Annotated in this window: 43 protein-coding genes; 15 read left to right on the forward strand and 28 right to left on the reverse strand. The window is 28.3% G+C overall.

Features of this window, described 5'->3' with window-relative positions:
- Positions 1-2 precede the first annotated feature (2 nt).
- Positions 3-926, reverse strand: a complete 924-nt coding sequence (locus KJQ97_RS02765; RefSeq protein WP_214118062.1) for a hypothetical protein — start codon at positions 924-926, stop codon at positions 3-5.
- A 105-nt stretch (positions 927-1,031) separates the two neighbouring features.
- Between KJQ97_RS02765 and KJQ97_RS02770 the strand changes: the two genes are divergently transcribed.
- Together KJQ97_RS02770 and KJQ97_RS02775 are read left to right on the forward strand one after the other, a co-directional pair.
- Positions 1,032-1,454, forward strand: coding sequence for a MarR family transcriptional regulator (locus tag KJQ97_RS02770; protein ID WP_214118064.1), 423 nt, complete (start codon positions 1,032-1,034; stop codon positions 1,452-1,454).
- A gap of 57 nt (positions 1,455-1,511) precedes the next feature.
- The gene (locus KJQ97_RS02775; protein WP_214119886.1) at positions 1,512-1,871 is read left to right on the forward strand and encodes a cupin domain-containing protein; all 360 of its coding nucleotides are present in this window, start codon (positions 1,512-1,514) and stop codon (positions 1,869-1,871) included.
- A 23-nt stretch (positions 1,872-1,894) separates the two neighbouring features.
- On the opposite strand, the gene gltS is transcribed toward KJQ97_RS02775, so the two are convergent.
- From gltS to prfB, 11 genes are all read right to left on the reverse strand, one after another.
- Complete coding sequence (gene gltS, locus KJQ97_RS02780) at positions 1,895-3,085, reverse strand: sodium/glutamate symporter (RefSeq protein ID WP_214119887.1); 1,191 nt, start codon at positions 3,083-3,085, stop codon at positions 1,895-1,897.
- Positions 3,082-3,954 (reverse strand): formimidoylglutamase, encoded by an 873-nt coding sequence (locus tag KJQ97_RS02785; RefSeq protein WP_214119888.1) that lies wholly within the window; start codon positions 3,952-3,954, stop codon positions 3,082-3,084. The genes gltS and KJQ97_RS02785 overlap by 4 nt, the downstream gene beginning before the upstream one ends.
- A 113-nt stretch (positions 3,955-4,067) precedes the next feature.
- Positions 4,068-5,612, reverse strand: coding sequence for a citrate lyase subunit alpha (gene citF / locus KJQ97_RS02790; protein WP_214118076.1), 1,545 nt, complete (start codon positions 5,610-5,612; stop codon positions 4,068-4,070).
- A gap of 2 nt (positions 5,613-5,614) precedes the next feature.
- Positions 5,615-6,505, reverse strand: a complete 891-nt coding sequence (locus KJQ97_RS02795; RefSeq protein WP_214119889.1) for an aldolase/citrate lyase family protein — start codon at positions 6,503-6,505, stop codon at positions 5,615-5,617.
- Complete coding sequence (citD, locus tag KJQ97_RS02800) at positions 6,499-6,789, reverse strand: citrate lyase acyl carrier protein (protein WP_239802947.1); 291 nt, start codon at positions 6,787-6,789, stop codon at positions 6,499-6,501. The genes KJQ97_RS02795 and citD overlap by 7 nt, the downstream gene beginning before the upstream one ends.
- Before the next feature lie 56 nt (positions 6,790-6,845).
- On the reverse strand, positions 6,846-7,844 hold the full coding sequence (gene citC, locus KJQ97_RS02805; protein ID WP_214119890.1) for a [citrate (pro-3S)-lyase] ligase: 999 nt from the start codon (positions 7,842-7,844) through the stop codon (positions 6,846-6,848).
- A complete protein-coding gene (locus tag KJQ97_RS02810) occupies positions 7,844-8,755 on the reverse strand; it encodes an SDR family NAD(P)-dependent oxidoreductase (protein WP_214119891.1) in 912 nt (303 codons plus the stop codon). The genes citC and KJQ97_RS02810 overlap by 1 nt, the downstream gene beginning before the upstream one ends.
- 9 nt (positions 8,756-8,764) lie before the next feature.
- Positions 8,765-9,565 carry a DnaJ domain-containing protein gene (locus KJQ97_RS09910; protein ID WP_275591982.1) on the reverse strand — a complete coding sequence of 267 codons (801 nt, stop codon included), beginning with the start codon at positions 9,563-9,565 and terminating at the stop codon, positions 8,765-8,767.
- Positions 9,566-9,632: 67 nt separating this feature from the next.
- Positions 9,633-9,836 carry a hypothetical protein gene (locus tag KJQ97_RS02820; RefSeq protein ID WP_214119892.1) on the reverse strand — a complete coding sequence of 68 codons (204 nt, stop codon included), beginning with the start codon at positions 9,834-9,836 and terminating at the stop codon, positions 9,633-9,635.
- Positions 9,829-10,071: an NINE protein gene (locus tag KJQ97_RS02825; RefSeq protein WP_214119893.1), complete on the reverse strand. Its 243-nt coding sequence runs from the start codon at positions 10,069-10,071 to the stop codon at positions 9,829-9,831. The genes KJQ97_RS02820 and KJQ97_RS02825 overlap by 8 nt, the downstream gene beginning before the upstream one ends.
- Before the next feature lie 23 nt (positions 10,072-10,094).
- Positions 10,095-11,195: a peptide chain release factor 2 gene (prfB, locus tag KJQ97_RS02830; protein ID WP_214118087.1), complete on the reverse strand. Its 1,101-nt coding sequence runs from the start codon at positions 11,193-11,195 to the stop codon at positions 10,095-10,097.
- A gap of 80 nt (positions 11,196-11,275) precedes the next feature.
- Here prfB and rimO point away from each other — a divergent pair, with 80 nt between their 5' ends.
- Together rimO and tilS are read left to right on the forward strand one after the other, a co-directional pair.
- A complete protein-coding gene (gene rimO / locus KJQ97_RS02835; protein WP_214118089.1) occupies positions 11,276-12,589 on the forward strand; it encodes a 30S ribosomal protein S12 methylthiotransferase RimO in 1,314 nt (437 codons plus the stop codon).
- Entirely contained in the window at positions 12,579-13,577 is a 999-nt protein-coding gene (gene tilS / locus KJQ97_RS02840) for a tRNA lysidine(34) synthetase TilS (RefSeq protein ID WP_214119894.1), read from the forward strand. The genes rimO and tilS overlap by 11 nt, the downstream gene beginning before the upstream one ends.
- Positions 13,578-13,833: 256 nt before the next feature.
- On the opposite strand, the gene KJQ97_RS02845 is transcribed toward tilS, so the two are convergent.
- From KJQ97_RS02845 to KJQ97_RS02880, 8 genes are all read right to left on the reverse strand, one after another.
- Complete coding sequence (locus tag KJQ97_RS02845; RefSeq protein ID WP_214119895.1) at positions 13,834-15,060, reverse strand: BspA family leucine-rich repeat surface protein; 1,227 nt, start codon at positions 15,058-15,060, stop codon at positions 13,834-13,836.
- Positions 15,061-15,211: 151 nt separating this feature from the next.
- Positions 15,212-16,747 carry a DUF262 domain-containing protein gene (locus tag KJQ97_RS02850; RefSeq protein WP_214119896.1) on the reverse strand — a complete coding sequence of 512 codons (1,536 nt, stop codon included), beginning with the start codon at positions 16,745-16,747 and terminating at the stop codon, positions 15,212-15,214.
- Positions 16,744-18,405: a DUF262 domain-containing protein gene (locus KJQ97_RS02855; RefSeq protein ID WP_214119897.1), complete on the reverse strand. Its 1,662-nt coding sequence runs from the start codon at positions 18,403-18,405 to the stop codon at positions 16,744-16,746. Before KJQ97_RS02855 ends, KJQ97_RS02850 begins: the two co-directional genes overlap by 4 nt.
- Before the next feature lie 2 nt (positions 18,406-18,407).
- On the reverse strand, positions 18,408-18,812 hold the full coding sequence (locus KJQ97_RS02860) for a hypothetical protein (protein ID WP_214119898.1): 405 nt from the start codon (positions 18,810-18,812) through the stop codon (positions 18,408-18,410).
- Positions 18,813-18,861: 49 nt separating this feature from the next.
- Positions 18,862-20,622 carry a BspA family leucine-rich repeat surface protein gene (locus KJQ97_RS02865; protein WP_214119899.1) on the reverse strand — a complete coding sequence of 587 codons (1,761 nt, stop codon included), beginning with the start codon at positions 20,620-20,622 and terminating at the stop codon, positions 18,862-18,864.
- Positions 20,623-20,738: 116 nt separating this feature from the next.
- The gene (locus KJQ97_RS02870) at positions 20,739-21,890 is read right to left on the reverse strand and encodes a M20 metallopeptidase family protein (RefSeq protein WP_214119900.1); all 1,152 of its coding nucleotides are present in this window, start codon (positions 21,888-21,890) and stop codon (positions 20,739-20,741) included.
- The gene (gene uvrA / locus KJQ97_RS02875) at positions 21,887-24,685 is read right to left on the reverse strand and encodes an excinuclease ABC subunit UvrA (RefSeq protein ID WP_214119901.1); all 2,799 of its coding nucleotides are present in this window, start codon (positions 24,683-24,685) and stop codon (positions 21,887-21,889) included. Before uvrA ends, KJQ97_RS02870 begins: the two co-directional genes overlap by 4 nt.
- Positions 24,678-25,460 carry a sulfite exporter TauE/SafE family protein gene (locus tag KJQ97_RS02880; protein ID WP_214119902.1) on the reverse strand — a complete coding sequence of 261 codons (783 nt, stop codon included), beginning with the start codon at positions 25,458-25,460 and terminating at the stop codon, positions 24,678-24,680. Before KJQ97_RS02880 ends, uvrA begins: the two co-directional genes overlap by 8 nt.
- Positions 25,461-25,545: 85 nt before the next feature.
- Between KJQ97_RS02880 and KJQ97_RS02885 the strand changes: the two genes are divergently transcribed.
- The 7 genes from KJQ97_RS02885 to thrB are packed head-to-tail and all read left to right on the forward strand — an operon-like array spanning position 25,546 to position 30,686.
- The gene (locus KJQ97_RS02885) at positions 25,546-25,974 is read left to right on the forward strand and encodes a chemotaxis protein CheX (protein ID WP_214118123.1); all 429 of its coding nucleotides are present in this window, start codon (positions 25,546-25,548) and stop codon (positions 25,972-25,974) included.
- Positions 25,974-26,276, forward strand: coding sequence for a flagellar motor switch protein FliN (fliN, locus tag KJQ97_RS02890; protein WP_214118125.1), 303 nt, complete (start codon positions 25,974-25,976; stop codon positions 26,274-26,276). Before KJQ97_RS02885 ends, fliN begins: the two co-directional genes overlap by 1 nt.
- Positions 26,276-27,073, forward strand: coding sequence for a hypothetical protein (locus tag KJQ97_RS02895; RefSeq protein WP_214119903.1), 798 nt, complete (start codon positions 26,276-26,278; stop codon positions 27,071-27,073). Before fliN ends, KJQ97_RS02895 begins: the two co-directional genes overlap by 1 nt.
- 9 nt (positions 27,074-27,082) lie before the next feature.
- The gene (locus KJQ97_RS02900) at positions 27,083-28,459 is read left to right on the forward strand and encodes a M23 family metallopeptidase (protein ID WP_214118130.1); all 1,377 of its coding nucleotides are present in this window, start codon (positions 27,083-27,085) and stop codon (positions 28,457-28,459) included.
- A 9-nt stretch (positions 28,460-28,468) separates the two neighbouring features.
- Positions 28,469-29,362 (forward strand): UDP-3-O-acyl-N-acetylglucosamine deacetylase, encoded by an 894-nt coding sequence (gene lpxC, locus KJQ97_RS02905; protein ID WP_214119904.1) that lies wholly within the window; start codon positions 28,469-28,471, stop codon positions 29,360-29,362.
- A gap of 8 nt (positions 29,363-29,370) precedes the next feature.
- Positions 29,371-29,787: a tRNA threonylcarbamoyladenosine biosynthesis protein TsaB gene (locus KJQ97_RS02910; protein WP_214119905.1), complete on the forward strand. Its 417-nt coding sequence runs from the start codon at positions 29,371-29,373 to the stop codon at positions 29,785-29,787.
- An 8-nt stretch (positions 29,788-29,795) separates the two neighbouring features.
- Positions 29,796-30,686, forward strand: a complete 891-nt coding sequence (gene thrB, locus KJQ97_RS02915) for a homoserine kinase (protein WP_250325848.1) — start codon at positions 29,796-29,798, stop codon at positions 30,684-30,686.
- Here thrB and recG read toward each other — a convergent pair.
- The 7 genes from recG to rarD are packed head-to-tail and all read right to left on the reverse strand — an operon-like array spanning position 30,683 to position 37,364.
- Positions 30,683-32,482, reverse strand: a complete 1,800-nt coding sequence (recG, locus tag KJQ97_RS02920; protein WP_214119906.1) for an ATP-dependent DNA helicase RecG — start codon at positions 32,480-32,482, stop codon at positions 30,683-30,685. The genes thrB and recG overlap by 4 nt on opposite strands.
- The gene (locus KJQ97_RS02925) at positions 32,475-33,605 is read right to left on the reverse strand and encodes a M16 family metallopeptidase (RefSeq protein WP_214119907.1); all 1,131 of its coding nucleotides are present in this window, start codon (positions 33,603-33,605) and stop codon (positions 32,475-32,477) included. Before KJQ97_RS02925 ends, recG begins: the two co-directional genes overlap by 8 nt.
- A complete protein-coding gene (locus KJQ97_RS02930) occupies positions 33,598-34,752 on the reverse strand; it encodes a dehypoxanthine futalosine cyclase (RefSeq protein WP_214119908.1) in 1,155 nt (384 codons plus the stop codon). The genes KJQ97_RS02925 and KJQ97_RS02930 overlap by 8 nt, the downstream gene beginning before the upstream one ends.
- A 7-nt stretch (positions 34,753-34,759) precedes the next feature.
- Positions 34,760-35,575: a fumarylacetoacetate hydrolase family protein gene (locus tag KJQ97_RS02935; RefSeq protein ID WP_214119909.1), complete on the reverse strand. Its 816-nt coding sequence runs from the start codon at positions 35,573-35,575 to the stop codon at positions 34,760-34,762.
- A 1-nt stretch (position 35,576) separates the two neighbouring features.
- Positions 35,577-36,059: a hypothetical protein gene (locus tag KJQ97_RS02940; protein WP_214118144.1), complete on the reverse strand. Its 483-nt coding sequence runs from the start codon at positions 36,057-36,059 to the stop codon at positions 35,577-35,579.
- Between the two features lies 1 nt (position 36,060).
- The gene (locus KJQ97_RS02945) at positions 36,061-36,504 is read right to left on the reverse strand and encodes a hypothetical protein (protein ID WP_214118147.1); all 444 of its coding nucleotides are present in this window, start codon (positions 36,502-36,504) and stop codon (positions 36,061-36,063) included.
- Entirely contained in the window at positions 36,501-37,364 is an 864-nt protein-coding gene (gene rarD / locus KJQ97_RS02950) for an EamA family transporter RarD (RefSeq protein ID WP_214119910.1), read from the reverse strand. Before rarD ends, KJQ97_RS02945 begins: the two co-directional genes overlap by 4 nt.
- Positions 37,365-37,436: 72 nt before the next feature.
- Here rarD and KJQ97_RS02955 point away from each other — a divergent pair, with 72 nt between their 5' ends.
- Both KJQ97_RS02955 and KJQ97_RS02960 read left to right on the forward strand, forming a co-directional pair.
- Complete coding sequence (locus KJQ97_RS02955) at positions 37,437-38,771, forward strand: class II 3-deoxy-7-phosphoheptulonate synthase (RefSeq protein WP_214119911.1); 1,335 nt, start codon at positions 37,437-37,439, stop codon at positions 38,769-38,771.
- Positions 38,768-39,364: a shikimate kinase gene (locus KJQ97_RS02960; RefSeq protein ID WP_214118152.1), complete on the forward strand. Its 597-nt coding sequence runs from the start codon at positions 38,768-38,770 to the stop codon at positions 39,362-39,364. The genes KJQ97_RS02955 and KJQ97_RS02960 overlap by 4 nt, the downstream gene beginning before the upstream one ends.
- Position 39,365: 1 nt before the next feature.
- Here KJQ97_RS02960 and KJQ97_RS02965 read toward each other — a convergent pair whose 3' ends face one another.
- Complete coding sequence (locus KJQ97_RS02965; RefSeq protein WP_214119912.1) at positions 39,366-39,686, reverse strand: winged helix-turn-helix transcriptional regulator; 321 nt, start codon at positions 39,684-39,686, stop codon at positions 39,366-39,368.
- Between the two features lie 97 nt (positions 39,687-39,783).
- Here KJQ97_RS02965 and KJQ97_RS02970 point away from each other — a divergent pair, with 97 nt between their 5' ends.
- Positions 39,784-40,371 (forward strand): NAD(P)H-dependent oxidoreductase, encoded by a 588-nt coding sequence (locus KJQ97_RS02970; protein ID WP_214119913.1) that lies wholly within the window; start codon positions 39,784-39,786, stop codon positions 40,369-40,371.
- Between the two features lie 167 nt (positions 40,372-40,538).
- Positions 40,539-41,376 (forward strand): cache domain-containing protein (locus KJQ97_RS02975; RefSeq protein ID WP_214119914.1); only part of this gene is annotated, 838 nt, incomplete at its 3' end.

Here is a 41,376-nt window from a genome sequence, read left to right on the forward strand (position 1 = left end):
ATCTAAAACCTATTAATTATTTCTATTTCGCTTTGTTTAAAGTCTAGCGTTTGGGCTTTATTATTTAAATTAAGCTCTATATAAACAACATCACTTAAGCTAGATAAAATCAATACATCTTTTAATACATAATTTCCATCGCTTAATTTACAGATATTTTTCTCTCCTTTTTTAATATCACAATCATTAATATCTAGCTTTTTATAATTTATAAAATAACTCATATATAAACTATTTTTACTAACTACAATATCAGTTCTAAACCCACCAATGTTGGCTAATTTAACAACTTTAATATCAAGACTAAAAAAATACCAAATAGAGCAAATTATCCAAATAATTTTTATAATCAAACTAAATCTTTTAAAAAAATATGCAAAAAAACATAAAGTAATAAATATAGCCATCATAACATTTAAGCAATGATTTATCGTTGGAAAAGTTACATTTTCGTTTTGATATATTTGAACTAAACTTAAAAATACTAATTCAATTATGATAATTACTATAATTACAAATAATAAAAATACTCTTTCATACAAAAAATTAAGAATTTTAAAGCCAAATTTATTTGACTTTTTTCTTTTACAAGCTAAAAGCACAACAAATTCAATCATAACATAAGGAATAATCCCTATAAAAATAGAATAAACAAAACACACATATCCAAATGTAAGTAATAAATTAAAATCAAATCTAGGCAAATACCCAACTTCAAATAAATAATATTTTGTATAAGCTATTACAGAAACAAAAGTTATTAAAACTAAAGAAAATCTCATAGTTTTTACAAATATATTGGCGAGTTTTAATAATTTAAAATAATTAAAATAAAGCCTTTTAAACTCTCTTTTGTAATTTAACATTAATCTTTTAGTATTCCTAGCAAAACAAATTCTAAATTTCTTTAAAAATTTATCAGACATTTTTACTCCTTTTTTTAAATTTAGCAAAAATATCTTTTACTTTTTAAAAAATTCAATAAATTTTTTAATATTTTTATATAATAAAAAAAATTATAAGGACAAAATATGAACTCAAGCTTATTTTTAATGGGAAGAATAAAAGAACTATCAAATGAATTGATTTTAAAAGAACTTAGCAAAAGAGTAGAATTTGATTTATCCTTTTCTCACGCTGATATTTTAAATATATTATTTGATGAAAAAGAATATTGTATGGTTCAAATAGCACAAAAAATACATAGAAGCAAGGCTACAATTAGCTCTTTAATAGACAAATTAGAACAAAATGGATATATCACAAAAAGCCAAAGTAGTAACGATAGTAGAATGTATTTAATAAAAGCAACTCAAAAAACTTTAGATTTAAAACCAATATTTGAAGAAGTATCAAATATAGTTTTTGAAAAATTACTTAAAAACTTTTCAAAAGCAGAAGAGTTATTTTTAGAAGAATTATTAGAAAAAATGCTAAATAACATAAAAAATTAAAATATATTTAACTTTTTATGCAAAAATAGTTCGTTATCAAACTAAAAAGGAGTTAAAATGAGTAATGGATTTAGTGTAAAAAGTCTAGGAGAATTTAAAAATATTCAAAGAATTGATTTAAAAGAAGCTTTAGGGTTTACATCTTGTGAAATAAGTATTAACACAATGGAAGCAAATACTAATGTGCCTTTTGTTCATCATCATAAAGAAAATGAAGAAGTTTATATTATCTTAGATGGTAATGGGGAAATAAAGTTAGATAATGAACTAATTTTAATTAAAACAGGAGATATAATCAGAGTTGCACCTAGTGTAAAAAGACAGATTTTTGCAAAAACTAAACTAAATTATATCTGTATTCAGGCAAAAGAAAATTCTCTAACCCAATACACTTTTAGTGATGGCGTAGTAGAGTAATTTAACTTAGGAGCAATCCTAAGTTAAGCAAATATATTAATCAAATAAGTATTCAAAGGAATAGCCACAATATCTATCAAAACAGAACCACACAAAGGAACTATCAAAAACGCAGGTTTTGAGAATAAAGAATATCTATTGCAAGCAGCATTCATATTTGCAACCGCATTAGGAGTAGCACCCAAGCCATGCCCCATTAATCCAGCACACATAATAGCACTATCATAGTTTTTCCCACACAATCTAAACACAACAAATATTGCAAACAATACTAAAACAACAACTTGAACAAAAAGCGTAATCAATAAAGGCATAGCAACCACGCTTAATTCATTGATTTTTAAACTCATCATAGCCATAGTTAAAAATATTCCTAAGCTAAGCTCACTAATAGTATCTATTGTGTATTGATTTAATTTAAATATATTAAAAATATCATTTATATTTCTAATTAGCATTGCTATTAACATAGCGCCCACATAGCTTGGCAAAGAATAACCGCTAAGTTTTGTAAATAATGAACTTATATAAAATCCAATGCACATAATACAAAGTATTAAAAATAAAGATTTTAAAAATTCTTGATAACTTGCGTGATGAATATTGTGCTTTAGCGGGTCAATATCTTGTATATCTTCGTTTGTTTTTATCTCTAATTTATATTTAAGTATTAAATATCTACATAAAGGCCCACCGAGTAAAGAGCCGCTTATTAAACCAAAAGTAGCCGCTGCAATTGCTACTACTTTAGCATTGCTAAGACCACTTAAATCTTCCACCATACCACCAAAAGCAATAGCATTTCCGTGTCCTCCTTCTAAAGCAACAGCCCCACTTAAAATTCCATATAAACTATTTAGCCCAAAAGCATTCATCATAGTAATTCCAATAGCATTTTGCATAATAGCCATTGCCCAGCAACACGCTAAATATATTAAAAGCAATTTACCACCAACTTTTAATAATCTAGCACTTCCGCTAAGCCCTACAACACTAAAAAATACAACCATAAAAGGAGTTTGCAAGGACTTATCAAATTCTATATTAATATCTATAAAGGTTAAAAACCATACTAAAATACTTACCAAAAATCCACCAACAACAGGAGCTGGGATACAAAATTTTTCTAAAAAATTGATTTTGGTTTTTAAAAACATTCCAAACAATAAAACACCAATGCTAATTGCCAATACGCTCAAACTATTAAAACTCATATAACAGCCTTTCTTAATAAAATATAAGCTAAATAAGCGCTTAATTTAGCAGTATGATTATCTATATCATATTTTGGATTAAACTCGCAAATATCAGCTAAAGCAACTTTTTTACTATCTAAAATAATTTTTAGTATCGGTAAAATTTGTTGCAAACTAATACCATAAACAGCAGGAGCACTAACACCTGGTGCATAACTTAAAGAAAACACATCAATATCAATACTAAGATATAAAACATCGCAATCTAATATAAATTCTTTTACAATTTTTGCTGAATTATCAAAGTCTTTATCTAAAACATATTTAGCATTCATATCTTGCATAGTATTAAATAAAGCTTGAGTATTTGATAAAGCATTTGCCCCAATACATAAATATTTATAAGAATAATTATTTGATTTTGCGTATTTATAAGCTTCATAAAACGAATTGCCTGAAGTGTGTTGGGGTTGAATTCTCACATCAAAATGTGCGTCAAAATTAATAACACCTACATTTTGTTTATTATCTAATAAAGCCTTAATTCCAGCCAAAGAAGTTTCGTGACCACCACCTAAAATAACGCAATAATCTTGATTTTTTAATACTAAATTAAGCTTATCGTATAATAAATCATCAGCTTCTTCTAGGCTTTTAAAATTATCAATATTACCTAAATCATCAAAGCTAAAATCATCAAATACAGCAAAATTTGCCATATTTTTTCTAATAATATTCGGTGCTAATTCGCTACCAACTCTTCCGTGATTTCTATCTACACCTAAACTAGAACAAAATCCTATTAATTTATTTGAAGATGAAGTATTTAAACATTTAAAAACTCTGTTATGAATACTTTCTTCGCCATCATTTCTTCCAATCCACATAAAACTCTCCTTAAATATCTTATACTTTAAATTGTTTTAATTAAATAAACAAGAAATACTTAAAAATTGAGTTTAATATGTGTAATTTGGTAATAAAATTAGGAAATAAATTCCTAATTTTGTAAAGATTTATAAATCACATCTAAAACGCTGCCATCACGATATTCTACAACGCCTACTACCTCATCGCCAAATTTAATACTAGCTGGTTTGCCTGTGATTTTCTCTGCCATTTCTTTTAGTTCTTCAATCGTATATAATTTAATACCTGCTTTTGTGAAATTCTCTATTAAATCAGTTCTTTTAGGATTTACTGCAATTCCGTAATCAGTGCAAACCACATCAACATTTGCTCCTGGGGTGCAAATCGTGCTTACATTATCAACTACGATTGGAATTCTAGCACGAATTAATGGTGCTAAAATCATTGCAATTTTTGCACCTTCAGCAGTATCTTGGTGTCCGCCTATTGCTTGATTAATAACACCTGTTGAAGTAGTAATTACATTTACATTGAAATTCGTATCAATCTCAAGTGCTCCTAACATTACAAAATCTAATTGATTTACCGCTGGAGTAACTAGATTTGGATTTGCATAAAAAGATGCTGATATTTCATAATGTTTTGGGTTTTTTGCAAGTGAGCTAACAGCATCTAAATCAAAACTTTGAGTATCAAAAAGCGCATCCATCAAACCATTTTCATGCAAATCAACTAAGGCAGCAGTGATACCACCAACACCTAAACTAGCAGTGATATTATGCTTAATCATCTCTTCTTTTAAAAGCTTAGTTACTGCTAAAGAAGCGCCCGCAGCTCCTGTTTGGAAACTAAAGCCATTTTTAAATAAACCTGATGCTAAGATACATTTTAAAGCATTTTCAGCTATTAAAATATCTCTTGGATTATCATTAAAACGAATTGCACCTGATACTATGCCTTTTGGATCGCCAATACTCTCAATCTCACAAACAAAATCCACCATAGTTTGGTCAATACTAGCAGGAAGATTTATCCCATCTACTAAATTATCAGTAATTGCAATAACTTTATTAGCATACATAGCATCAACCTTAGCATAACCTAAACTACCACAAGCAGATTTGCCTGTATAACCATTAAGATTACCAAATTTATCACAACTTGGAGCACCAATAAATGCTACATCAATTTTAAGCGAGCCATCCTCAATAGCTCTAGCACGACCACCATGACTTCTAATAATTACAGGAGTTTTTAATCCACCATTACTAATAAAAGAACCCAATGGCTCTCTTAGACCACTTGTTTGAAGACTTGTTACAACACCATTTTTAATATGCTCAATTAAAGGTTTATGGCAAGTTGAAAGAGAGCTTGCTGCTACACAAAGATTTTTAATACCTAGCTTGCTTATTTCTTCTAAAACTAGATTTAAAATATAATCTCCACTTCTAAAATGGTGATGAAAACTTATTGTCATACCATCTTTTAAGCCTGATTTTATAATAGCGTCTTTTATACTTGAGACTAATTTATCTTCTTTTTTGCCAACTCTAATAGCTGCACCGATTTTACGCTCTTTTGGTTGTTTTAATTCTCCACTATATACAACTACATCTTTATAATTAGCAATTTTATTAGGTATTTTTCTATTAACTGCATTTACTTTATACATAATCATTCTCCTTTATAAAGACCACTAGCTTTAGCTAATTCAAGCACTCTTAAAGCTCTAATAATAATTGGACCATCTACCATTTTGCCATCAACTGCAATTACACCTATGCTATTTTTTTCCGCTTCTTTAGCTGCATTTACTACTTTTAAAGCGTCTATTATTTCTTTTTCTTTTGGAGTATAAATATCATGAACTATTTTGATTTGACTTGGATGAACTACTGATTTGCCATCAAAACCTAAGTCTTTTATAAATTGCACTTCTTCAGCAAATGCAACTTTATCTTTTATATTTGAAAAAACAGTGTCAAAACAATATAAATTATTGCTTCTTGCTGCGTGAATTATCTGCTCTCTTGCATAATAAAGCTCCATTGCGTGTTTGCTTCTAGTTGTTTTTAAATTCGTTACATAATCTTCAGCTCCAAGAGCAATCCCCATTAATCTATCACTTGCCTTTGCAATCTCACAAGCATTAATAACCCCAGTAGCACTCTCAATTGCTGCTAGAATTAAAGTTTTTCTAGGACGATTTAGTTTATGCTCAACTTCGCTTATTAACTCATCTACTTCTTTAACTTCGTTTGCATTATCAGTCTTTGGAAGTCTTATAACATCAACTCCAGCACTAACCATAGCTATTACATCATCTCTTCCGTAAGGAGAATTTAAAGCATTTATTCTTACAACAACTTCAGTTGAACCATAATTAATCTTTTTAAGAGTTTCATAAGTTAGCATTCTAGCCGCATCTTTTGCTGAAATACTTACTGCATCTTCTAAGTCAATCATAATAGAATCACTTCCATAAATATGTGCGTCTATTAATTTTGCAGGTGCATTTCCGGGCAAGAACATCATACTTCTTCTAAGTCTATCTTTATTTAGCATAATTCACTCTCCCAATCATAATCTTTTAAACTAGCTCTAAAAATAGCAGTTTTAAGTCTTGCACGAATTACTAAATCAAGCGCTCCTTTATCTTCTATTTTTATTGTTACATTTTTAATATCATATTCATCTAATACTTCATTAACGCTAGCTAATATTTGTTCTCCAAATTGTTTATAAACACTAGAATTTAATTCAATTTTCCTTCCCACATTAGCAGGACTTACACTAATTAAAACATCGCCTGATTCTAATGAACCAGCACTTGCAATAGTTGTAATCATCAAATCTCCTAATTAATTAAATTTTTTAAGTTTTCTTTTATTATTACAAAGATAACTTAATTTTTAGTTATTAAATTGTTTTTTAAATACTCATAAGTTGAATTAGCACAAAGGGATTTTAACTCCTTATTATTTAAATAATCCTTATCATTTAAAATAATTTTTCTAATCCTACTTGCACTTATTACTTTTTTATTTATTCTAGCTCTACTGATTTCATAGAATTTGATTTTAAATTCTTTTAAAATTTCTTTTGCTTTTTGGTTGTAATCTTTTGTTATTTTATCTTTTGGTTCTGTCCCAAAAAATCTCATATTTATCCCTAAAATAGGTGCTATTTTTGTAGCAAATAATGTAATATCAAGCCTTGAATAAATCTCATTAACATTAGCATTATCCTTTAAAAAATATGTAGGAAAAGTAGCTTTTGAAATAATATAATTTTTACTTTCGTGAATTATTATGTTTTTATAATCTTTTAATTCATTTCTTACAATCTCAAGCCTTGCTTTTGTATTAAACATACTTAAATCTTCGCTTAAAATAAATATATGCAAGATTTCGCAGTGTTTTAAGGCTTTTTGAATTAAATATAAATGCCCTTTACTCATAGGATTTAAATTCATTACAATTGAGCCAATTTTTTTTGCTCTTTTATAATGTTTAGCTAGTTCAAATTTATAATTTTCATAATTTAATTTTGTGTTTTCAAATAACGCAACATCTTTTGTAAGACATAATAAATAAAGCCCTAAACTCTCAAATACTTTTACATTACAAGGCTTTGTAAATATAAAATATTCATTTATATTTAATTCTCTTAATTTATCTGCAATTTGAGTTAGTAAAGTAGCACTAAAATTATTACCTTGTAAAGATTTATCAATTGCTATACATTTTACAATATTACCGCTTATACAAGCACTTGCTTTAATCTCTTCATTTTCTTCATAAACTAAAGCATATTCTATATCTTCATCGCATTTTAAATCAAATCTTTTTAAAAATAATTCTAATTTTTCTCTTTCATAAGCTAATAATAAATATCTAAACATTAAAACCTAGCTTCGTGTTCTAATTGATTTTTGCAAATATCTTCTATTGAATACTCTAATTCATATTTTAATAAATTACAAGACTTAATTTTATCGCAATGGTCATTTTTTAAAGCTATTGTTATATCTATTTCTTTTTTGCTTAACTTTTCTACTAATTTGATTAGATTTTCTACACTTATACTTTCTTTGCTAGCTATTGTAGTGCATATATTTTCTTTGGTTGTATAAAGCTCGCTAGCTACTTTTAAATTAATATTAACAATATCATCAATATGTGCGAAATGATAATTCTCATCATAGTTAAAATCACGACCTAATTCAGACTTACCGCAAGCAATTCTTGTGATATTTTTAATAATTGAATAATGTTCAAATTCTCCTAAAAATATCTTAGAATAATACCCTGCAATATTGCAATATCTTAAAATTGCATAAGAAAAATCAGGATTGCTTCTAGCATAATCTTGTATCATATTTTCAGCTAAGATTTTTGTCTTAACATAAGCATCACAGGTATTTTCCAATCCTACATTAGCAAATATACTTGATGGATATATTAAAGTCTTAACTTTAAATTTTTTCATAGCTTTTAATAATTTAAAAAGATTTATGATATTGTTTTCATAAAAAGTTAGATTATCTTTTTTACTAAAATTCTCATTGCTAGTTGCTGCAAAATGAAATACCATATCAATTTTAAATCTTGACATTACATCTTCTAAAGCTTCGCTATTTGAAATATCAACTTCATAAAAATCAACTTCATAATATTTTTTTATATTTTTTATAGCTTTTTTGTTTTTACCGCTTAAATTATCAATTCCAATTACCTTATGCCCAGCTTCTAAAAATCCAGATGCAGTGGCTGAGCCAATATATCCTGCAACACCTGTTATTAAAACTACCACTTTACTTCCTTAACTTAATTTTTGTTTTAAAATCTCATAAGCTTCATTAATCTCATGAAATTTCTCTATCCCTGCTCTTAGCTCGCTTTCGCTAAGATTTTTTGTGTTTAACACATCAGGATGATATTTTTTAGCAAGTCTTCTATATGCTGCTTTTACTTCAACTAAACTAGCATTAGGACTTAATTCTAAAACCTCATAAGGGTCTTTTTTAATTTTATTATTATTTTGTTTGTTATTGTTACCAAAATTTATAAATTGTGCAAATTCTTGTGTAACACCAAAAATCTCTGCAATTTCTTTTAACGCAAAAATCTTTTTTTCACTAAAACCATCAATACTCGCACAATAAAGCAAACTTTGCATAATATTAAGCTTTTCATTTTTGCTTAAAATAAAATTATTTTTAAGCTCTTGTGCCACTATCCTATAATTTTCTGGATTTTCTTTAGCTTCTTTAAAAACCTTTTTTAATCTCTCACGCTCAACTAAATTATAAGAATTATTATCTAGTATTAATTTTATAAATTCAGCTTCTTTAGGCGAAATTACTCCATCAAGTTTAGCTATTTTTGCAATAAGTGCGACTAGGTATTCAGCATATCCGCCTTTCATTTTAGTAAATTGATTATTTAAAATATTTCCTTTAAAAAATAAAGGTAATAAAATTGCTCCAATAAGCCCTAAAATAGCCGTTAAAATAGTCCCTAATATTATCGCAAAAAATGATATTATGGTTCTAATAATACCCTTACCTGTAATAAATCCTATAATTGCTAAAATTATTATTAATAATAAAAATATATTCAATTTTCTTCCTTTATAACACTTAAAATCTTTTGGAAATTATCGTTTTTCCTTTGTAATAATCAAATTTTTATTTTTTATCATAGCCTTCAATGTAAGCTAAAACTTTTTTGTAATTTTCCTTGCGAATACCATTTGCTATAGCAAATAATTCTATAACATATATAATGGTTAATAAAAATCCCAAAAATAAAAAACAAAGAAAAGCAATAAGTCCGTCACTACGATGGAAAAATAAACTATAAATTTTTTCTACAACTTTAATCTCAGTCATCGCCATTAATAAAATAATTGTAAAAGAAAAAAAATAATAAAAACTTTATAAATGCTAAAATAAAATCACCCTTATAAATCCTATCAATACCACAAATTCCTATCGTAGCCGCTAGCATAAAACCTAAATTTGGATCTTTTAAACAAATATTCTTAGACAAATTCTTATCTTTTATAGTTTCTAAATCCTGCGTTCTTAGTCTATCTTGAAGATAAGATATTTGTTCTTCAGTCATTTTTTGCCTTTAAAAATTTACTATTAATCATTATCCTTAAGTGCAATTAATACACCTTCTATCATTTTTTTAATATCACCATCAAGTATCGCATCAACTTGGCTAAATGCCTCATTACTTCTAGCGTCTTTTACTTGCTGATAAGGAGCTAAAACATACGAGCGAATTTGATGCCCGAAACTATTTTCGCCAACTCCTCCCGTATCTTTTCCATCGTTTAATTTCTCCATTTCAAGTTCATATAATCTTGAACGAAGCATTTTATAAGCTGTGGCTTTGTTTTTATGCTGACTTCTATCGTTTTGGCATTGCACTACAATTCCTGTTGGAATATGAGTAATTCTTACTGCACTTTCTGTTTTATTTACATGCTGACCACCTGCACCACTTGCTCTATAATAATCAATTCTTATATCTTTTTCTTCAATTTCAATTTCTATATCATCATCAATTTCAGGTGCAACAATTACACTACAAAAACTCGTATGGCGTCTAGCATTACTATCAAATGGGCTAATTCTTACAAGTCTATGAACTCCGTGTTCAGCCTTAAAATACCCATAAGCATTAAGCCCACGAGCAACAAAGCTAACATCTTTTATCCCTGCTTCATCGCCTTCTTGATAATCTAGTGTTTCAACTTTAAAGCCTTCTCTTTCACAAAATCTCAAATACATTCTATAAACAATACTCGCCCAATCATTACTCTCCGTTCCACCTGCTCCTGGGTGAATATTAATAATTGCGTTTTTAGTATCGTTTTCTCCACTTAAAAGCATTGATATTTCAAGACTTTTAATAGTTTCTTCTAAATTAGGACTATCTATAAATAAAGCTTCTAAAGTCTCATAATCATTTTCTTTCACCGCAAGTTCAAACAACTCGCTAGTGCCTACTAATTCACTATTTGCAATTTCATATTTTGATACTAATTGATTTAATTTAGTTTTTTCTTTACCAAGCTCGGCTGCTCTTTTTGCATCAGCCCATAATGCTGGGTCTTCTTGCTCTTTTTCTATTTCTTTTATTCTTTCTTTTGCCTCGTTTGGTTTGATTATTTTTTCTATATTGTCAAGTTTTATTTGTAATTCTTTTAATAATTCACTAAATTCATAATTATCCAAATTTTGCTCCGTAGTTGTATTTTAAAGGCAAATCTTAGCTAAAATTTATTAAGATAATAGCTTTTTTAAAAGGAATTTAAATGAAATTATTTTTACAAAGTTTAGGCTGTAATAAAAACTTAGTTGATAGTGAAATTATGCTAGGTCGCTTAAAAGAATATGAAATTACTAATGAAGCAAGTGAAGCTGATGTATTGATAGTAAATACTTGTGGCTTTATAAAAAGTGCAAAAATTGAAAGTATTAATGCTATTTTAGAACTACACGAAATTAGAAAAAAAGGCTCAATTTTAGTAGTAACTGGCTGCTTAATGCAAAGATACAAAGATGAATTGGTTAAAGAATTGCCCGAAGTTGATTTATTTGCAGGAGTTAGCGAGTATGCAAAAATTGATGAATTAATAGCAAGTCGTGAAAGTAGATTTAGAGATTTTGTATATTTACAAGACGCAAATACTCAAAGAGTAATAACAGGCTCAAATACTCACGCTTATATAAAAATCGCTGAAGGTTGCAATCAAACCTGTAGCTTTTGTGCTATTCCTACATTTAAAGGCAAGTTAAAATCTCGCCCAATAGATGATGTAGTAGCTGAAGTTAAAGGCTTAGTTGCTAGGGGATTTTATGATTTTTCATTCATTGCTCAAGATACAAGCTCTTATTTAAAAGACTTAAAAATTAGCGATGGTTTAGAGAATTTAATTTCAGAAATTGAAAAAATTGAAGGCATAAAGGCTGCTAGAATTTTATACCTATACCCAAGCTCAATTAAGCCTAGTTTAATTACTAAAATAATTAATTCAAAAGTATTTGTGAATTATTTTGATATGCCACTTCAACACTCAAGCGATAAATTATTAAAAATTATGAAGCGTGGCTATGATAAGGCTAAGGCTATTAGCTTTTTAGAGCAAATGAGAGCAGCTCCTAATAGCTTTTTAAGAACTGGTTTTATCGTAGGACACCCAGGAGAAAGTGAAGAAGATTTTGAAGATTTATGCGAGTTTATTAAAGAATTTGATTTTGATAGAATTAGTGTGTTTGCATATTCAAAAGAAGAAGATACCGCCGCTTACTCAATGCAACAAATCAATGCAAATACTATTAAAAGTAGGCTAAAAAAGATTGAAAAAATCGTAGATGCTAAAATCAATGCAAGTTTTGAAAAAATGCTAAATCAAGAAATAATAGCAAGTTGTTTAGGAGAATCTAGCGAAGGCGAGTTTTTTATAGGTGCTAAGCCGCTTTTATTTGATAGAGATATAGATGGAGAAATCTTAATAAATGAAAGTGAAATAGGAGAGCTAAAAGTGGGTGATTTAATAGTTTGTAAAATCACTCAAGTGCATGAAAAAACACTAATAGCAACTGCAATTAGACGCTATGAGAATTGAATATTTAGAAGAGCTAAAAGGTAAAAAAAACCTTTTAGCATTTTCACACGGGACTGATAGCACGGCACTTTTTTATGCACTTTTAGAGCTTTGTGAGTTTGATTTATGCCTTGTGAATTATCAGACTAGAATTAATTCAAATAACGAAGAGCAAAGCGCTATAAAATTAGCAAAAGCTCATAACAAAAAAATCTTTACTAAAAAAGTAAATCTTGATAATAATAATTTTGAAAGTAATGCTAGAAAATATAGATATGATTTTTTTGATGAATTAATGCAAGATTATGATAATTTAATAGTAGCTCATAATTTAAATGATAGGTTTGAGTGGTTTTTAATGCAAATTACAAAAGGTGCGGGATTATGCAATCTATTGGGTTTTAACGGGATTGATACAAGGAAAAATTATAAAATAATTCGCCCATTAATTAATACTAGCAAAGATGAAATTATGCTGTATTTAAATGAGAATAATTATGAATATTTTCAAGATGAAAGTAATTTTAATACCAAATATAAAAGAAACGAAATTAGATTAAATTATGCAAATGATTTTGTAAAACACTACGCAAATGGCATAAGAAATACTTTAAAATATTTAGAATTTGATAAGAGTAAAATATGTAAAGATAGCTTGGTTTATAAAGGAATTTATTTTTGTAAAGATGAAAATTCTTTAGATAAAGCTATTAAAAAACTAGGTTTTGTAAGCTCATCAAAGCAAAAATTAGAGCTAAAAAACCAGCTAAATAAAAACAACGAAGCCGAGCTTTATTTTAGGACTGATTGTGTTTGTGTTTGCTTTTATAAAGGATTTTTTATGGTTTTTTTAAAGGCTATTACAAAGCTTAGTAAGGAGCAAAAAGACGCTTATAGACTAGCAAAAGTGCCAAAAAATCTTAGATTTTTCCTAGCGTTAAATAATATAAAACTAAATGAATTAATAAATCTTACAAAAAACCTAAAATCAACTCATAATAATTATTGATATTTGATTTTAGGAATTTCTTTTTATGTAAAGATTAAATATTTAAGATAATGATTTAATACTTAATTTGCTGATTTTATAGTAATTTTTACTAAAACCAATAACTACAATTTTAATCATTTTTAAAATATAAATAAAAAATATTTAATCTACTTCAAGCAAATTTGTTGTTTTATAGTAACTCTTCTTTATTTTTAAATTATATTTTTTCATAAAATCTTTTTTTAATAAATTGAAATTCCTGTTTTAAATTCCCTTAATATTCATCAAAATATATAATATCAGTATCTTCATCGTAGTTTTTATAGTATTCTAAATAAAAATCAGGCAAGGTTTTTAAACTTTCACACCCATCAAACATCTCATACATATTCTCAACACTATTTGTGTATAAATTAATAAATTTATCAAAACTCGTGCAATCTTTAAACATCTCGCTCATATCCACTACATTTTTTGTATCAAAATCTACATATTGATTAAAACTAGAGCATTTAGCAAACATCGCATTCATATTTACTACATTTTTTGTGTCAAAATCAAGCTCTTGATTAAATTTAGAACAACCCGCAAACATAGCACTCATATCTTTTACATTGCTTGTATTAAAATCAAGCTTTTGATTAAATTCTTTACAATCATAAAACATACAATTCATATCTTCTACATTTTTGGTATCAAAACTAAGCTTTTGGTTAAAACTCTTACAACCTGCGAACATTTCAACCATTTGTTTTACATTTTTTGTATCAAAACTAAGCAGTTGATTAAAATTTGTACATTTATAAAACATACCATTCATATTTTTTACTTTACTAGTATCAAACTCTAGTTCTTGGTTAAAATTACTACACCATGCAAACATTTCACACATATAAACCACATTAGAAGTATCAAAACTAAGTCCTTGATTAAAGCTAACGCAATTAGCAAACATTCTTGTCATATCTTTTACACTGCTTGTATCAAAACTAAGCTCTTGATTAAATTCTTTGCACTCATAAAACATCCCACTCATATCTTTTACATTGCTAGTATTAAAACAAATCGCTTGATTTAGTTTTTTACATCCTAAAAACATCGCTCTCATATCTTCTACACTAGAAGTATCAAAACTAAGCTCTTGATTAAAGCTAACACAATTAGCAAACATTCCATGCATATCTTTTACATTGCCAGTATTAAGGCAAATCGCTTGATTTAGTTTTTTACATCCATAAAACATTCCTTCCATATTTGTTACATTTTTGGTATCAAACTCAAGCTTTTCGTTAAAATGCATACACCCTGCAAACATCATACTCATATTCACTACATTGCTAGTATTCCATTCGTTTATACCACTAAAATCAGTTCTTTTACTGTCCTCAAAAAGCCCACTCATATCGGTAATTAAACTTGTATCAATATCACCTAGATAAATGCTCTCATCAATTACTAGCTCTTTTAGCTCGGCTTTTGTAGTTGGTTTGTATTTTTTCATCTTTTATCCTTGAAAATTTTTGTAGTTATATCATAAGCATGTGCCTGATCTTGTCCATATAAAAATATTTTGAAAATATTTGGAATTTATATCCGTAAAATACACGAAATAAATTCATCTCGTGTATTTTCTAATTCCTATTTTAAATTCTTTATTTTTCAGCTATTTTATCTTTTAAGCTATTTAAATATGCATTAGCTTCACCTTCACTCCACCCATCGCTACTAAAAGCTAATTGACAATGCTCTAAAATGTAGCGTTTTTTTGATTTTATACAATCATCATGGTGTTTATTTAATTCTATACAATCATCAATGACTTGTTTTTTCATAATGAAAGGCAAATTCCCATAACTTCTATTTATAGAGCTATTTAATAAGCAAAGATTATAAATATTATCTTGATTAGGAAATTCTTCGCTCGTTAATTTTTTATAAGTTTCATCAAAATTATTGTTATTAATAAGCTCTTTTTGTTTTATCTCATTATAAAGCTCGATAAATTTTTCTTTTTGTTTATCATTTAGCTCTTTTTCTCCTGATTGTGGATGGATATGCTCTATGTCGTAGCTGTCATTTTTAAATAAATCAAAGCGAAAATAAGAGTTTTCTATGCCTAAATGGTATTTTATCTCATAGTATAAAAATACCTTTTTTAGCTCTATGGGTTGAAAATAGCTAAGATTTTTTATACCAAAACCATCTAAATATTTGTCAAAATTTTTATTTATATTATTTAAATACTCATCAAAATTTTTATTTATATTATTTAAATACTCATCAAAATTTTTATCACTCCCTTTAAAAACTTTCAAGTCTTCAAAGTATGCTAGATAGCCTATTTTATGATAAGTTTCTTTATCTTTATAAAGCTCTTTTAATTTTTCAAAAAGATTATAAATATAATCAAATTTCGTTTGTTCGTTGGGGAGTTTCGATTGTTCGGTGTATTTTTCATAGATATTTTTATCTTCGTAAATTATCTCAAATAGCACACTCATTCTATTTTTTCGCTCATTATTAGCTATAAAATAATAAAACCTATCATTAGCCAAAACGCTTTCTATCTCGCTCCATTGTTTAGCTAATTTTTGCTTTTCATCTTGGCTTGATAAGGCATTTATCATCTTAGCCTTTATTAGCTCTACTTCTTCTAGTGGGGTTTTATTAGCGTTTAGGTTTAAAAAATAATCTATTTGATTAGCATTAATTTCATGCCAAATTATTTTGATTTTATCTAGCTTTTCATCCAGCTTAAAGTTTTTTAAAATCTCTTTATTTTTTGTATTGTTAAAAAACTCAAAAACTTTTTTCATATAGTAAAAATCTATATTACTAGCACTATCACAAGTATCTAAGCGCTCTAAAAATTCTTTACTTTTAGCTCTAGTTTCATAGCTTATACTATAAGTTTTTTCTATCCCTAAAACCTTAGCCAAGATATAAAATGTAGTTAACCTTTGCTGTCCGTCTATCACTTCGTATTTATTATCGCCCTTATTTGCCACTACGATAGGTTGCATACAATAATAATCGCTATCTTTTAAACTTTTACTAAAAAACTCATTCAAATCATCCAGCAATGCCCCAGCCTCAAGCCTTCCCCATCTATACCCACGCTGATAACTTGGGATAAAAAAGTCATATTTATTATCTAAAAGCTCTTCTATACTTACCAAACCACTCATTTTATCTCCGTATCACCTGTGCTTGTGCGTTGTTTGTTTTTCATATAAATTACTTTTTTTTCTTCATTTATATAAAACATCCCATAACGCTCTTCTTTAAAATCTACTTTTTCAATAATTGTTGTGCTGATTAAATCTTCTTTTGAATATTCCCTGTATTGTTCATTCTTAGAAAAGAAATTATTGATTTGCTTTTTTAACTCACCAACATTAGTATCACCATCTCCATCTTCGCGATTAATAAAAAGAATATTTAGCATAAGATTTTCAACTATATCATATTCATTTTTACCATATCCTACACAATACCTTATATCCATATATTTTCTTTTTAAATCTGCATATTTTAAAAGCTTTTTTAAAAATTTTTTCTTAGTATCTTTATCTGCATTTTCTACTTCTTTAATCCTTTCATATACTTGCTTGTAATCACATTTTTCTAAAAGACTAACATCAGCATAAAAATACTTATGCTTTTCAAGTAGGTAAAAATAAGGATTATCGCTTGGTAATTCTAGTTTTTTTTCTGAATTAAAAAATTCTTTTACTTTTGTAGTAATATCACATTTTGAAATAATAAAACCATTATCAAACCATATTTTACCTAGAGATTGAATTTGGTTATTTAATTCTCTTGCATAGATTTTAAAGCTTTCACAATCTATATTACCATCAGCTACACACTGTATATAAAAAAATAAAATCCACTTAATTCTATTAGGGTCATTTTGTTTATTTAAACTTTTGTCTAACAATAACTCCTTAAAAAAGTGCTTATTTTTAGCAAGTCTATCAAGACTTATTCTAGTATCTAGCACATTTGAAAATACATCTTCTGTTGTGTGAAAATGATCTTCGTACCTAGCAAGTGCGGTTTCAAAGCTATCAATATACGAAAAGATAATTCTCATAATGTTTTCATCATATTTTCTATATTCATTCTTTTTATTAATCTTTTTTAAAAGTAACAAATGCTCTACTATAAAATCATAAAATCTTAAAAATGCTTTTTCATGATCTTCTTTAAAATACTTAAAAAATACTTCGCTCCAAGCATTATCTATTTTGTTAGCAAATTCTATTTTTAAGTCATCTTTTAAATAATTTAAAAGCTCAGCTCTAAAAATATCAAACTCACTTAAAGCCTTGCCCCTTGCATTTAGCTTGATATATAGCTCATCGCTTAAGTTAAAATCATCTAAGATTACTAAATCTAGGGTGATATTGCTTAGGTTTTTTGGATTTATTTCTTTTTTTAAGATTTCATCTTTTGCTTTATTTATAGCTTTTATATGTGGGTGGATACCCTTTGCGATTTCATCATTTTCTAAATGATTTTCTAAATTAGGTTCGCTTGTATTCTCAATCTCATTTTCATAACAAAGCTTATTTTCATCACAAACTAAACATAGTGTGCTAAGCCTTTGCTGTCCATCAATAGGATAAAAGATTTTTTCTCCATTTATCTCATCTTCTCTTCCATAAATTAGCCCTAAATGTAGCTTTTCATCACCTTCTAAAGCATTTTTGATTTCAGTTAAAAAATCATCGTATTTTTTATGATTTGACTGCACGAAATCCCTTTGTAATAAAGGGATTTTTACTTGATTATATGTGTCAAAAAAATCTTCTAAAGTCATCTTGCCATTTTCACTCACCTCTACTCCTTGCTAATCGCTATTATCTTTAAATCACTTTTAGGATCACAATGAGTATTAACATATATTTCATTATTATCATCTTGCAATCTTTCTTGAAATTCTAAGAGTTCAAACATTCCTAAATCATCGTTATGTATGATATGTAGTATCGTTGGGGTGCAAAAGCCTTGTATTTCATCAAAACTCTTATATATCCTAACCTTGCCACCATCTTTACATACCATACAAATCTCATCTAAAAGGTTTATAATCTCGTTTGTTGGTTGGTATTCTTCTTCAGTAGCCATTTCATCTTTTATGCTTTCTACTAGCTCTCGTGCTGTTTCATAACCTATGTCTAATTCTCTTTGCACATACGCTATGCTTGGGTTTTTTGCATAAAGTTCTTTTACTTTATCTATCATCTTATCTCCTTTTTATTAAATTTGTTTTTATAATACAATTTATTAACTATCATTTTATCTCCTTAAAAACTATCATTTTAAACCCTTTTGCTCTTGAATCTGTATAAATCTCAAAAGTTAATTTTGATGGGATGCTATCTCCCCCGTAATAGCCTAAAAATTCCCTATATTCACTACCCCTAAAATTCCCACAAAACCTTACTATCCTAACATCTCTTGGGACAAACTTATAAAACTTTTTATACTCACTAATCTTTAAAGTCTTATATTTACAAATTTGCTCATAAAACTCATCGCAATACTCATCATTATAAAAAATCTCTTCAAGCACCCTACTATCACCCTTGCAAACAAAATCGTATTTATTAGCACTTATGATATGCAAAATCCCATCACCCCTTGGGCTAAGATTTTTTACCTTTTTTAGTATTTTTCTAGCTTTTATATCTAAAAAGTTTTTATACTCTAAATGATGAAGGATGGTATTTGCTCTAGCTATATCAATGTCAAGCTTAAGACTTAGATACCTTGCGTCTATCAAGCCACCTTTATGTAAAAGCTTCTTTGCCTTGTCATAAAGCTCATCTTTAGGTAGCAAATCCTCACCAAATCTTATAAAGCTTCTAGCGCCCCGACGATTTACCACCCAAGCTCTATAAATCTTATCATTTGTGTCACATAACTCTTCAAAAACATCAAAAATTCCCCTATCATAAACCACATCTATAAGCTTACGAGAGCTAGTTTTTGTGACCTTGCATTCTGCATTAAGCCTTATTAAAGGCTTAGTAAAAACCACGCTTGAGTTTGTATGAATATCTCTTAAAGAATATAAATCGCTAGAAAATATAACTCTAGGATGTTTTAGACTAAGACAACCCATAAACATTTCATCAGCATTCTCAACGCCTTTTAAATCAAGCTTATTTATATACCTTAAATTAGTGCAGTTTTTAAACATTCTTTTAGTGTTTCTTAGATAATTTGAAAAACAATGTGGCTTTTTTGTGATATTCATATCAAGGCTTGCAAGGTTTTTGCACCCGTGAAACATACCTTCAGCACTTTGAAGCTTATTAAATACTAGCTTAGGAAGGCTTTTTAGATTTATGGCGTTATTAAACATATATGAGGTATCTCTAACTTGTCTTAACTCCCAAGATTTTAAGCCACTAAAATCACTCCTAGTGCTACCATCAAAAACAAAACTCAAATTAATTATCCTAGAAGTATCAATAAGGCTTAAATCATCTATGCAAAACACCAAAAGTTTTAGCTCAAATCTGTTTTTAGGCTGATATTTTTCGCCGTTTTTTCTAATGTTTGCGTGGCGAAATAAAAAATCTTTGTATGATTTATGGCTATGGCGATAGATATCAAAAAATGGGCTTTCGCTAAGCTTTTTGAGATTTAGGTTTTTAAGCTCTAAATTATCATAATCCATATCCACCCCAACCATAAAAAACCTAAACTCCTCACAACTTTTCATATCAAGGCTGATTTTAGTGGTGATTTTACCCATGCCATCTAGAGCTAGATTTGTTTGATTGAAAATATAAGAAAAATCCTTGCATTTGCTAGTATTTAGGCAAATTTCATTTGTCAAGATGGCGTTTTCAAACATACCTTGAACGCTTAAAACATTGCTAAAATCCCAGTGATTTATATCAGCTAAATCAGCTCTTTTGCTGTCTTTAAAAAGATAGCTCATATCTGTAATGGCACTTGTGTCGATTAGCTTTAAATCAATTTTATGATTTTTTACAAGTTTTAATAATTCAGCCTTATCCTTTGAAAAATACTTTTTCATACAAACTCCTTAAATATTTTATGAAGTTATAGCATAAAAGTAGTCCTGATTATGTCCATATGTGATTTTTTTAAAAAAAATTTAGGAATTTTATAAATTAAAATTCCTAAATGAAATTATTTTAAGTATTTTAAACATACTCCTGAATAAAATGCAGCGGCATTAACTAAAGTATCATCATCATAAATATATCTAGGGTCGTGTAGATAATAGTCATTCTTATTTAAAATAAAGGCATAAGCACCTTTGCAATGCTCTAGCATAAAAGAAAAATCTTCGCTACCCATTAATGGCTCGTGAAATTCATCACAATTTTGCTCTCCAAATAATTCACAAGCTACACCAAAAGCTAATTTTTGCGCTTCATCATCATTAATTGTAGCTGCTCCTATTTGAATAAATTCAAGCTCAACTTTTACCTTAAAAAGTAACTCGCAAGATTTAGCAATATTGTTTAATTGCTCTATTATCGTATTTCTATCATTATTATTAAAGGTTCTAATATTAGCAAGTAATAATGCCTTATCTTGTAAGATATTAAAGCTAGTTTCATTTCCACTTAGAGCTGCTCCAAATGTTATAACAGCTTGATTTTTAGCCGCTATATTTCTAGCAGTTATAAATCCCGCTTGGGTTATAAAATGAGCCATCGCACCCATTACATCACTAGCTTTTTCAGGAGCACTACCATGCCCACCAACTCCACTAATATTTACCCTAAGTGCGTCAGCTCCTGCCATCATAGCCCCACGCTTAAGACAAAATAATTTATTAGTTTTACTTGGGATATTGTGATAACCAAATATAAAATCACTCTTAAATCTAGTAAATAAATTATCATCAATCATAGCTTTAGCACCGCCTCTACCTTCTTCAGCAGGTTGAAAGACAAAATTAATAGTGCCATCAAATTCACTCTTACTTAAATATTTAGCCGCTAATAATAAACTCGCCGTATGTCCATCATGCCCACAAGCGTGCATTAAACCTTCGTTCTTAGAAGCATAGCTTACTCCACTAGCTTCGTTTATTACAAGTGCATCCATATCAGCTCTTAAAGCTATGCTTTTATTTGAATTACCTTTCTTTAAAACCCCAACAACTCCTGTTACGCCTATATTTTCATAAACTTCTATGCCAAATTCTCTTAATTTGTTCGCAACTAACTTTGCTGTTTTAAATTCTTTTAATCCTAGTTCAGGATTTTCGTGAATACATTTTCTAATCTCTATAAACTCGCTTGAGAGTTTTTTAATCTCTTCTATCATTTTAACTCCTTTTTCATTTCTTTAAATTCTTGTGCCAAAAACTTCGCTGTATAGCTTTTATCAGCGTATTTTTTAGCAAGTTCTAATGGATTACCTGTCGCAATTATCTTACCACCTCTAAAACCGCCTTCAGGACCCATATCTATAATATAATCAGCGTTTTTGATTAAATCCAAATTATGCTCAATTACAAAAACACTATTTCCAGCATCTACTAAATGCTGCAACACTTTTACTAATTTTTGCGTATCTGCAAAATGAAGCCCAGTAGTTGGTTCATCAAGTAAATAAAGTGTATTTCCTGTATCACTTCTACTTAATTCTTTAGAGATTTTTATCCTTTGAGCTTCCCCACCACTTAAGGTTGTAGCGTTTTGACCTAAGGTTATATAATCAAGCCCTACATCCATTAAGGTCTTTAATTTTTGCTTAATCTTAGGGTGTTTTGCAAAAAACTCATAAGCTTCTGCTACACTCATTTCTAAAACATCAGCTATATTTTTGTCTTTATATTTAATCTCTAGTGTTTGATGGTTGTATCTTTTACCCCCACAAGCATCACAAGTAATATTTACATCAGGTAAAAAGTGCATAGAGATTTTAAGCTCACCTTCTCCGCTACATTTTTCACACCTTCCACCTGCAACATTGAAGCTAAAGCGACCGATTTTATATCCTCTAATCTGTGCTTCAGGAACATTAGCAAATAAATTCCTAATCTCATCCATAAGCCCTGTATATGTTGCTGGATTGCTTCTTGGAGTTTTTCCTATTGGACTTTGATCTAGGAAAATTACTTTGTCTAATTTATCAAGACCTTTATATGTAATATCATTAATTACTGCTTTTGCTCTATTTAGATTTGCTCTTGCAATTGGTAGAAGTGAATGCAGCATTAATGAGCTTTTACCACTACCACTTACTCCTGTTACACAAACTAAATTCCTAAGTGGGAATTTCACACTTAAATCCTTTATATTGTTTTGATTAATTCCGCTTAATTCTAAATATTCATCACTCTTTCTAGCCTTATAAAGGTCTATGTCTTTTTTACGATTTATATACAATGCAGTTTCGCATTTGCTTTTAAGCAATTCTTTATAAGTGCCATTAAAGATAATCTCCCCACCACTAGTTCCAGCCCTAGGTCCAATCTCAACGATTACATCAGCACTCTCAATTGTCTTTCTATCGTGCTCTACTACTATTAGGGTATTTCCTTTAGCTTGCAAGCTTTTTAGAGTATTTATTAGTTTTTGCGTATCTCTTTCGTGAAGACCTATGCTAGGCTCATCTAATACATATAAAACCCCGCTTAATCCACTTCCAATTTGAGAAGCAATCCTAATTCTTTGAGCTTCTCCACCACTAATTGTCCTTGCATCTCTACCTAGTGTTAAATACCCCAAGCCAACATCATTTAAGAAAAATAATCTTTCATTAATTTCTTTAATAATAGGATAAGATATTTCATAATCTTGCTTATTTAAATTATTAAAATTCTCTATTTTAAAAAATTCGCAAATCTCTTCAATAGGTGTGCTAATAACTTCTGCTATGCTTTTGCCATTTACTAACACAGCTAAGCTTTGTTCGTTTAACCTAAAGCCTTTACAAGATGGACAGGTTTTTTCTGTTATGTATTCGTTAAAATCTTTATCATCTTTTAAGATTTCATAACTTATCTTAATAGCTCCATCAAAAGTTTTTTTGATATTATGTTTATTCCATAAAAAGCTAAATTCCGTAGCACTTCCGTATAAAATAAGCTTTTTTTGATATTCACTTAATTCTTCATAAGGCTTATTTGTAGGGATTTTTTCTGCTTCACAAAATGCTAAAAGTAACTTTGAATAATAACTTTTATTAAAGCCCATCATAGTGCGAACTGCACCATCTTCTATGCTTCTTTCATAATTTATGATTTTTTCTTGGTCAATACTCATTCTAATGCCTAAACCATCACATAAAGAACAAGCTCCTTTAGGACTATTAAATGAAAAGCTTAAAGGCTCAAGTTTATTAAATGAAATTTTACATTTAAAACAAGCATTATGAAGCGAATAATGAATATTTTTATTACTTTCTAATAATTCTAACTCACACTCACCATAACTTAAACTTAAAGCTTTTTCAACAGCTTGAGCTAAACGACTTTTATTATCATCACTAATTCTTAGCCTATCAACTACTAATTTAATAGTATGCTTTTTAGTTTTAGCTAATTCTATTGGCTCATCTAGTCGTGTTAGTGTGCCGTTTATTAAAATATTTATAAAACCTTGAGCTTTTAGGCTTTCAAGAAGTGGTGCGAATGTGCCTTTTTTTTCTTTAACTAAAGGAGCTAAAATCATTGCCTTTTCGCTAAATTTTGCCATTTCGTTTATTATATCTTCTGTATCCATTTTATTGATTTTTTCTCCACATTTATGACAATGCTGAACTCCAATTTTTGAATACAAAAGTCTTAAATAATCATATATTTCAGTAATTGTTCCAACGGTTGAGCGTGGGTTTTTGCTAGTTGATTTTTGATCAATTGCAATAGCAGGGGTTAAGCCTTCTATTTTTTCTACATTTGGTTTTCTAAATTTATCTAAAAATTGCCTAGCATAAGCACTAAGGCTTTCTATATAACGGCGTTGTCCTTCTGCATAAAGCGTATCAAAAGCTAAAGTAGATTTTCCACTACCACTAAGCCCTGTAAAAACTATTAATTTATTTTTAGGTAGTGTTAGGCTTATATTTTTTAAGTTATTTTCACTTGCGTTTATAACTTGAATTTCATTATTCATTAAATACTCCGTGTTGTTTTAGAACTTCTATTATTGATAAGGTCAATACAAACAATAAAAATCCTATGAAAAGTTTTTTTTGCGTATTATTGCTAATTTTATGAAACAGCCAATTACCAACCCAAACTCCAGGCAAACTTGAAATAGCAATTATTGCACCAGCAGTATAATCAACATGATTTGTAATTGCCATAGAAATAAAAGCAGCACTTCCAGCAAAAGCTACAAAAAGACCACTAAATGAAGCAGCTTTTTTGATATTAAAATTACAAATTGCAACTAAAGCAGGCGTGAGTAATGCTCCGCCACCTATCCCACCACTTGTAGCAATTGCACCTATTATTAAACCTACGAAAAATTGTAATAATTTTGAATTCTTTTCAGGTTCAACTGGATTTGCAGGAGTAAAATAAAGTTTAACAATAGCCCAAATAATTAAAAAACAAATAATATAAGCAATCATTAAATTGCTTGCAAATTTCATAATAAAACCAACGCTAAAACCACCAACTAAACCACCTAAAGCAGGATATAAAGCATTTTTTACTTGCAATGTGCCTTTTTTATAATTTAAATACGAATTATAAAAAGATGAAAAAACCATTTGCATAACGCTAATTCCAACAGCAATCTTAGGCGAATACCCAACAAAAGTTGTCATAATAGGCACAACAGCAGTTCCGCCACCTATTGCAAAAAGTCCTGCAGTAAAACCAACTAAAAGCCCATCTAAAATAAAAATAATATAAGTAAGTAATGTATATTCTTCTATCATAAAAAACTCCTAAGGCGTAATCTTAATTAACTTAGCTTACACTTTTCTTTCTTATAATAATTAAAACTTATTTAAGGAAAGATTAATGCTTGATACAATTGATTATTCAGTTAAACATTTTTTTAAACATATTTTAAGAAGTAAATTAGAAACCACAAATTCTTTAGATGAAGCTGAATATTATGGTGCTAGTATTTGTTTAGGAGATAATGTAAAAGAATTATTTTGTTATTTAATATTTAAAAAAGAAAGCTTACAAGCTCTTGCTTCAAGATTATTAGGCGATGATGATAAGATGAGTGAAGATGATTATTGTGATTTATGCAAAGAAGTAGCAAATCAAATCATAGGCTATGCAAAAAGATTATTAGCTGATGCTTATGATGATTATTCAATTAGTGTGCCTGAATATTTAGGAAGGGTAAGTGATTTTAAATTAGGCTTTACTCACGAGTTTTTTTATAAATTAGAAAATAATACCTTTTGCGTTGGTATAGTAGAGAAGAAAAAATAATGCAAACACAAGAGCAACCTACTAGAATTCTAAATGCAACTTATGAAGAATTGCTAGATGTTAGCGTAGATTTTATAAGTGAGTTAGGAACTACACAACTTAGCGTTAGAGAATTTTTAGAACTTGGAATTGGCTCTGTTATTGATTTAGAAAAACCAGCAGGTGAGAGTGTAGAACTTTATGTAAATAATAGAATTTTTGGTAAAGGCGAAGTAATGGTTTATGAAAGAAATTTAGCAATTCGTATTAATGAAATACTAAGCTCAAAAACCGTTATTCAATATTTTAAAAAAGAGTTGTGATGAAAAAAATAATCTTACTACTAATTAGTTTAAATCTTTTTGCGAACAATATCATAAATTATAATATTTATAAAAGAGATGATAGGATTGATGTTATGCTAAGCTTTGATTCTCCATATAACGCAAAAGATGGAGATATTAGAATATTAAGTGGAAGCGATTATGTAGGCGTAGTATTAAATAATGTTAAAATTTCTGAAAGAAATTCTCAAATATTAAATATGCCTTACGCAGAACAATTATTAATGTATCCATTAGGCGAAAGCACGGTTTTAGAATTTAAAACAAAAGAAAAAATAAATGTCATTCCTGCACTTACAAAAGATGATGGTTTTGGGCTTAGAATTAGAGTTATGCCAAAAACCACAAACCAAGTGCAAAATAATGAAATAAAATATGCAGAAGATAATAATATAGATAGTAAATTGTATTCAATGATAGGTGTTTTAGCAATATTAGTTTTAGTATTAATATTTGTAAAAAGACAACTTGCAAAAAAAGGAAAAATATCTAATTTAAATTCTAAGCAAAAAGTTGCTAGTTTTTTAAATATTAATGAAAATCAAGCCGTAGTAATTTGTGAAAAACAACTTGATAAAGATAACAAATTCATAGTTATTGATTATGAAAATTCAAGATACAAATTAATAATAGGAAATACAAATATTTGGCTTGATGCACCTAATCAAACTGAAGAGAATTTTGAAAATTATTTTGAAGAAAACAAACAAAAATTACAAAATATGATAAAGCAAAATGCTCTTAATTCATATAAAGAAAAAATAAGTAAAATATAAGGAGTTAAAATGAGAAATAGAAATAAAAAAACAAAAATAACAATATTTTTTTCAATAATTATAGTTGTTGTATTGGCAAGTTTTATTGCTTTTTCAAATACTTTTGAAAGAATTGCTCCTAATATTTCTTTAGACAACAACCAAGAAGATACAATTTATTGGAATGCTAGAGATAAAATAAATTTAAAAGTTGAAGATAATTTAGGACTAAAAAATTTAAAAGTTGAATTTAGTAAAGATAACGAAGAAACAAAAAATATATTAATAAATAAAACTTTAAATGGCAAAGAATTTAATGTTGAATTAGACCTTCCAAAACCAAAATTTAATGAAAAATTAGATAAATACACAATATATATTAAAGCTAATGATAAAAGTTTGTGGAATTGGTTTGGTGGAAATGTAAGCGAAAAAATAATTAATGTTATAGTAGATAATAAAAAACCTCAAGTAAGCGTAATAGCTAATTCATATAATATAACTCAAGGCGGTGCTGCTAGCGTTGTATTTTACGCACAAGATGATAATCTAACTGATTTATATATAGAAGTTAATAATAGAATTTTCAAAGTAGCTCCTTTTATGAAAGATGATTATTACATAGCTTTAATTGCTTGGGACTTAAGAGATGGAGATGAATTTGAAGCTAGAATTGTTGCAAAAGATAAAGCGAATAATATCATTAAAGAAAGAATTCCATATTATTACTCAAATAAAAAATATAGAGTTTCACATATTGAAGTAGGAGATGCTTTCATTGATGGTAAAATTAGAGATTTGTATGAAGCAAATTCTGATAATTCTTTAAGCGATAGAGCTTTAATATTTGACTTTGTGAATGCAAAATTAAGACAAGAAAATGAAAAATTAATTCATAAAGTTACACAAGTAGTAAGCAATGAATTAGTAACTGATTTTAAGCTAAATGCGTTTTTACCACTAAAAAATGGTATGAAAGTTGCAGATTTTGGCGACCATAGATATTACAAATATAATGGAAATCAAATTAGTGAAAGCTATCATATGGGACTTGATTTAGCAAGTACAAAAATGGCACCTATTGTGTTAGGAAATGATGGTAAAATAGTTTTCGCACAAGATAATGGAATTTATGGATTGAATTTAATAATTGATCATGGTTTAGGTCTTTATACTTTATATGGACACTGCACTAAAAAAAATGTAGAAATTGGCGATATAGTTAATGCTAAAAGCACTATAGCTAATACAGGAACAAGTGGTTTAGCATTAGGGGATCATTTACATTTTGGTGTTTTGGTTCAAGGTGTTGAGGTAAGACCAGAAGAGTGGATGGATACTAAGTGGCTTAATGATAATATATTTGGAATTATCAAAAAAGCAAAAGAAGTTATAAACAAAAAATAAGGGAAAAAAATGTTACAAACTACAATAGCTAAAGAAGTAACAAATGTTGGAATTGGACTACATAAAGGTAGTGCTATTAAGATAAAATTTAGCCCACTAGGTGCTAATAGTGGAGTGGTATTTCATAGAACAGATATTAATAAATTTTACGAAGCAAATTATAAAAGCGTAATCAACACTCAAATGGCTACGGTAATTGGAGATAAAGATGGTTATATATCTACAATTGAGCATTTAATGAGTGCTGTTAGCTCTTATGGAATTGATAATTTATTAATAAGTATTGATGCAAATGAAGCACCTGTTTTAGATGGTTCAGCAGCTGGTTTTTGTGCTATGCTTGATGAAGCAGGTATTAAACAACTTGACGCTAAAAAACAAATATTTGTTGTTAAAAAAGAAATAAAAGTTCAAGAAGGAGATAAATTTGCAAGTCTTAGTCCTACAAATGCTCCTACTTATGATTTTACTATAAACTTTAAGCACCCATCAATTAATACTCAAAACTATATTTACAAGGCTAATAAACAAAATTTCATAAATGAAATTGCAAGTGCTAGGACTTTTGGGTTTTTAAAAGATGTTGAGTATTTAAAATCAAAAGGATTAGCATTAGGTGGTAGTTTAGAAAACGCTGTTGTTTTAGATGATAATGGCATATTAAATCCTGAAGGATTAAGATTTAGCAATGAATTTGTAAGACATAAAATCCTTGATGCGATTGGTGATTTATATATGTTAGGTAAAGCAACTTTTGCTAACTATAAAGCTTACGCAAGTAGCCATGATTTAAATCATAAACTAACTCTTGAATTGCTAAACAATCCAAATTCTTATGAATTAGTAACTCTTAGTGATGATACAAACAAAGATTTATTAAAGGCATTCACATTAAACTTTTAGTAGTGCCTATGGCAAATCTCATTGGAATATATGATGATAATAATTTGTTAAAAGAAGAAATCAAAATCATAAATAAAACCAGTGAAGATTTGCCAAAAATTATGCAAGAGCTATTAAATAAATATAATTTTAGCGAATTAGCCTATGCTAATGGACCAGGCTCATATATGTCTTTAAAAATTGTTTATGTATTTTTAAGCACAATTGCCCTTGTTAAAAACATACCATTAAAAGCAATTAGTGGTTTTACATTTACAAAGAATAACTTAATAAAAGCTAATAACAACTTATATTTTACCCTTGCTGATGATAAAATCAAATTAATTAAAAATGATAATTTTAAAGATGAGTTTTTTATACCAAATGAGTATAATTTCAAATTCTTAGAAAGTAATTTGCCAAATTATTTTTTACCTGCTATTTAGGAATATAAATGAGAAACGAAATATGTTTAAAATCACCTGCTACTAGTGCGAATTTAGGTGCTGGATTTGATTGTTTAGGACTTGCTTTAGACTTTTATAATGAAACAATAATTAAAAGAAATAATTTTTTTAAAATATCTATTAAGGGTGAAGGTGAAGATAATCCTTATCTTAAAAAACATAATTTATTTATTACCATTTTTAATGAAACTTACATAAAGCTAACTGGTAAAAAAGACTTATTTAGCTTTAATTTCATAAACAATATTCCTTTAAGTCGTGGATTGGGTAGTTCTAGCTCTATAATTGTAGGAGCAATTGCTAGTGCTTATTATCTAGCAGGACTTGAAGTTAATAAAGATACCATATTAAACAACGCCTTAATATACGAAAATCATCCTGATAATATTAGCCCTGCGGCACTTGGTGGATTTGTTTGTTCAGTAGTTGATAAGGATAATGTAAAATATATAAAAACTGATATTTCTAGTGATGTTAAAGCAGTAGTTTGTATCCCAAATAAACAAATCTCAACAAATGTTAGTCGTTCGGCTTTACCTAAGCATTTAAGCCTTACTGATACTAGCTTTAATATAAGTAGAAGCTCACTTACAACTGCAGCTTTTATGAGTAAAAATTATGAAATGTTAAAGATTGCAAGTTTTGACAAACTTCACGAAAATCGTAGAATGAAAGCTGTTCCTGAATTATTTAAAGTGCGTGAATTGGCTCGTAAAAATGGTGCATTAATGAGTAATTTAAGTGGTTCTGGTTCAACATTTTTTAATCTATGCTATAAAGATGATGCAAACAAACTAAAAACCATACTAGAAAATAATTTTCCTAATATGAAAGTATTAGAGCTTAATTTCAATAATCAAGGAATAATAATAAGCTAATTTTGCTTATTTAAATATTCCTTAGCTTTATATAAAATATCCTTATCTAAAACCTCATCAAAATACTTAAAACTAATTCCGTGCTGAACATCTCCATCTATTAAATCCCCGCTTTTTCGGTTTTCTAAGTCAATTTCGGCTATTTTAAATCCATCTAAGGTATTAGCAAATTTAATCAATCTATCACTAAATTCAAACTTGCTAAGCAAATAACAATAGCTCTTAACCCCATTTCTTCCTACTCTTCCACGAAGTTGATGAAGGGTAGATAAGCCGTATCGCTCTGGTGCAACGATTACAATTATACTTAATCTTGGCAGTGAAATTCCAACTTCTACGATAGTAGTGCTTAGTAATACATTTCCATTTTCAGCAAATTGCAATAATATATTATCCTTTTCTTTATCCTTGCCGTGAGTGTAATAAACTTTATCAAAATTCTTCTCATAAAAGCTAATAACACTCTCAAGTGGTTTATAAGATGAGCTTTTACTTTCTTCTATTAAAGGATAGACTATTATTGCTTGATGATTTTGTTTATTTTCGCTTTTTATGTGATTAAATAATTCATTGCTATTTGCTATTGTGATTAGTTTTGTTTCTATTTCTTTTTTAAATGGTAGTTCTTTTATAAAAGAATAGCTGTAAATATCACTATGAATTAATGCAGTTGTCCTTGGTATTGGCGTAGCTGAAAACTCTATATAATGCGGATTTTCTTTATCATTTGTAGCTAAATCTTTAAGCTTCATTCTTTGCTTAGCCCCAAATCGTTGTTGCTCATCAACCATAACTAAAGTAGCATCATCTAAACTAGCCCACAAAAGTGCGTGAGTGCCTATTACAAAATTTGCTTCTTTTAATTCATCTTGCATTAATTTAGTCTTGCTAGATACAAAATGCAATATCTTTAAAAACCCTGGCAAAAGTCTTTTAGCTTCATTATAAAGTTGTTGGGCTAAAACGCTTGTTGGTGCCATTAAAACCACTTTTTTAGGATAGCACATAAGCGCTGCTGCAAAAATCACTAAGCTTTTTCCACAACCAACATCTCCCATTACTATTCTAATTTTATGATGAATACTTTCAAGGTCATTTTTAATATCATTTATCGCATTTATCTGGTCGCTTGTCGGCTTAAAAGGTAGAGATTTTAGCCATTTGTTTATATCAAAAGTTTTAATTTTTTTGTATAAAGTATCGTTTTTATAAGTTTCGTTAAGTCTTTTTATGTGATGATAAATTTCAACAAATTTTAAGCATTCGTTTAATTCTTTTGAATTAAGCAATTTCATTGCTTCTTGGCTATTTTCTTTCATAATTAATAGCAATTTTATATGCTCATCTAATAAATTAAATTCTTTTAAAGCTTCATAAGTTAAATATTTATTTTTTATCTTACAAATCTCTTTATCACTTACACCTTTTATCAAATAATTAGCAGTGATTTCTCCACTATCTTTAATGATTTTTGGATTAATAAATTGCAAAAGCCCTGCAAAATCGCCTAATTTCCCATAAATAATTAGCTCTTTATTTATAGCAAAAAGTGCATTATGAAAAGGTCTTAGATTAAATATAGTAATAGTGCATTCACACTCCCAATTATATGAATACGCAATTATACTAAGCCTTTTGCCAGGTAGTTGTTTTTTAGATTTTATTATAACTTTTGTGCAATTTAGCTCATTTAATATAGGCTCATTATTTAATCTTAAATCATCAAATTTTTTAGGCATTAAAAGAGCTAATTCAACTATATCTTTACAAGATAATTTTTCTAAATCCTTATTCATTATTACCTATTACATAAAAACTAAGCTCGGTAATACTTTTTTGATTTTTTAAAAAATCATTACAAGTTTTAAGCTCTAAATCTTTAATTATCTTTGTAATTTCTCTTAATTCGCCTTGTTTTAAATCACTAAAACACTCGCTATTTGCAATGCTATGACGATTTTGAGTGGTTGAGTATTTTAAAATCTCACTACCTACTAAAAAATCTTTAGCCTTTTTAAACTCATCTTCACTTATTCCAAATTCTACTAATTTTTTAAACTCTTCTTGAACTATTTTTATAGCTTCTTTTTTGCTTTCATTTTTTGTTTGTAAATAGCCTGAAATAAGATAATTTTTCTTAAACGCTACTAAAAACGCAAAAGCCGAATAAGCTAAGCCCCTTTTTACTCTGATTTCTTCGGTAATTCTTGAGCCAAATCCACCGCCTAAAACATAAATAGCAAGACTTATAATAGCTCTTTCATAAATGCTTTTAATCTCTACACTGCTTATAAACCTAACAAAAGCTTGTGATATTTCTTTGCTTTCTTCTTTATAAAAACTCTCATTTATTTTTAATTTTTCATAAGAACTTTGCTTATTGTTTAAAAGTTTTTTAACCTTACTAATATCATCTAAATTTGCACTAATTACTATCTTATTTGCTTGATTTTTAAGGTTTAAAATATAGTTTTTAAATTCTTTTTCATCTAAAGCTTCAAAATCGCCAAATTTATCATTCTTAAAATCATTTTTAAAATAATTCTCATATAATTTCATCTTTGCTAAATTATCGTAATCTTGAATATGGATTAAAAAATAATTTTTTATTTTGTTTTTGATTAATTCAAAATTAGTAATTTCGGTATTTAAAAGCATATTATTAAAAGCATTTAAGCAATTATCAAGCTCTTTTTTAAGACAAACTATATCAAATGTAAAATCAAAATAATTAGCACTAGCACTAATATTAATTGCACTTTGCTCTAATTTTATATAAAACTCATCATCTAAACTCTCATTGTAAAAAAACTCAGCTGCCATAGCATTAGCATTATAAAAAATCCTTCCGTAATTAGGATAGCTAATACTAATATATACTAAATCATCATTGGTTTTTAAATGCACAAAATTATTCATTGTAGTATTCCAAAATATTATATGCTGTATCTCTTTTAGCTGGATTTTCGCCTAAATCACGGATTAATTCTATCATTTGCTGTTCATTCATTCTATATTTTGCACCTGCAGCTGCAACAACATTTTCTTCCATCATAGTCGAGCCTAAGTCATTTGCGCCAAATTTTAATGCGAGTTGCCCTACTGCACTTCCTTGAGTAACCCAAGAGCTTTGAATGTTTGCAAAATTATCTAAATATATTCTAGAAATTGCTAATAATCTTAAATATCTATTAGAACTTGCATTCATTAAATGTGGATTTTCAGCCTTTAATCTAGTGTTTTTACCTTGAAAACTCCATAAAATAAATGCTCTAAAGCCACCTGTTATATCTTGAAGATTTCTTAAATAGTCTAAATGCTCAATTATTTCTTCATCGCTTTCAACATGCCCAAACATCATCGTTGCGCTACTAAGTAAGCCTAATTCATGAGCTTCTTTATGAATTCTTAGCCAAGTAGCAGTATCGCATTTACTAGGTGCTACCATATCTCTTACTCTATCGCTTAAAATCTCTGCACCTGCTCCAGGGATAGAAAATAGCCCACAATCGCTCATTCTTTTTAAGACTTCTTTAGTGCTAATTTTGCTAATTTTTGCAATATATTCAATCTCAACTGCACTAAAGCCGTGAATTGTAATACTAGGATAATTTGTGCTTATATATCTTAATAAATCTTCATACCAAGTAATATCAAGTTTTGGATGCACTCCGCCTTGAAATAATATTTGAGTGCCACCAATTGCTAATAATTCTTCAATCTTTTGTCCGATTTGCTCGTATGTTAAAACATAACTATCGCTATCCTTTGCGTGGCGATAAAAAGCACAGAATTTACAATCAACTAAACAAATATTTGTGTAATTAATATTTCTATCTACTACAAAAGTAGTAAGTTTGCTTGGATGAAGCTTGTTTTTTACTGCATAAGCAATCTGACCTAAAGTTGCTAAATCAGAATTTCTTAATAAATTAAGCGCTTGTTCTTTAGTAATTCTTGGGACTATTCCTTTTGGTGCATAAGGATTTTCCCAATCTTTATGGATATTAAATACTGAAGTTTTATAATTTGTATTTATTTTTTTACTTAATAATGCTGCGTTCATATTGTCCTTACTTTATATAATTTATTAATGAGCCAAGATGCTCTATTCTACATTCAATCTTATCGCCACTTTTTAAAAATTTAGGTGGATTAAAGCCCATTCCAACACCACTTGGAGTGCCTGTGCTAATGATAGTTCCAGCCTTTAAACAGGTGTAATTTGATAATTCTTTTAAGATATAAGGAATATCAAAAATTAATAAATTAGTATTAGAACTTTGTCTTAATTCATCATTTACAAAACATTCTATTTTTAAATTACTTGCTTCTTTTATACTAAGACTTGTATTTATAAAACTACCAAACGGGCAAGAATTAGCTAAACTTTTTCCCATATACCATTGCTTATGTTTGTTTTGAATTGCCCTATCGCTAATATCATTTAAAATGGTATATCCTAAAATATAATCATCAAAATCACTTGTATCATCTAATTTATAAGCGTCTTTTCTAAGTATAAATGCAAGTTCGCATTCATAGTCTAATTTTTCGCCACTAATATCTAAAATATCAAATGGATTAGAAAACTCATTTACTCTTTTTGCAAAATAAACAGCTTCTTCTCTTTTGCCATCAAACTCAATTCCTTTAAATTTATAGCTTTCTTTTGCGTGTTCTAAATAATTTATCCCTAAGCATATAATATCTTGATAAGGAGATTTGATTGGAGATAATAACTTAACTTCGCTAAGCATAAAAGCATCTTCAATCAATTCTAATCTATCAAAATAAGAAGAATAATTTTTAAAATAACCCACCTTATTATTATCGCCTAAATTCCCATGATAAACTACATTATCTTTCATAAATCTAATCAATTTCATACTAACCCCTTTTTACTAGATTTTCTAAAATATATTGCTCTAATTTAGTCTTAGGTATGCTAAGTTCATTTGCTTTATTATAAATTTCAACAACAATTGCGTTGTATTTTTCATATTCAAAATGCGATAAATGTATTTGCCACGCTGCTTTTATTTGTCTAAGACTTGCTATTTTTCTTGTATAAATCTTAAAAATATCAAAACATATAAAAATAGCAGAAGTTACAAATACAGCACTAATTAAACTAAAATGAAAGTCAATTTTTTCAAATAAAAAATGAGTAGCAATAGTTAATGGAGTAAGCACGATTAAACACAATATAAAATATATAAAATAAGTATTAAAATAATTAAACTTAAAATGTAATTTCGCTGGGTCAATTAACATTCCTTCATTATAAAGACTATTTGCTTCTATTAAATCTAAAAATTTTACAGGCTCATTTGAGAATTTAAAAAGCTTATTAATTAGTAATTCTTTCATTTCAATCCTTAAAAATTTCATTATATTTTAACGCTGCTAAATCAAAAAATTCTTTAGCTTTTTCATCTCCTAAAGATTTTTGAACGCACTCTTCAAATTCTGGTAAAAGTTTTAATAATTTATCTTTTAGTTCATCGCTAGGTAAAGTCTTTATGGTATTTAAAACAGATACTAAAGCTAAGGCTTTTTCTTTATCATTTTCAGGCATTAAACTTGCGTATTTATTAAATATTTCTTCTAAATTATCGCACAATAATGCACATTTTTCGTTTTCATTATGAATTAGGCTTAAAACTTCTTCTTGAGTAAAATTAGCTGTATTTTTTTCTTCTTTTCTTACAAAATCTCCATGTTTATCAAGCTCTTTAAAAACCTTTTTTAAAATAGTTACGAAAAACAATACTATAAAAATTATACCTATTACATAAATTCCAACTTCATTCATAGTTTATTTCCTTTTTTAAACACATTATCATAAACACTTAAAGCTACTGCTATAAAAATTATAATAAATGATATTAATTTATGTTGATTTATTGGCTCATTGTATAAAAAAATAGCAACTAAAAAAGAAATTATCGGGCAAATATATTGCATATATGAAAGTAATGTTAAGCTTAATTTTTGTGTAGCATAATTGTATCCTAACATAGGTAGCAAGGTTACAAGCCCACTAAGTGCAAGTAATACTCCTAAATAATCAATATCAAAATGAGCTAAATTCGTTGGGATAGAAAATAAAAATATTAAAGCAAAAGGAGTGATTAATAATGTCTCTAAGAAAAACCCATAAACGCTACTTACATAAACTTTTTTACGAATAATCGTATAAAAATTAACTAAGAGCGCTAAAGTAATTGATAATATAGGTAAAGCTCCTAAAGTAATTACTTCAAATAAACACGCAAAAATCACTAAACTAACACTAATAATTCCTAATTTACTCATATTTTCTTTTAAAAATACTTTTGCAAAAATTATCCCAAATAATGGACTTAAAAAATATCCTAAAGAAGTTTCTAAAATCAAATTCTTTTGAATCATATAAATATAAAGCCCCCAATCTCCACTAATTAAAGCACCACAAATAAAAAGATTAAAAGCCATTTTTAAAGATTTTAATTCTTGTAAGGCTTTTTTAATTTGCCCTATAATTATTAAAAATATTGCTAAAAATATAACCGACCAAACTATCCTATGCGACATTACTATAAAGGCATCTAATGTATCAAGTTGTTTATAAAAAATAGGCACTAAACCCCAAAATACAAAAACAACAAAAGCTACAAAAAATCCATAATTCATAAAAATTTTTCCTTAAAATGTAAAACTTATCTCATATAATCATAATTTACTAAATTAAAAAAAGGAGAAACGATGAATTGGTCGCTAGATTCATATAAAAATTATAAAGCTCTTCAGCAACCAAACTATGAAAACAAGGAAGAATTAGAAAATGTAGTAAATGAATTAAAATCGTATCCACCTTTAATATTTGCTATGGAAGCAAATGAATTAAAAAACGAATTAGCAGCAGTTTGTAAAGGAGATGCGTTTTTATTGCAAGGTGGTGATTGTGCTGAAAGCTTTAATGATTTTAGTGCAAATAATATCCGTGATATGTTTAAATTATTTTTGCAAATGGCATTAGTTTTGCAATTTGGTGGGTCAAAAAAAGTAGTAAAAATAGCTCGTATGGCAGGACAATTTGCAAAGCCTAGAAGCTCTGATTTTGAAAATAAAGATGGTATAAGCTTACCAAGTTATCGTGGAGATATTATAAATGATTGTGAGTTTTGCGAAAGTGCAAGAGTTCCAAAAGCTAAAAAAATGCTAAAAGCTTATATGCAAAGCTCTGCTACGCTTAATTTACTTCGTGCATTTAGTGTAGGTGGACTTGCTGATTTAGCCCAAGTGCATAAATGGAATTTAGGTTTCGTAAGACGCGCTGATATTGATGATAAATATGCACTTTTAACTCAAAGATTAACAGAAGCACTTGATTTTTTTAAGGCTTGTGGAATAACTAGCTTAAATGATGCTAGATTGCACGAAACAAAAATCTACACAAGCCACGAAGCCTTGCTTTTACCTTACGAAGAAGCACTTACTAGAATAGATAGCTTAAGTGGAGCTTATTATGATTGTTCGGCTCATATGCTATGGATTGGCGAGAGAACTCGTGGGCTTGATGATGCTCATGTGCATTTTTTAAGCGGAGTTAAAAATCCAATAGGTGTTAAAATAGGACCTAGTGCTAGTGCTAGTGATATATTAGCCTTAGCTGATAAGCTAAATCCACAAGATGAAGCAGGAAGATTAAATATAATCATTAGAATGGGTGCTAGTAAGATTAAAAATCTTGAAAATATCTTTAAAGAATTAAGCAAAGAACAAAGAAATATAATCTATAGCATAGACCCAATGCACGGCAATACTCAAAGCGTAAATGGCTATAAGACTAGAAAATTTGATGATATTTTAGATGAAGTTAAAAATTTCTGGCATATTGCAAGAGCTAATAATATAATTCCTGGTGGGGTTCATTTTGAAATGACAGGACAAAATGTAACCGAATGTTTAGGCGGAAGCGTAGGAGTTAGCGAAAGCGATTTAGCAAGACGCTATGAGACCCAATGCGATCCTAGATTAAATGCAGACCAAGCATTAGAACTTGCATTTTTAATAGCTGAATTAATGAAGCAAAAATGAAAAACATTGTTTTAATCGGTTTTATGGGCTGCGGTAAAAGCACAACTGCAAGAAGGCTTAGTAAGATTATTAAAAAAGAAGTAGTAGATACTGATAGCATAATAAAACAAAGAACTGGGCTTGAGATTAAAGAGATTTTTGAGCGTTATGGAGAAGAATATTTTAGGAATTTAGAAAAAGAATTAAGAGATGAATTAGCCACAAAAAGTGATTTAATCATCTCTTGTGGCGGTGGTTTTGCTAATTTACAAGATTTAAGAAAATTAGGTTTTGTAGTGTTTTTAGACCTTAGTTTTTACAAAATCGCAACAAGGCTTAAAAACGATACTAAACGCCCATTATTTGATGAAAAGGCGAAATTGCTTTATGATAAAAGAATGCCACTTTATAATAACGCTTGTGATATAAAAGTAAATATTTTAAATCTAAAAGCAAGAGAACTTGCTAAGATTTTAGAATTTTTCTTAGGCACTAATATCACAAATGATGTTAGAAAAGCCTTTATAAAACCTAGTCTAAATAGAAAAATAAATCGCAAAATTAAACCTATAAAAACTGATAAGTTTAAATTAAACCCAATAAGAGCTAATTAACTTAGCTCTTATTATTGCTTCCCCATTTACACATCATATTAAGAATTGGTATTAATGATTTTCCTTTATTGCTTAGACTATATTCAACCTTAGGTGGGATTTGCGGATATTCGGTGCGTATTATTAAATCATCTTGCTCTAATTCTTTTAATGCCTTTGTTAAACTCTTAAAAGAAATTCCAACAAGCATTCTTTTAAGTTCATTGTATCTTATAATCTCATTGATTGATAAAAGATACAAAATACTCATTTTATATTTTCCTGAAATCAGGTTTAGCGTATAATAAATTCCACATTTGTTATAATCATTTTTTCTTTTCATTACTCTCCTTTTGGTTAGTATCTAACAATTTTGTTCGTATTGACTTAAAATAAAGTAAAAATTATAATACAATTTTATTTTTAAACAAGGAGAAATTATGAAAAATGTTTTATTAGTTAATGGTGCTAAGGCTTTTGCTAATGCAGGTGCAAGACTGAATGCAAGTTTGCAACAAGTTGCGTATGATACTTTAGTAGAAAATGGTTTTAATGTAGAACAAACCATAATTGATGATGGATATGATGTATTAGAAGAAGTAGAAAAATATGTAAGAGCTGATATTATAATTTATCAAATTCCAGGATTTTGGATGAATGCACCTTGGATAGTATGGGAATATTTTTCAAAAGTTTTTGGAGCTGCTTTTGGTAAATTATGTGCTAGTGATGGAAGAAGTAGAAGTGATGCTAGTAAAAAATACGGCTCTGGTGGGCTTAGTCAAAATAAAAAATATATGCTATCTTGGACTTGGAATGCACCTAAAGAAGCATTTACCGATAAAGAGCAATTTTTTGGTGGTGTTGGCATTGATGGAGTTAGCTTAAATCTTCATAAAACTCACGAGTTTTTAGGTATGAGTGCACTTAAAACTTTTGCTTGTTATGATGTAGTAAAAGACCCTCAAGTAGAAAAATATTTTAAAGATTATAAAGAACATATCTTAAATGAAATAGTAAAAAAATAATATTTTGGATTTAGGTTTTCTAAATCCAAAATTAAAAAAAATTAAATTTATTTTAAATATTTTTAATAATTTTATAATTTAAATTATAAACAAATAATTTATATATTTTTAAGTTCATATTACCTATAATCAAAATCTTAATCTAAATCAACAAACAAGGAAAAACTATGAAACTATCAACCAAAATTGCATTGTTTTCATTCATTGGAATTTTAATTAATTCTATAGTTTTAGTATCACTTCATAAATACTATGATAACTACTCTGTAAATTACACAAAACATACGGTAGAAGATGAAATCTTAACCGCTAAAAAACAACAGGTTAAAGCCCTAGTAGAAAGCGTTTTAAGGTATTCTGGTGCTATTTATGAAAAGCATAAAAACGATGGCACTTTAAATAATTTTAAGGCTGAATTACAAGAATATTTATCAAAAGTAAGATTTGGTAGAGCAAATAGTTATTACACCGTATTTGATAAAGATGGAAATATATATTACCATCCATCATCATCTTGGATTAATACTAATAAATATAACGAAAACGACGCTAAAGGTATGAAATTCGTCCAAGAAATGATTAAGAGTGCTGATAATAACGATGGTTATGTTAGATATTTTTATGAAGACGCAAATACAAATAAAGTAATGGAAAAATTATCATACACTAGCAAAGATAAAGCAAGCGGTCTTTATTTTATGACTTGGTTATCTTGGGAGACAATTAGCAAAACTTCAATAGAAAAAGTATCAAAAGATACAGAAGAACAAAGCTATAATAATATGATTACTTTTATAATTACTACTGCACTTATAATAGTTGCGATTGTAAGCTTATCAATTATCTTCGTAAAATTCCAAATCACTCGCCCACTAAACAATCTAACAGCTAAATCAAACGAACTTAGCAGTGGAGATGGAGATTTAACTAAAAAGCTAGATGATAAAGGTAATGATGAAATAGCTCAAGCTTGTAAAGCTATTAATATATTCTTAGAAAAAGTAA

Source organism: Campylobacter sp. 2018MI01 (assembly GCF_018501205.1).
In the GTDB taxonomy this organism is placed as follows: Bacteria; Campylobacterota; Campylobacteria; order Campylobacterales; family Campylobacteraceae; genus Campylobacter_E.

Excerpts from the sequence above, each read along its gene's own strand:
- KJQ97_RS02765 (WP_214118062.1), bottom strand. The coding sequence starts at position 926 with ATGTCTGATAAATTTTTAAAGAAATTTAGAATTTGTTTTGCTAGGAAT.
- KJQ97_RS02770 (WP_214118064.1), top strand. The coding sequence starts at position 1,032 with ATGAACTCAAGCTTATTTTTAATGGGAAGAATAAAAGAACTATCAAAT.
- KJQ97_RS02775 (WP_214119886.1), top strand. The coding sequence starts at position 1,512 with ATGAGTAATGGATTTAGTGTAAAAAGTCTAGGAGAATTTAAAAATATT.
- gltS (WP_214119887.1), bottom strand. The coding sequence starts at position 3,085 with ATGAGTTTTAATAGTTTGAGCGTATTGGCAATTAGCATTGGTGTTTTA.
- KJQ97_RS02785 (WP_214119888.1), bottom strand. The coding sequence starts at position 3,954 with ATGTGGATTGGAAGAAATGATGGCGAAGAAAGTATTCATAACAGAGTT.
- citF (WP_214118076.1), bottom strand. The coding sequence starts at position 5,612 with ATGTATAAAGTAAATGCAGTTAATAGAAAAATACCTAATAAAATTGCT.
- KJQ97_RS02795 (WP_214119889.1), bottom strand. The coding sequence starts at position 6,505 with ATGCTAAATAAAGATAGACTTAGAAGAAGTATGATGTTCTTGCCCGGA.
- citD (WP_239802947.1), bottom strand. The coding sequence starts at position 6,789 with ATGATTACAACTATTGCAAGTGCTGGTTCATTAGAATCAGGCGATGTT.
- citC (WP_214119890.1), bottom strand. The coding sequence starts at position 7,844 with ATGTTTAGATATTTATTATTAGCTTATGAAAGAGAAAAATTAGAATTA.
- KJQ97_RS02820 (WP_214119892.1), bottom strand. The coding sequence starts at position 9,836 with ATGACTGAGATTAAAGTTGTAGAAAAAATTTATAGTTTATTTTTCCAT.
- KJQ97_RS02825 (WP_214119893.1), bottom strand. The coding sequence starts at position 10,071 with ATGACTGAAGAACAAATATCTTATCTTCAAGATAGACTAAGAACGCAG.
- rimO (WP_214118089.1), top strand. The coding sequence starts at position 11,276 with ATGAAATTATTTTTACAAAGTTTAGGCTGTAATAAAAACTTAGTTGAT.
- tilS (WP_214119894.1), top strand. The coding sequence starts at position 12,579 with ATGAGAATTGAATATTTAGAAGAGCTAAAAGGTAAAAAAAACCTTTTA.
- KJQ97_RS02845 (WP_214119895.1), bottom strand. The coding sequence starts at position 15,060 with ATGAAAAAATACAAACCAACTACAAAAGCCGAGCTAAAAGAGCTAGTA.
- KJQ97_RS02850 (WP_214119896.1), bottom strand. The coding sequence starts at position 16,747 with ATGAGTGGTTTGGTAAGTATAGAAGAGCTTTTAGATAATAAATATGAC.
- KJQ97_RS02860 (WP_214119898.1), bottom strand. The coding sequence starts at position 18,812 with ATGATAGATAAAGTAAAAGAACTTTATGCAAAAAACCCAAGCATAGCG.
- KJQ97_RS02865 (WP_214119899.1), bottom strand. The coding sequence starts at position 20,622 with ATGAAAAAGTATTTTTCAAAGGATAAGGCTGAATTATTAAAACTTGTA.
- KJQ97_RS02870 (WP_214119900.1), bottom strand. The coding sequence starts at position 21,890 with ATGATAGAAGAGATTAAAAAACTCTCAAGCGAGTTTATAGAGATTAGA.
- uvrA (WP_214119901.1), bottom strand. The coding sequence starts at position 24,685 with ATGAATAATGAAATTCAAGTTATAAACGCAAGTGAAAATAACTTAAAA.
- KJQ97_RS02880 (WP_214119902.1), bottom strand. The coding sequence starts at position 25,460 with ATGATAGAAGAATATACATTACTTACTTATATTATTTTTATTTTAGAT.
- KJQ97_RS02885 (WP_214118123.1), top strand. The coding sequence starts at position 25,546 with ATGCTTGATACAATTGATTATTCAGTTAAACATTTTTTTAAACATATT.
- fliN (WP_214118125.1), top strand. The coding sequence starts at position 25,974 with ATGCAAACACAAGAGCAACCTACTAGAATTCTAAATGCAACTTATGAA.
- KJQ97_RS02895 (WP_214119903.1), top strand. The coding sequence starts at position 26,276 with ATGAAAAAAATAATCTTACTACTAATTAGTTTAAATCTTTTTGCGAAC.
- KJQ97_RS02900 (WP_214118130.1), top strand. The coding sequence starts at position 27,083 with ATGAGAAATAGAAATAAAAAAACAAAAATAACAATATTTTTTTCAATA.
- lpxC (WP_214119904.1), top strand. The coding sequence starts at position 28,469 with ATGTTACAAACTACAATAGCTAAAGAAGTAACAAATGTTGGAATTGGA.
- KJQ97_RS02910 (WP_214119905.1), top strand. The coding sequence starts at position 29,371 with ATGGCAAATCTCATTGGAATATATGATGATAATAATTTGTTAAAAGAA.
- thrB (WP_250325848.1), top strand. The coding sequence starts at position 29,796 with ATGAGAAACGAAATATGTTTAAAATCACCTGCTACTAGTGCGAATTTA.
- recG (WP_214119906.1), bottom strand. The coding sequence starts at position 32,482 with ATGAATAAGGATTTAGAAAAATTATCTTGTAAAGATATAGTTGAATTA.
- KJQ97_RS02925 (WP_214119907.1), bottom strand. The coding sequence starts at position 33,605 with ATGAATAATTTTGTGCATTTAAAAACCAATGATGATTTAGTATATATT.
- KJQ97_RS02930 (WP_214119908.1), bottom strand. The coding sequence starts at position 34,752 with ATGAACGCAGCATTATTAAGTAAAAAAATAAATACAAATTATAAAACT.
- KJQ97_RS02935 (WP_214119909.1), bottom strand. The coding sequence starts at position 35,575 with ATGAAATTGATTAGATTTATGAAAGATAATGTAGTTTATCATGGGAAT.
- KJQ97_RS02940 (WP_214118144.1), bottom strand. The coding sequence starts at position 36,059 with ATGAAAGAATTACTAATTAATAAGCTTTTTAAATTCTCAAATGAGCCT.
- KJQ97_RS02945 (WP_214118147.1), bottom strand. The coding sequence starts at position 36,504 with ATGAATGAAGTTGGAATTTATGTAATAGGTATAATTTTTATAGTATTG.
- rarD (WP_214119910.1), bottom strand. The coding sequence starts at position 37,364 with ATGAATTATGGATTTTTTGTAGCTTTTGTTGTTTTTGTATTTTGGGGT.
- KJQ97_RS02955 (WP_214119911.1), top strand. The coding sequence starts at position 37,437 with ATGAATTGGTCGCTAGATTCATATAAAAATTATAAAGCTCTTCAGCAA.
- KJQ97_RS02960 (WP_214118152.1), top strand. The coding sequence starts at position 38,768 with ATGAAAAACATTGTTTTAATCGGTTTTATGGGCTGCGGTAAAAGCACA.
- KJQ97_RS02965 (WP_214119912.1), bottom strand. The coding sequence starts at position 39,686 with ATGAAAAGAAAAAATGATTATAACAAATGTGGAATTTATTATACGCTA.
- KJQ97_RS02970 (WP_214119913.1), top strand. The coding sequence starts at position 39,784 with ATGAAAAATGTTTTATTAGTTAATGGTGCTAAGGCTTTTGCTAATGCA.